Raw genomic sequence first — 57,671 nt, forward strand, 5'->3', positions numbered from 1 at the left:
GCCCGGTCCCGTTCCGAACCCGGAAGCTAAGCCCCCGAGCGCCGAGAGTACTGCGGGTGCAGCCCGTGGGAGGGCAGGGCGCCGCTGACCGGTGGACGGCACCGAGCCGGACACAACGAACTGAAAGAGCCTTTGGTAATCCAAAGGCTCTTTTGCTATCTACACATCATCTTCGTTCTAATCGACTAATATACCAACGCTTACGTAACCTTGTTCAAACTTCAACTGTACTCTCGTTGGTGGTCACAACCTTATGACAAGTCTCTTTCTCATTGGGAACATCGCTTCGGGCAAGTCTACGGCAGCTCGATATTTTGCTTGCCGAGGAGCTCGGTGCATCGATCTTGATCGGTTCGCCAAGGACCTCTATGTTCCTGGCTCTGATATCGTGAATGAGCTCGTACAAGAGTTTGGAGCCGAGATTCTCGATGCGTTCGGCGGTGTTGATGCTCATCAGCTTGCGTCTCGGGCTTTTGAGTCTCCTTCTGCCACGAAGCGCTTGAACGATATTGTCCATCCTGTTTTGAAAGCCTGTCTTGCTCAGGTCCTTATGCCCGTACCCTGCGCTTCTATGGCGATGGAATCGCGACTAACTGTCGTTGAGGCATCTGTTCCCGAAGCCGTTCGCGATCTATTTCCTCTGGTTGATGAGGTTCTCGCTATATGCGCACCCTACGAAATACGACGCCAACGCGCTATCGCTCGTGGTATGGATCCTGATGATTTTGCGCGACGTGCGTCTCGGCAGCCATCCGATGCAGCTATTGCAGCGATGGCAACGTCGGTCATTGATAACTCTTACCGTGATGTTCATGAGTTCGTAGACGCGCTCGATGACTGGCTTATGCAACGCGGTCTTTCCGGTTCATTGGGATGCAGCGAGGTTGCGCATGATTAAGACTGCCTTGTCGTCACGCCCTCATCCTTTTGCATGGTATCGAGTGGCTCCGCTGATGCTCACCGCATTCTTTGGTGTTTGCGCGTGGATCTATTCCTTCGCACCAGCCCCTCTACTATCTTGGATGTACCCGCTTGAATTTGAGGACTATATTGCTGCTGCAAGCTCCCGGTATGACGTCGATCCGTTTCTCGTGGCCGCGGTGATCGAGGCCGAATCGAATTGGGATGCAAGCGCGGAATCTGGCCGCGGCGCTCAAGGCCTCATGCAGGTTATGCCGACTACGGCCCACGATATGGTTGAACTCGGTTTCGTGGATGGCGAGGCATTCTCGCCTGATAGCCTTTTTGATCCGAGGACGAATATCGAATACGGATGCGCCTACCTATCGTATCTGCTCGACTATTTCGACGGGTCCCTGGAACGTGCTATTGCGGCTTACAACGGCGGCATGGGAAATGTTGACGATTGGTCAGATGATGGGACGGCGCTCCATAACGCGATTACGTTTCCTGAGACCCAGGCATATCTCATACGCGTGACCAATGCGCATATGCGGTATCGTGAGCTCTATGGTGAGCATTTTGTCCCCGTAGGGTTCTCTAGTGATGAGCCAGTGTCCTAGATGACCGTCTGGATGTTTCGGTGCGCTCTTCATCTGCGGGCGAACTTGTAGCGTTGTTTGGATTGGCAAAGCGAGGTAGGCCATGCCGGCATTCGAGGTTGAACGTGTTGGTGGCGAGCTCAAGCGATTTGGATTGGCAGGCGATTCTGTACAATTCGAGGTTGTGAGCCCGTATGAGCCCGCAGGCGACCAGCCCAAGGCGATTGCCTCGCTTGCTGACGGAGTGACTCGCGGCGATCGTTATCAGGTGCTGCTGGGAGTTACGGGTTCGGGCAAGACCTATACGATGGCTAAGACCATCGAGGCCGTCGGCAAGCCCACACTCGTCATGGCTCCCAACAAGACGCTTGCCGCGCAGCTCGCAAGCGAGCTCAAAGAGTTCTTCCCGCATAATGCTGTCGTGTACTTCGTCTCGTACTACGACTACTACCAGCCTGAGGCATATGTGCCACAGTCGGATACCTATATCGAGAAGGACGCCTCCATCAACGAGGAGGTGGAGATGCTGCGCCATCAGGCCACATCTCAATTGCTGAGCAGGCGCGATGTAATCGTGGTGGCGAGCGTGTCATGCATCTACGGCATCGGGTCTCCTGAGGACTATGCAGGGCTTGCTCCCAATGTTGACAAGAAGCAACCTCTGGAGCGCGACGATTTCATTCACGCGCTCATCGACATCCAGTACGATCGCAACGATTTCGACCTTGCGCGCGGTACCTTCCGCGTACGCGGTGATGTGGTTGATGTATTCCCGCCGTATGCCGAGCACCCCCTGCGCTTCGAGTTCTTCGGCGACGAGGTCGAGCTCATCGCCGAGATCGACGAGGTGACGGGCGAGATCCTGCGCGAGTACGAGGCTATTCCCGTGTGGCCCGCCTCGCATTACGTGACCGAGAAGCCCAAGGTGACCGCGGCGCTCAAGACCATCGAGGAGGAGCTCGAAAGCCGCGTTGCCGAACTCAAGGCTTCCGACAAGCTGCTCGAAGCGCAGCGTCTGCAGCAGCGCACCGATTACGACCTCGAGATGCTCGAGACCATGGGCTACTGCAACGGCATCGAGAACTACTCGCGCCATCTTGACGGTCGAAAGCCCGGTGAACCGCCCTTCACGCTCATCGACTACTTCCCCAAAGACATGCTCTGCATCATCGATGAGAGCCACGTTACGGTTCCTCAGATCCGCGGCATGCACGAGGGTGATCGCTCGCGCAAGGTGACGCTGGTAGAGCATGGCTTCCGCCTGCCGTCGGCCCTCGACAATCGCCCGCTGCGCTTCGATGAGTTCGAAGCCCGCGTGCCGCAGTTCATCTACGTTTCCGCCACGCCTGGTGATTATGAGCTTCGCGTGAGCCAGAACAACGTCGAGCAAATCATTCGTCCCACAGGGCTGCTCGATCCCAAAATCGATGTTCGCCCCGTGCGCGGTCAGATCGATGACCTGTTGGACGAGATCCGCGAGCGCACCTCCCGCCATGAGCGGGTGCTGGTAACGACGCTTACCAAACGCATGGCAGAAGACCTCACCGACCATCTGCTCGACGCTGGCATAAAGGTCAACTATATGCATTCCGATACGGCGACGCTCGACCGTGTGGAGATTCTTCGCGACCTGCGCCAAGGAAAGATCGATGTGCTCGTGGGCATCAATCTGCTGCGTGAGGGCCTCGACTTGCCCGAGGTCTCGCTCGTGGCGATTCTTGATGCCGACAAGGAGGGATTCCTGCGCAATCGGCGCTCCCTCATCCAGACGATCGGCCGTGCCGCGCGCAACGCCGACGGCGAGGTCATTATGTACGCGGACACCATCACGGACTCCATGCGCGAGGCCATCGACGAGACCAATCGCCGCCGGAGCATCCAGATGGCGTTCAACGAGGAGCACGGCATCGAGCCCAAGACGGTACGCAAGGCCATCAACGACATCTCGAGCTTCATCGCGGAGGCGACGGATAACGTCGGCAAGCGGAGCCGTTCGCGCGGCGACTCGCTCGGGCACGGGGAGTTCTTCACGCCGGCGGGCGACGGCGCCGAGGCGGCGCCGGCCTCTCAGGAGTCCACGGGACAGCGTCTCGCCGAGGAGCTCGCGAACCTGCCGCACGACGAGATCGTGCGCATCATCCAGACCATGGAGGACGATATGCGCAGCGCCTCCGAGGCGATGGACTTCGAGGAGGCGGCGCGTCTGCGCGACGGCATCGTCCATCTCAAGGCCATGGTCGAGGGCACGAGCGAGGATGAGGTCATGGAAAGCCTCCGCCGCACGGCCCGAAAGGGAAGCGTGTTCGGCGGAGGCAGGAAGCGTCAGGGTTGGAAGGGCAAGCACTAAACGGCGAGTTCCCGCTGCAGTGCCTTTTGACGGGATCGCAGGATCAGGCGCTAGGCCCGCCAGGAAAGACCTGCGGAGCCCAACCCGATGTTCGCAGCGAGGACGGGCCCGCCGTCCTTGATGCGAACCACGGCTGAGGGAAAGCGCCTGCGCAGGGCGATGAGCAGGCGCCGGGTTCCGGCGCCGCGTTCCCCGAAATACGAGATGACGAATTCATGCGCATCCTCGGGGGCCTGGGCCACGAGGGCGCGCGCCGCTGCGTTGACGCCGCGAACCATGCCGACCTTGGCGATGGCGCCGCCTGCGAGCTCCATGATGGGATAGCGGTTGAGCGTTGAGACCACAGCGCGGCTGAAGGCCCCTAAACGCCCGCTTCGACGGAGTGCATCCATGTCGCTCACGGTGAAGACGATGCGCTGGCGCTCTGCGACTGCCCGTACGCGATGGGCGAGCTCGGGTAGAGACGGATTATCCGTGAGGGCGATACGCCGAGCCTCGCGCACGATGAACTCGAGAGCACCTGCCGTCGCACGGGAATCGACCACCTCGACGCGAGGCTCGCCCTCGGTGCGCGGCTCGTTGACGAGGGCGGCGGCTTCGCAGGCGCTTCGATAGGTGCCCGAGAGCCTAGAGGAGATGGTGATGCACAACACGTCGTTCCCCGCCTTCAGATGCCGCTGGAAGACCTTTGCGAACGAGAGCGTGCGCACGGCTTCGGTGGAGACGGAGCGGGCCTTGCAAAGACGCTCAGCATAGCCTTCGTTGCGCTCGCAGGCTTGCTCGCGGATGCGCTCGCCATCGACGATGTAGGTCATGGGAAGCATGTCCACAGCGAGGGACCGCGCTTCGGAGCGCGATAGCGCGGCGGTTGAGTCGGTCACGAGCGCGAGCATGCGGCATCCCCTCCCATGGCGCGGAACAGATCGTAGCGGGCATCGATGAGCTCATCCGTGTCGAGGTTGCCGAGACCATCGAGCTCGAGGGCAACGCGCTCCATGAGCCTGCTGGCAACCTCATCTGCCGAACCCGTATCGTCGATGGTGTCCGAGACGATACCGAGCTCCGTCAGGATCGGCGCGGTGAGACCGAGGGCTTCTGCGGCGTCAGCGGCCCGGTCGGTCGATTTCCAGAGAATCGATGCGCAGCCTTCGGGGCTTACGACCGAGTAGGCGGCATGCTCGAACATGAGCACGCGGTCGGCCACGGCGAGTGCGAGCGCACCGCCGCTGCCCCCCTCGCCCACGATGACGCTCACGATGGGGGTACGGAGCCCCGACATGGTTACAAGGTTGGTGGCGATGGCCTCGCCTTGCCCGCGCTCCTCAGCGCCGATGCCGCAATAGGCGCCGGCGGTGTCGATGAGGCAGAGCACGGGCCTCTCGAAGCGCTCGGCTTCGAGCATGAGCCGGCGCGCCTTGCGGTAGCCCTCGGGGTGTGCGGATCCAAAGTTGCGCGCCACGCGCTCCTTCGTGTTCCTGCCGCGTTCGGTGGCTATCACGGTGAAGACGCGTCCGTCTTTCCAGCCGATGCCTGCGACCACCGCGGGATCATCGGAGAAGAGGCGGTCGCCGTGCAGTTCGATGAACCCGTCGAGCCCACGTTCGATAAGCTCGAGAGCGGTGGGGCGTTGAGCGCCGCGGGCGGCCTTGACGATGCCGTAAGCAGACGGGACGGCGGTCTTTCTCCGGGGCTTGAGGCCGCTTACGCGCTTGATGAGGGCATGGGGCTCCGGTGTGCCGGCAAGCGCATGCGGGGCGTCCGCGCCGGGGATCTTACCGGCATGGAGGGCGAGGAGCTCGGCTAGGGTGGCGGGAATGTCACGGCGCTTCACGATGAGGTCGACGAAGCCGTGCTCGAGCAGGAACTCGGCGCGCTGGAACCCGGAAGGCAGGCGCTTGTGGGTCGTCTGCTCGACGACCCGGGGGCCTGCGAAGGCGACGAGCGCACCCGGCTCGGCGAGGATGACGTCGCCTTCCATGGCGAAGCTCGCGGTGACGCCGCCGGTGGTGGGGTCGGTGAGCAGCGCGAGGTAGGGCAGATGCGCATCAGCGAGGCGACGTCTGGCGCCCGAGACCTTCGCCATCTGCATGAGCGAAGTCGTTCCCTCCTGCATGCGCGCGCCGCCCGATACGGTGAAGCCCACGACGGGCAGCCCCTCTTCGCGCGCCCGTTCGAACACGCGGCAGATCTTCTCTCCCACGACCGCGCCCATGGAACCCATCATAAAGTCGCCGTTCATCACGAACAGGGCGCAGGGTTCGCCGCCGATGCGCGCGAAGCCGCAGACGACCGCGTCGCGCTCGCCACTCGCCTCCTGAGCATGGCAGAGCTTCTCGGTATATCCGGGAAATTCAAGGAAATCCGTGGGTGCGAGGTCCGCATCCCATTCCTCGAAGGAACCCGTGTCGACGGTGAGCGCGATGCGCCGGCGGGCATCGAGGCGCATGTGGCGTCCGCAGCGCGGGCATACGTCGAGGTTCGCCCTGAGCTGCTCTTGGTCGATGATGCGGCGGCAACCGGGGCACTTCACGTACGTGCGGCGCTGGGGGAGCTCCACCTCGATATCGGTGATCGGTCCCTCGAGCTTGTTGACGGCGGTGCGCTTAGCTCTCATAGAGGTGCTCCATCAGATCGGTGTGGTAGTTGCCCGAGAGGAACTCGGGGTTCTCGAGTATGTCGAGCTGTAGGTCGCTGTTCTCCTGCACACCCTCGATGACGAGCTCGGTGAGCGAAGCGCGCATCTTGCGCACGGCTTCCTCTCGGGTGCCGGCGCGCACGATGAGCTTGCCGAGCATCGAGTCGTAGTACGGCGGCACGCTCGCTCCGGGGAAGAGCGCCGAGTCGAAGCGAACCCACGGACCGTTAGGGGTATGCAGCATCGAGACGGTACCGCAGGACGGCTTGAACTCGGGGTCCTCGGCGTTGATGCGGCACTCGATGGCGTGCTTGGAGATGCGGATGTCATCTTGGGCGAAGGGCAGCTCGGTGCCGGCGGCGACGCGCAGCTGCCACTTGACGAGGTCGATGTCCGAGACGAACTCCGTCACCGGATGCTCAACCTGCAGCCGCGTGTTCATCTCCATGAAGTAGAAGCTGCCGTCGTCGGCATAGAGGTACTCGATGGTGCCCGCTCCGGTATAGTGCACGGCACGCGCGAGGTCGCGGGCTGCCTTGAACATGCGCTCGCGGACATCGTCACGGCCATCGAGGCAGGGGGCGGGGCTCTCCTCAAGCAGCTTCTGGTTGCGGCGCTGAACCGAGCATTCGCGCTCGCCGAGCGTCACGACGTTACCATGGGCATCGGCGAGCACCTGCACCTCGACGTGGTGGGCAGGGAAGACGAACTTCTCCATGTAGCATTCCCCGTCGCCGAAGGCTGCCTCGGCTTCGAGCTTTGCCTCTTGGAACGCAGCCGCGGCATCCTCGGGGCGATCGACTCTGCGGATGCCGCGGCCGCCTCCGCCCGCCCGCGCCTTGATGAGCACGGGGCAGCCGATTCGCTCCGCTTCCCGGACGGCTTCCTCGGGACCCTGCAGGAGGTCGCATCCGGGGACGATGGGCACGCCTGCGTCGCGTGCGCAGCGCCGGGCGGCATCCTTGTCGCCCATGCGTTCGATTACCTCGGGCGAGGGGCCGATGAAGACCACGCCGTACTCGCGGCAGCGGCGGGCGAACCCGGCATTCTCGGACAGGAAGCCGTAGCCGGGATGGATGGCGGTGGCGCCGCTCGCGATGGCGCACGTGAGGATCGCATCCTCGTTGAGATAGCTATCCTGCGGCCGGGGCCCGCCGATGCAATAGGCCTCGTCAGCGAGGGCGACGTGAAGGGCTTCGGCGTCTGCCGTGGAGAACACGGCAACGGTCTTCACACCCATCTCCTTGCAGGCGCGGATCACGCGGACCGCGATCTCGCCGCGGTTGGCGATGAGGATTTTTTCGAACATGCTTACTCCAAGGTCAGCGGGGCACTTGCGGCAGGTGCCAGCGCCCTCGCCATGAAAGGTGTGGCGGCCTTATGCGTTCGGCATGAGCGCGAACGACATCTCGGCGGTGACGCAGAGGGTGCCGTCGACGCGCGCCTCGCCGGTCGCGAAATGGAACGGCCCGCGCGAGCGGGTGATACGACAGGTGAGCTCAACCGTGTCGCCGGGGCGCACGGGATGCTTGAAGCGCACCTTGTCGAGGCCGGTGTAGAAGGGCGTGACGTCCTTGCCGGCAAGGCCGTCGCCCATGAGCACGCAGCAGTTCTGAGCGAGCATCTCGCACAGGATCACGCCGGGCACTACGGGATTGCCCGGGAAGTGTCCCTGTACGAAGAATTCGTCACCCGTGATGGTGATGCGGCCGTGCGCCTCGCCATCCACGACTTCCGCCTCGTCGAGCAGGAGCATCGGGGCGCGGTGGGGGAGGATCTTCTCGATTTCCGTTCGGTCCATGGTGTCCTATGCCTCCTCGTCCGCAGCGATCTTCATGAGGCAGCAGCCGTATTCCACCAGGTCGCCGTCGTTGGCGCAGACGTCCACGATCTCGCCGTCGACCTCGGCAGTCACCTCGTTCATGAGCTTCATCGCCTCGATGACGCACAGGGTGTCGCCGCGGCGCACGCGCGAGCCCTTCTTGACGAACGGCTCGGCGCCGGGCGAGGGTGCCACGTAGAAGACGCCGACCATGGGCGCGTTGACCTCGACGGCGCTTGCCATGTCGAGCGGAGCGGAATCGGCGATCGAGTCGTCAGCCGCGCCCTCGAGGGCGGGGGAGGGCGTTGGAACGACGGGTGCAGCGACGACCGAGGCCTCGGGCACCGCTGCGACGCCGACCATGGGCGCACTCATGCGCTCGAGCTCAATCACGGGCCCGTCCTCCTCGGCGAGTCGCACGCGCGAGAGCCCGTGGGCCTCCATGAGGGCGGCGATGTCGTTCAGCTTCTTCGCATCGATATCCATATGGGTCATCCTTCGTATGCTTTGAAGGCCAATGCGGCGTTATGCCCGCCGAACCCGAGGTTCGTGGAGAGCGCCCAGCGCACGGTTGCGCTGGCGGCATGGCCGGGTGTGTAATCCAGATCGCATTCGGGGTCGGGTTCCGCAAGGCCGATCGTCGGCGGGATCACGCCCGTCTCGATGGCGCGTGCGCAGACCATGGCCTCGAGCGCGCCGGTGGCGCCGAGCATGTGGCCAGTCATGGACTTGGTGGACGAGATGTGCGCAGAGCGCGCCGCATCCTCGCCGAGCGCCTGCTTGAAGCCGATGGTCTCGGTCTTGTCATTAAGCGGGGTCGAGGTGCCGTGGGCGTTGATGTAGAGGCCCTCGGCGGCATCGACGCCGCCCTCGGCAACGGCTTCCTTGATGGCGCGGGTGATGCCCTGCGCATCGGGCGCGGGACTCGTGATGTGGTAGGCGTCGGCGGTGTTGCCGTAGCCCACGACCTCGCAGTAGATGTGCGCGCCGCGCGCCTTGGCGTGCTCGAGCTCCTCGAGCACGAGGATGCACGCGCCCTCGCCCATCACGAAGCCGTCGCGGTTCGCATCGAAGGGACGGCAGGCGGTGGCAGGGTCGTCGTTGCGGGTGAGCGCCTTGCAGTTGGTGAAGCCGGCGATCGCCTCGGGGACGATGCATGCCTCGGCGCCGCCGGCGAGAATGGCGTCTGCGTAGCCGTGCTTGATGGCGCGGAAGGCCTCGCCCACGGTGTGGGCGGACGTGGCGCAGGCGGTCACAACCGGCAGGGTGGGACCGGTGAGCTTGTGGCGGATGGAGACCTCTCCGGCGGCCATGTTGCCGATCATCATGGGGATCATGAAGGGAGGGCAGCGGCGGAAGCCACGTGCGCGCATGGTGTCGACGGCGTCGGTGTACGACTTCATGCCGCCGATTCCCGAACCCACGTATACGCCGATACGGGTGCGGTCGAGGTCCTCGGCCTCGCTCAGGCCGGCGTCGGCCATCGCTTCATCTGAAGCTGCGAGGGCGTACTGCACGTTGAGGTCCTTGTGGCGGACGTCTTCGCCCAGGCGCTCGGCGCCGTCGAAGCCCTTGACCTCGGCGGCGACGGTGACCTTGAGGCCCTCGGTGCTCACGTTGGCGATGGGCGCGATGCCGCTCGTGCCAGCGACCAGGGCGTCCCAGGTCGCGGGAGCGGTATTGCCTACGGGCGAGACGGCGCCCATGCCGGTGATGACCACTCTGTGTTCCATCTTCTGCTCCTTGTGCGAATCTATTGCTCGAGCGCGCATGCGCTCATCCGGGCGCCCCCGCGCCCGCTACATCGCCATGCCGCCGTCGATGCGGATGACCTCGCCGGTGATGTAGGCGGCGGGGTCGCTCGCCAGGAAGGCGACGAGGGCCGCGACCTCCTCGGCGTGTCCCAGGCGGCCGAGCGGGATCTGCTGCTGGTACTGCTCGCGCACGCCGTCGCTCAGGGCGGCGGTCATGTCGGTCTCGATGAAGCCGGGCGCGATGGCGTTGACCGTCACGCCGCGTCCAGCGAGCTCGCGGGCAACCGACTTGGTGAGGCCCACGATGCCCGCCTTCGAGGCCGCATAGTTGGCCTGGCCGGCGTTGCCCATGAGCCCCACGACTGAGCTCATGTTGATGATGCGGCCGCCGCGCTGGCGCATGAAGCTGCGCGTGAGGGCGCGGATCATGTGGTAGCTGCCCGCGAGGTTGACGTTGATCACCTGGGTGAAGTCGTCCTCACGCATGCGGGCGATGAGGCCGTCGCGCGTTATTCCCGCGTTGTTGACGAGCACCCACACGCCGCCGAAGTCGGCGAGCACCTGCTCGACGCAGGCGTTGGCCGCTTCGGCGTCGCTCACGTCGCAGCGATAGGAGCGGGCCGTGGCGCCGAGCTCCTCGACGGCGGCGACCGTTTCGTGTGCGGCCTCGTCGTTGCCGGCGTAGACCACGGCGATATCCATGCCGGCGCGGGCGAGCTCGAGGCAGACGGCGCGGCCGATACCGCGCGAGCCGCCGGTCACGAGCGCGCAGCGGCGGGGGTTCTCAGTGGTTGCGGGCATACCGTGTACCTCCTAGTTGGCGGAATCGATGCCGAGTGCGTCGAGCACGTCGGCAAGCTGGTCCGGGGTTTCGCAGGGGAGGGCCGTGGCGCCCTTGAGGGTGCGCTTCACGAGCCCGGTGAGGGTCTTGCCCGGGCCGACCTCGATGAAGGTGTCGATGCCGCGGCGCTCAAGTTCTTCGAGCGTGCGGACCCACTGCACGGGGTTGGCAACCTGGCTGGAGAGGAGCTCGGCGCGGGCGGCGCCGTCCTGCTCGCCCGAGCCCGCCGGGTAGGCCTCGGCGGTGCGGTTCGCGATGACCGGCAGCTGCGGTGCTGCGGGCGCGTGCCCCTCTGCCAGATGGGCGGCGAGGGCCTCGGCTGCGGGTGCCATGTACGGGCTGTGGAAGGCACCGGACACGGCGACGGGCATGGAGCGGCCCTTGGCTGCGCGCACCAGCTCATCGAGCGTCTCCAGCGTAGCGGGAGCTCCGGCGACGACGGTCTGCTGCGGGCTGTTGTAGTTCACCGGCCAGGCCTCGCCTGCTTGTGCGGCGAGCTCCTCCACCGTGGCGGCGTCGAGCTTGAGGATGGCACGCATGGCGCCAGGGTTCTCTTCGGCGGCTTCGGCCATGAGCGCGGCGCGCCGGCACACGAGCTCGAAACCCTCCTCGTCGGTATAGGAGCCGGCGAAGGTGAGCGCGGCGACCTCTCCTAGGGAGAAGCCTGCGACGGCTGCGGGCACGATGCCGTGCGCGGCGAGCGCGCGGGCGCAGGCGAGGTCTGCGGCGAACACGCAGGGCTGCGTGTTCGCGGTGCTGTTGAGCTCTTCCTGCGTGCCCTCGAAGCACTGGGCGCTCGTGCCGGGACGCACGGCGTCTGCGATCTCGAAGACGGCGCGGGCGGCGGGTTCGGCGGCGGCGAGCTCGGCGCACATGCCGGGGTGCTGGGCACCCTGGCCGGCGAACAGGAACGCTACGCCACCCATGCGGATGCCCCCTTGAGCAGCTGCTCGGCACCGTCGACCAGGTCGTTCACGATCTCGGCAGCGCTCTGGCGCTCATGCACGAGGCCGGCGATCTGACCGCACATGAACGAGCCCTCCTCGTAGTTGCCGTCCTTGGCAGCTTTGCGCAGGGCGCCGGCGCCCATCTGCTCGAGCTCCTCCACGGGCGCGCCCTCGTTCTCGCGACGGGCGAACGCGTTGGTGAAGGGGGTCTTGAGGCAGCGGACGGCGTGGCCGGTGCTGCGACCGGTCACGATGGTGGAGATGTCCTTTGCCTTGAGCACGCGCTCCTTATACTCCTCGGAGACGGTGCATTCGGTGGCAACGAGGAAGCGCGTGCCCACCTGGACGCCCTGGGCGCCCAGCATGAAGGCGGCGGCGACTCCGCGCCCGTCGGCGATGCCGCCGGCGGCGATGACGGGAATCTTGACGGCGTCGACGACCTGGGGCACGAGCGCCATGGTCGTGGCCTCGCCCACGTGCCCGCCGGACTCTCCGCCCTCAGCCACCACGGCGCAGGCGCCGGCGCGCTCGACCATGCGGGCCAGGCCCACGGAGGCGCAGACGGGGATGACCTTGATGCCGGCAGCGACCCAATCCTTCATGTACTTGGTGGGGTTGCCGGCGCCGGTCACCACCACGGGGACCTTCTCCTCGATGACCACGCGCGCCACCTCGTCGGCGAACGGGCTCATGAGCATCACGTTCACGCCGAAGGGCTTGGTGGTCTTGGTGCGGAGCTCGTGGATCTGCTCGCGGAGCCAGTCGGCGTTGGCGTTCATGGCGGCGATGATTCCTAAGCCGCCCGCTTCGGAGACGGCGGCGGCCAGGCTCGCGTCGGCGATCCAGGCCATGCCGCCTTGGAAGACGGGTTTTTCTATGCCCAGGATCTCGCAGATGGGGGAGCGGAGCATCTTAGTTCTCCATGAGGGACTCGATGAGCTCCACGAACTCGCCGACGGTCTCGGGGTTGGAGTCGGTCTCGATCTCGATGTCGAACTCGTCCTCGCAGGCGATGACGGCCTCGACGGTGGCCAGGGAGTCCAGGCCGGCGTCGGCGAGCTTGGTCTCGGGGGTGAGCTCCATCTCGGTGCCGCCGTTGTCGCGGATGATGGTGCAAATGCGATCGAAGGTGGTCTCTGCCATGGTGTTCTCCTTTGCATCTTCCAGGCGCCTCTTGCGCCTTGGTTTCGATTTGCCGCCCCGTTTGGGACGCGTCCACACGTCGAACGCGCTACGTGCGGACGCGTCCCAAACGCTGGGCTATTCCCAGCGGATGAGCGCCGATCCGGTTGCGAGCCCGGCGCCGAAGCCCACGAGGGCGATGAGGTCGCCCGGCGCGAGCGATCCGTCGCGGGCGAGCGTGTCGAGGGTGTAGGGGATGCACGCGCTCGAAATGTTTCCCGTGTCTGCGAGCGTGCGGGCGACCTTGGCGTCATCGAGGCCCAGGCGTGCCGTCGCAGCGGCGAGGATGCGCTCGTTCGCTTGATGGAAAATGAATCGATCGATGTCATCGATATCGATCTGCGCATGCTCGCAGAGCGCCTCGACTGCGTTGCAGATGGTGGTGACACCGAACTTGAATACGCGGCGCCCATCCATCTTCAGCGCATGCGCCCCATCGCCTGCGTCTCGCACCGAGCTGTCGAACGGGGACGTGCCGACGATGCCCGAGACGGCAAGCGACTCGGTGTCGGGCATGCATGAGAGCTCGAAGGCGAGCGGGCTCGCACCTCCTGCGGCAAGCACGCAGGCGGCGGCGCCGTCGCCGAAGAGCACGCAGGTCGCGCGATCCGTCCAGTCGAGCGCGCGCGACATCTTCTCGGCGGCGACCACGAGTACGTTGCGGGCTCGCCCCCGCTCCAAGAAGCCGTCAGCGACGTCGAGGGCGTATACGAAGCCGGCGCATGCCGCCGACACGTCAAAAGCGGGGCAGGCAACGCCCAGCCGACCAGCGATGGCGCACGCTTCCGCGGGAATGATGTGGTCGCCCGTTGTGGTCGAGCATATGATGAGGTCGAGGTCGGCGGCGGCGATGCCAGCATCGTCAAGTGCCTGGCGGCTCGCTTCGACCGCCAGGTCATCGAGCGACTCGACGGTGCAGAGCCTCCGCGTGCGGATTCCGGTGCGTGTGACGATCCACTCGTCAGATGTGTCGAGGAACTCGGAGAGCTCCACATTGGTGACGGACCGGCTCGGTAACGCTGAGCCGGTGCCGATGATGTGAAAAGCCATGATCCCCCTTGGCTGCAAGTAACCAGTTATTGACGTATTATCAAATAGCGTCAACTACTGATACGCTAGCAAAGACGGGGGTCGCTGGAAGCCGTGCTTTGGGAAAAGCGTGCCCAACGTCCGTCTATTCCACGGGATGTTCATGTTTGACGGATGGTCAACCGCGTTCGCTCGTCGTCGTGCAATCGCCTGCGGGCATTCTCGCGGGCGCATAGCTTTCCCTGGATAGCGTGGCTGGTGCCGTGCGATGGCCCTGGCGATTCCCAACGCGCATCATCGCGATGGAGAGATGATGCGCCGCAGCGCCGCCTCCGCGCATCGAATGCCATCCGTGGCGGCGCTCATGATCCCTCCGGCGTACCCCGCGCCCTCCCCGCAGGGAAAAAGGCCGGGTGCGTCGACGGCTTGGCAATGGCGGTCGCGCACGACCGTGACCGGTGAGCTTGAGCGCGTTTCCACGCCGGTCATGACGGCGTCATCGCGATCGAAGCCGTGCAGCTTCCGTGCGAGCTGCGGGATTCCCGCCCGGAGCGTGCCGATGATATGGGCGGGGAGAAGACTATCGAGTTCGCACCAGCTGACACCTAAGGGATACGTGGGGGAGATTCGCCCGGGTCCTTTGCTGGGGCGCCCGGAGAGAAAGTCTCCAACGAGCTGCGCCGGCGCTCGGTATGCGCCTCCTCCCGCCTCGAAGGCGCGTCGCTCGCAGTCGCGTTGCAGCTCGATGCCGGCCAAGGGGTCGGTGCCGGGAAGATCTTCGGGCGTGACGTTCACCAAGAGCGCCGCATTTGCGTTATCGCCGGCGCGGGCGAACCGGCTCGCCCCGTTGGTGACCACTCCCCCCGGCTCTGAAGCGGCGGCAACGACCTCGCCGCCCGGGCACATGCAGAACGAGAACAAGCTGCGTCCGCTTGGTAGGTGGGCGACCAGCTTATAGGGGGCGGCGCCGAGGCTTGGATGGCCGGCAGACGGCCCGTACTGCGCCCGGTCGATATCTGCCTGGAGGTGCTCGATGCGCACGCCCATAGCGAAAGTCTTGCGCGCGAGGCCGAAGCCTCGATCGCGTAGCAGGGCGAATACGTCGCGCGCGGAATGTCCGCAAGCGAGCACGAGCGTGGAGCATTCGATGCGCTCGGTATTCTGCATACCGCTCGCGGTCGTCTGGACGGTGATGGCACGGATCGCGCCCGAGCGCGGCCGCTCTCGCTCGATGTCGACGAGTTTCGTGCGGAAGCGCACCTCGCCGCCGAGCTCGCGGATGCGCTCGACGATGTTGTCGACTACGGTCGGCAGGATGTCGGATCCGATGTGGGGCTTCGCATCCCAGAGGATGCACCGGGGCGCTCCCGCAGCGACGAGCGTTTCGAGGATCTTGCGGTGCGCTGGATTCTTGGTTCCCGTGGTGAGCTTGCCGTCTGAGAACGTGCCCGCGCCTCCGAGGCCGAACTGGATGTTGCACTCAGGGTCGAGCTCCGCGGTTGCTATGAACCGGTCGATGGCGGCGCTGCGCCGGCTCGCATCGTCGCCGCGCTCGATGAGCAAGGGTTCGACGCCGGCTTCGGCGAGTTCGAGCGCGCAGAAGAGTCCGGCGCATCCAGCGCCCACGACGACGGGGCGCGGGCATGGCGGCGCGATGGCGAGCGGCGCGTTTCCCGCTGGTGCCTCCACAACGCGGACTCGCCTGCGATCGCGGGGCGCGACGCGGTCGAGCATCTCGGCTTCATCGATGCCTTCGGCGAAGGCCACGCGGACGCTCAAGATAACATGCACATCGTTTTTCTTGCGGGCGTCGATGGACCGACGGTGAAGCTCGATATGCGCGAAGAAGTGGGGGAGGCACCCAAAGATTCCGATCGCGTCTCGCAGCCCCATGGCTAGGCAGCTCTGCTCGCCTGCTCCTTGGGCGAGCGAGGCGCGGATGTCTGAGATTTCGATCATGGGCGGCGTCTCCCGGCTGATAGTCGCTGCTAGATTGCTCTGCCAGCAGCATTGCTGCTTCTTACGATGTATACCCAGGTGGGTGCGAGAACCCAAATGGGCGCGCGGCGCATCAGGCACCGCTGCTGTTCGCGGCAGCCCGCGCCGCGGCAGTGCCTGCGCGGATGCCCGAGAGCCATGCCCAGGCAAGGTTGAATCCCCCGCAGTCGGCGTCCATGTCGAGCGCTTCTCCGCAAGCGAACAGCTGCCCGCCTGCGGAGGACGTCACCGCGAGCGTGCTGGTATCCACGGCGGAGAAGGGGATTCCGCCTTGGTGGACCTGCGCGGATTTGGGTTCGGTCGTTCCGCGAACGCGGAAGGCGAGGTGCTTCGCTGTCTGCGCGCAGCGGTTGCATGCGCCGGCGGCGTCGATGACGGCTTTGCCCAGGGCGGGCGCGAGCACGCCATCGAACCAATCTGCTCGCTTGGGAGCGAAGGCGCCCACGATGTCCTCGCGTTCGCGGAGACGCTGGCGCAGGGTGCTCTCGTCCAGGGATGGGAACAGGTCGACTTCGATGATGTCGTCGCGCTCGATGCGACGCGAGAGGTTGAACGCGGCGATGCCCGAGAGGCCGTAGGCACGGAAGAGGACCTCGCCCTCTTCGCTCCAGAGCGGGATCCCATCGCGTACGAGGGTGAGCCGCACATCGGCGCGGATGCCGTCTAGGCGCGCGAGCGCATCGGGGCCCAGGGCACTTGAAGAGGTTGCCGGCGAGCACGCGATGGGGCAGAGCACGGGCCGCTCCTCGAGATGGGGAACACCGAACAACGTCGCCGTCGCGCCCGATGATCCGCCGGGTGCGAGGATGACCGAGCGCGTCTCGAACGTGGAGGAGGCCAAGGGCGCCTGGGCAAGGGCGCGGCGCAGCGCGCGCAGCCGTGCGTGCTCGTCACGAGCCCGCGGCGCATGGAGGGGCGTCGCCGGAGCGAGCGATTCAAGGCGCCAGCGGGTACCATCTGCATCCCACGAGGCGCGCATGAGCTTTTGACAGGTCAGCGCCTCGATCCCGGCGCGTTCGCAGGCGCCGAGCAGGGCGTCGCGCACGGATTCGGCTCGTTTGCTGGCGGGGTAGAGCCTGCCCCACTCGGCGGTCGTCCAGATGCCCACGGAGGTGAACCAAGCGCTGAGCTCCTCTTCCGGATGCTCGCCCATGACGGCGCGTGCGATCACGGGATGGCGGTAGCGCGCGGGGCGCAGGTCCTCGTTCGAGAGATTGCAGCGGCCGTTGCCGGTGGCGAGGATGGGAAGGCCGAGCTCGACATCGCGCTCGATGATGGCGACGTGTGCTCCTTCTCGCGCTGCCGCGAGCGCTGCGGCGAGCCCCGAGGCACCGCCTCCCACTACGATGGCGTCATAGCTCCTCGTCGCCTTGGGTGACATCTCGATTTCTCCTTAGGTATCACGGGCACCGCCCGTCACCCGGCGATGCCGAGCAGCGGGCGGTGTATGCGTTGCATGCATCTGAGGCGTGGCTAGGCGTTCTGCGCATCCTCTTCCTCGCTGGATGCGCCCTCGTGCGCGGGGATTGCTTCGCAGGCTGCGAGCGCCTCGGGCAGGAAGTCCTGGGGGAGGGCCTCCTCGATGGCGCCGGCATCGCAGGCGAGCGCGAGGGCGGGGTCGATGGGCAACCTGCCGAGCACCGTCAAGCTGTAGGCCTCGGCGACCTCGTCGAGTTTGCTCGGGCCAAAGACCTCGATCTTCTTGCCGCAATCAGGGCAGGTTACGTAGCTCATATTCTCTACGAGGCCGATGATCGGCACATCCATCTTCTCGGCCATGTTCACGGCCTTGGCGACGATCATCGAGACGAGGTCCTGCGGGCTCGTCACCACGACGATCCCGTCGACAGGCAGCGACTGGAACACGGTGAGCGCCACGTCGCCCGTGCCCGGGGGCATGTCCACGAGCAGGTAGTCCAAGGGACCCCAGGAGGTGTCGCTCCAGAACTGGCGGATGGCGCCGGCGATGACGGGGCCGCGCCAGAGCACCGGATCGGTCTCGCGCTCGAGCAGGAGGTTCGACGACATGACCTTGATGCCGGTACTTGAGATTTCAGGCAGGAGGAGTTTGCCCAAGCCATGGGCGCGCTTGCCGCTCATGCCCATCATCTTGGGAATGGACGGGCCGGTGATGTCGGCGTCCAGGATGCCCACCGTGTGCCCGCGGCGCGAGAGTTCCACGGCGAGCGCCCCCGTGACGAGGGACTTTCCGACGCCGCCCTTGCCCGAGAGCACGGCGATGACGCGCTTGGTCTCGGACAGGCTGTTCTCCTCGAACTGCGTGGGCGCGCTCTGGCCGCCCGCCGCGTTCGCGTGCTCGCATGTAGGCATGTGATGTCCTTTCGACCCTGACTTCTTGTACGGCACACATTGTACCCGGAAGGCGGGCCTGTCGCTCGCCGGCAGGGGGCGCCTTCCGCTACGCCAGGTACTCCTCGAGCGTGATGCCCCGCTGCCATATGTCCGTCGCGGCGTCCACGCCCACGTAGCGGAAGTGCCATTGCTCGTGCGCCACGCCGGTGATGCTTTGCTTCTCTGGCGGGTAGCGCAGGATGAAGCCGTACTCATGTGCATGCTCGGCGAGCCAGGTGTACATGTCTTGGTCGCCGTTTTCCTCGTTGATGTCCGCGGCGAGGCCGAGCTCGTGCTCGCTCGTGCCAGGCTCAGCAACCCATGCGCGCGCCGCCGCCTGCGCCTCGAGCAGGTCGTAGCCTTCGTCCCGGTACGCCTGCACACGCTCGGCGAGAATCTGCTCCTGCTCGGCGCGTGTGCGGAAGCCCGAGCGGATGAAAGGTTGGTAACCGGCTTGCTCGCAAGCATCGAGGAGCTCGGTGAGCGGCTCGGCGATGCGTCGGTCCACCTCTTCGCCGCCGGGCATCTCCACGGTGTCGATGCTGAAGTCGCTGGGCAGGGGGTGCGTGTCGTTCACGAGGGTGAGCTGCCAGCCGTCCTCACCCGGCGCGTCGAGGGGTTGGCCGCCGTACGCACGGATGCCGTCGGCGCTGCTCGCGAGGAGGTAGATTGCGCCGCTGAACAGGACGAGGATCAGCAACACGAGGAGCGTCAGCAGTCGCGGCCTGCGCTTCCTCCTATGGCGCCGTGCCGTTCCGGGCGCGACGCGAGGGATGGGCGCATGCGCGTTCGTTCGCGCGGCGCGGCGCTGACGCATGGTCGGGTACATAGGTCCTCCTTAGTGCGGTTCGATCGTGCGGTGGCGCGGCGGGTGCCCCCGCCGTCCGGGCTGCGATTCCACCCTACGAGGGGTCCCGCTTTCGCGTCCCATAGCGTTCCCTTGGCTTTTCCTGAACAACCCTTACCGATTCCTTATCTCTTCCATGGATGCGCGCCACGCGTCCGCATGGCGGCTACAATCGGGCGCATGGAACAGCAGATGAACATATTGGTGGTCGATGACGACCCGGCGATCGTCGAGCTGGTGGCGGATACGCTCGCGCCGGCAGGCATGCGCGTGACGCCTTGCGTGGACAGTGCGGACGCGATGCGGCTGTTCGAGGAAAACGACTGCGACCTCGTGATCCTCGACGTGATGATGCCGGGGCTAGACGGCTTCGAGCTCTGTGCGCGCATCCGCGCCGTATCGCGCGTGCCGGTGATCTTCCTCTCGGCGAAGGATGAGGAGACGGACAAGGTCATCGGCCTCACCACAGGAGCCGACGACTACGTAACCAAGCCCTTCCTGCCGCGCGAGCTCACGGCCCGCGTGAAGTCGTGCCTGCGCCGCGCGTCGTATGCGCACGAGCAGCCTGCAGACGACCTCTTGCTCTGCCGCGGCCTCGAGGTGAACTGCCGCGCACATACGGCGCGGCTGCATGGCGAGGAGCTCGCGCTCACGCCCAAGGAATTCGCCATGCTTTCCGTGCTGCTCCAGGCGGCGGGCAGCCCCATCGCTACGCGCGACCTCTACGAGCGCGTATGGGGCGAGCGCTACCTCTCGGGCAGCTCGAACTCGGTGATGGTGCATGTGAGGCACCTGCGCGCCAAGCTCGCGGCCATCGATTCCGAGCAGACGTTCATCGAGACGGTATGGGGCGTGGGATATAAGATCGCGCCGTAGCGGCGAGCGCGCCCGCCCATCAAGGTCGCGGCGCCATGGTGGGAGGAACGTATGAAGACCATGCAGGGAATCGAGAGCCGGCGCCGCGCGGTGCGCGGGCTGCTTGCGCGCGCCGCGGCCTATACCGTGCTGTACGTGCTGCTTGCCTCGACCGCACGCCTGCTCGTGGGCGACCAGCTCTCGGCCTTCATCGCCGATGCCACTTCCGTGTGGGTCGAGGTGCCCGAGGAGTCGGCAGACCTCTACCGCCTTTTGGGCTATCAGGAGGGCTCGACCGTCAACGGCAACCCGCAGTTCCGTGACCTACGCGACTACCACGGCGTCGTGGCGATCATCGAGGGGCCGGTTCTGTGGGGCATCTATGTCGTTGGTCTGCTGGGCGTCTCCGCCTGGTGGGTGGCGTCGCGCACGCGCGAAGTGGATGAGTTGACGCATGCCGTGGGTCGGGTGGCGGCTGGAGAGCAGGGCGTTCTTTTGCCCCCGGAGCTCGCACGGGCGCAGGACGAGTTCGACCGCCTCGTCGAGCACGAGGAGGCGCGCGGGCGCGCGGTGGAGGCCGCTGAGGCTCGCAAGAACGAGCTCGTGGCATACCTTGCCCACGACATCCGAACGCCGTTGACCTCGGTGATCGGCTACCTGTCCCTTCTTGCAGACGAACCCGACCTGCCGCGCGATCGACGCGAGCGCTATGCCTGCGCAGCGTTCGAGAAAGCGCAGCGCCTCGACGGCATGATGGGGGAGTTCTTCGAGATCACCCGTTACAACCTGGGGGCGATTCCCATCGAGCGGGAGCATGTGGACGTGCGCCTTTTGCTTGAGCAGGTTGCCGACGAGGTCTTCCCTTTGGCCGAGGAGCGCGGCGTCGCGATCGATCTCGAAGTGCCCGAGGGCACGGCGGTCTTCATCGACCCAGACAAGATGGCGCGCGTGCTGGGGAATCTCATGAAGAACGGCATCGCGTACGCCGATGCGGGGACGGCGCTCGTGTGCCGGGCGCGCACGGAGGGCGAGCGGCTGGTGCTGGAGGTCGAGGACACCGGCCGGGAGATCTCGCCCGCGCACCTCAAGAGCATCTTCGAGAAGTTCTACCGTGAGGATGGCTCCCGCAGCGGCAAGGGCGCAGGGCTGGGGCTCGCTATCGCGCGCGAGATCGTCGAGGCCCACGGAGGGAGCATCGAGGCGGCGAGCGATGCCGGCGTGACGACGTTCACGGTCGCTCTGCTGCGGTAGGGTGGCGGGAACGTCGGCAGGTCGATCTGCGCGGCTTGCCACGCGAACGCGGCATTTCAAAAAGGGTTGTCAAAAGGTTCTGGGCCGCGAGCGAGTCTGGAGGTCGCCTCGGAGTCGCTTCGTGCTTGGCGCATGAAGAAACTGCGGGCAAGATTTAGCAAGAGGAAAGCTTTCAAGGAGCCCTCTCTTGCTAATATCCGCCCGCGGATTCAAAGAGGGGCATGAAGCTTGCGCCCGTCGACGAGAATCGAACAAGGCTTGAGGTTCCCGTGGTACTTGCATCTCGCCGCTGCCGGTGCGAACCGGTCCTTTTATCCCTGAGTTAGAATCAAGGGCTGCGAATATTCTCGGTCCACAGCTGCTGTCGGATAACTACAGTCGGATAACCGCAATAAGCTGAGGCCGGCAGCCGGAAAGGATACGCATGTCCGATTCGTCTATCGTCATCCGCGGTGCTCGTGAGCACAATCTCAAGAACGTCGATGTCGAGATCCCACGCGACGAGCTCGTGGTGGTCACGGGCCTGTCGGGCTCGGGCAAGTCGAGCCTCGCGTTTGACACGATCTACGCCGAAGGTCAGCGCCGCTACGTTGAATCGCTCTCGAGCTACGCCCGCCAGTTCTTGGGGCAGATGGACAAGCCCGACCTCGATTCCATCGACGGCCTCTCGCCGGCGGTGTCCATCGACCAGAAGACCACATCCAAGAACCCGCGCTCCACGGTGGGCACGGTCACCGAGATATACGACTACCTGCGCCTGCTCTTCGCGCGCATCGGTACCCCCCATTGCCCGGAGTGCGGTCGCGTGATTGAGCGGCAGACCACCGACCAGGTTGCCGACAAGATTCTCGAAGCTGGCCAGGGGCGCCGCGCGTTCGTGCTCGCGCCCGTGGTCACAGACCGCAAGGGCGAGTTCGCCAAGCTCCTCGACGACCTGCGCTCGGAGGGTTTCTCCCGCGTGCGCATCGACGGCGAGGTGCGCAGCTTGGACGACCCCATCGAGCTGGACAAGAAGTTCCGCCACACCATCGAGGTCGTGGTCGACCGCATCGTGATCCGCGAGAACTCGGTTGGCCGCATCGCGGAAGCTGTTGAGCAGGCCACGAACCTCGCCCACGGGCGCGTCGGGGTCTACCTGCTGCCTGATCGCGACGCGCCGGAGGGCACGCAAGGAGAGCTCCTCACGTACTCGCTTGCGCTCGCATGCCCGGAGCACGGCCATTCCATCGACGACCTGCAGCCGCGCGATTTCTCGTTCAACGCTCCCTACGGCGCTTGCCCGGAGTGCGACGGCTTGGGCTTCAAGAAAGTCGTTGATGCGGAGGCGCTCATCGAGGATCCGTCGCTTTCCATCGAGGAGGGCGTCTTTGGCAGCTTTTTCGGCAAGTCGAACTACTACCCTCAGATCTTCCGAGCGCTCTGCGTGCACCTGAAGGTCGACCCCGCGACCCCGTGGCGCGACCTCCCCGCGCGCGTGCGCAAGATCTTCCTCGACGGGTTGGGCGACAAGAAGATGCGCGTGGACTACCACACGCAGGACGGTCGCGACACGCACTGGTTCACCAAGTACTCCGGCGTGCGCAACATCCTCTACGAGCGCTATATCGAGACGACGAACGAGAACACGAAAGCGAAGCTCGAGCGCTACATCCGCGAGGAGCCCTGCCGCGCCTGCCACGGCGCGCGCCTGCGCCCCGAGATGCTCGCCGTCACGGTGGGGGACAAGTCCATCTACGACGTGTGCTGCATGAGCTGCCGCGAGAGCCTCGCGTTCTTCGAGGGGCTCGAGCTCACCGAGCGTCAGCAGTTCATCGGCGGGCGCATCGTGAAGGAGATCCTGGAGCGCTTGCGCTTCTTGGTCGACGTCGGCCTCGACTACCTCACGCTCGACCGCGCCTCCGCGACGCTCTCGGGCGGCGAGGCGCAGCGCATCCGCCTTGCCACGCAGATCGGTGCCGGGCTCATGGGCGTGCTCTACATCCTGGACGAACCTTCGATCGGCCTGCACCAGCGCGACAACGAGCGCCTCATCGCCACGCTCGAGCGCTTGCGCGACCTCGGTAACACCGTCATTGTGGTCGAGCATGACGAGGACACCATCCGCGCGGCCGACTTCGTGGTGGACATGGGGCCGGGTGCGGGCGAGAACGGCGGCGAGGTGGTGTGCGCAGGCTCGCCTGAAGACATCATGGCGTGCCCCGGTTCGCTTACCGGTGCCTACCTCACGGGCAAACGAATGATCCGGCTACCAGAAGAGCGCCGCAACCCCGGGCGCGGCTGCCTCAAGATCACGGGTGCGCGCGCGAACAACCTGCGCAACGTTACGGCAAAGATCGAGTTCGGCACCTTCACCGTGGTGACGGGCGTGTCCGGCTCGGGCAAGAGCTCGCTGGTGACCGACACGCTGGCGCCTGCGCTCACCAACGCCATCCATCGCTCGGCGCGCCCCGTTGGGCCGTACAAGAAGCTCGAGGGCTTGGAGCAGATCGATAAGGTCATCGACATCGACCAGTCGCCCATCGGGCGCACGCCGCGCTCCAATCCTGCCACGTACATCGGGCTTTGGGACGACCTGCGCGCGCTCTTTGCGAGCGTGCCGGAGTCCAAGGCGCGCGGCTACAGCCCTGGGCGCTTCAGCTTCAACGTGCCCGGCGGCCGCTGCGAGGCGTGCAAGGGCGACGGCCAGATCAAGATAGAGATGCACTTCCTGCCGGACATCTACGTGCCGTGCGAGGTCTGCGGCGGGAAGCGCTACAACCGCGAGACCCTCGAGGTGACCTACCGCGGCAAGACCATCTCGGATGTGCTCGATATGAGCGTGACCGAGGCGCTCGCGTTCTTCGGCAACATCCCGCAGATCAAGCGTAAGCTGCAGACCCTTTACGACGTGGGCCTGGGCTACGTGCGTCTGGGCCAGCCGGCGACGACGCTCTCCGGCGGCGAGGCTCAGCGCGTGAAGCTCGCCAAGGAGCTGCACCGCCGCCAGACGGGCAAGACGTTCTACATCCTGGACGAACCCACCACGGGACTCCACTTCGAAGACGTGCGCCAGCTCATCGACGTGCTGCAGCGCCTGGTGGACGCCGGCAACACGGCGCTCGTGATCGAGCACAACCTCGATGTGATCAAGGTCGCCGACCGCATCATCGACCTCGGTCCCGAAGGCGGCTCCGGCGGCGGCGCCATCGTGGTGAGCGGCACGCCCGAGGAGGTCGCCGCCTGCCCTGAGAGCTACACGGGCAGGTTCCTGGCCCCCATCCTCGAGCGCGACCGCGCCCGCCAAGAACGCTAGTCCGCAGGATGATGACGCTGCTTGTAAGCCAGGGTCCGGAGCGAGAGAAGATCGGGAGGGAGTGAAGTGGGCAAGCGCGAGAAGCTTCAGAAGACCAATGCGATGCGCGAGCTCGAGCGCGCGGGCATCGCGTTCGAGGTCCGCACTTACGAGGTGGATGAAAACGACCTTTCGGGCGTGCATGTGGCCGAGCAACTCGGCGAGGATGCCGGCCAGGGCTTCAAGACGCTCGTGACGGTGAGCCCGCAAGGTGGCCACGTGGTATGCTGCATCCCGGTTGCGGAGGAACTCGACCTCAAGCGCGCCGCCGCGGTGGCAGGGGAGAAGTCGCTGTCCATGATGCACGTGCGGGACCTCGTTCCGGTGACCGGATATATGCGCGGTGGCTGCTCGCCTGTGGGCATGAAGAAGCGCTTCCCCACGATTATCGACGAGACCTGCCTTCTGTGGGACAGCATCTTCATCTCCGGCGGCAAACGCGGCATCCAGCTCGTGGTCGCGCCCGAGGAGCTCGTGGCTTTCACGGGGGCTACGGTCGCGCCTATCACGCGTGAGGCGTAGACCGCTAGCGCGGACCGCTGCTGCGGTGCATGGCCAAGGTGTGGAGTGTTTAGGCCGAGCGCCGATGGCTGGTATGATGGTTGGCATATCCTAGGCATACCGTTGCGGAAGGATCTAGATGAAGCTCATACACACCAATGCCTTTCTCGCGGGTGCGGCGCGGCGCTGCGTAGCTGCGACGCTTGCCGTGACCTTAGGGCTCGGCAGTGCGTTTATCGTCCCCGTTCCCGCATTCGCAACAGAAACCGATGACCTGCAGGCGCAGGTCGAAGAGGCGCAGGAGCGCCTGGACTCGCTCACCCATCAGCTTGAGGAGGCTCAGGCACAAGTTGACGCGACGGCGCTCGAGCTTGAGGAGACCCAGGCCCGTATCGCTGAACTTGAAGACGAGATCGCTGCCAACCAAGAGGAGCTTGCGGCTGCCCAGAGCGAGCTCGCGGACCATGTCGCCGATTCCTACAAGACCGGCGGTATCTCGCTTGTGACCATCCTGCTGTCAAGCGACTCCTTCAACGACCTCACCTCGCAGCTGTACTACGCTGGACGCGTCGCAGATGCTGAAAGCAACCAGATCTCAAGCGTGCGCGACTTGCAAGCCGAGCTGGAAGCGCAGCAAACCGAGCTGACCGATCGCGAGGCGGAGCTCACCACCCTGCTCGACGAGCAGACCCAGAGTCAAGAGGAGATGGAGGCCGCGACGGCGGAGGCCAACTCGTATCTCAACGGCCTTTCCGACGAGCTGCAGGCTGCCCTCGAGGCGGAGCGTCAGGCTGCCGCCGAGGAGGAGCGCCGCCGTGCCGAGGAGGCCGCGCGCCAGGCGCAGGAGGAGCTCGAACGTCAGCAGCAGGAGGAAGAGCAGCAGCAACAACAACAGGGGCAGCAGGGCTCATCTTCCGGCAACGAGACGGTCGAAGTGCCGAGCGGTGGTGGATCGGGCAGCCTCACCGCTGCCCAGCGCCAGACCATCGTGAACGCAGGGATGTCGCAGATCGGCGTCGACTACGCGCTCGGTGCCTATCAGCCGGGCGTGCTGCTCGATTGCTCGGGGCTCACCACCTACGCATACGCGCAGGCGGGCATTTCGATCATCCATCAGTCCGGGCGCCAATTCAACACGGTCGTCGCTGCGGGTAACCTCAAGACGAGCATGAGCGATCTTGAGCCGGGCGACCTCGTTTTCTACGGGCGACCGAACATCTCGCATGTTGCCATCTACATAGGCGGCGGGCGCATCGTTCATGCAAACGGCTACGGTCGCGGCGTCATGACATCGCGGGTTGACTACAATAGGAACTTCCGCGGTGGCGGAAGCCCGATCTAGAACATGGATCGCGGGCGGCGGGCGTTGAGCCCGCCGCGTTTTTGGAACTGGTGAAGGGCTGGTCGATAGATGCGTGCATTGCACGATGAAGCAGAGGTGCGAGAGCGCCTCGTGCCGGTGATTTTGGGCGCGGACATTCTGGGCTATAGCTTTGTGCGGGGGTTTCACGAGACCTACGGGCTCAGGTCGATCGTGCTCTCATCCTCAGACATCAAGATGACGTCTTCAAGCCGCTTTTGCGACTATCGCATCATCGAGGGAATCGATGACGAGGACGAGCTCGTAGCAGAGCTTGCTCGCATCGGGGCCGAGATCGAGTCTTCCGGGAAGTGCGGGCTCGTCGTGGGCAGCGGTGATTGGTACGCCCGCATCCTCTCCTCCCACAAAGCGGAGCTCGAGCGCTGGTACTACGTTCCCTACATCGATTTCGAGCTGCTCGATGAGATCACGCAGAAGGAGCGCTTCTACGATCTATGCGAGGAACTCGGTATACCCTACCCGCGAACATGGAAGTTCGATTGCGCTGATCCCGACGCGAGGATCGATGCCGAGCAGTTCACCTATCCGCTGATCGCAAAGCCCTCGAATTCCGCGCGCTATCACTATGCCAAATTTCCCGGCAAGAAGAAGATCTTCGAGGTCGAGGACGCGGCGGAGCTCACGCGGATCTTTGAGGCGCTGAAAGGCTCCTGCTATGACCGCGAGCTGATCGTCCAGGAGTTCATCCCGGGCGCCGACGACGGGCTGCGCACGATTACGATCTACATGAATGCCGACGGCACGCCGGCCATGACGTGCTCCGGCCGCGTTGTTTTGCAGGACCATCACCCGGCAGCCATCGGCAACCCCGTGTGCATCATGTCCGACCGCGTCGACGAGGCCATCGAGGATGCGATTCGGCTCCTCAAGCACGTCGGCTACCGTGGGTTCGCCAACTTCGACGTCAAGCTCGATCCGCGCGACGGGAAGTTCAAATTCTTCGAGGTGAACACCCGTCCGGGCAGAAACACCTACTACGTGAACCTTGCCGGCGCGAACTTTGTGCGGCTCATCGTGAACGACTACGTCCTCGGTCGCACGCAGGAACGCTTTGATGCGCTGAAGCCGTTTCTGTTTGCTTGCGTGCCGCCGTACGTGGTAAAGCGCACCGTGGAGGATCCCGCCTTGCGCGAGCAGGTGCTCGGCATGTACCGCGATGGGCTGGCGGTGTTCCCGCTCTTCTACAAGCCCGACACGCTGACTCAACGGTTCTGGTCTGCTATGGCGTACTACCATCAGATCTCCAAGTTCAAGCGCTACGTGTGGGATACCGGCGGCAAGCAGGCATCGGTCGACTGAAGGCAATGGCGGGTGCGCGGGCGCGATGCTCGCGTCCAAGAGGCTGCGGACGCAGAGGCGTCTCGCCCGCGGCAGGAGGGGAGATGACGCATGGCTGACGACTCACGTCCGCACGGGCGGCATTTCGCCCCGTCGTCTCGGGAGGCCACGCATCTGCCGCGCCCGGATGAGACGGCGGTTTTCCTCGCTGCTGCCGAGCGCGCGGCGAAGGAGCGCTCCGCGGGTTCCGCGGAGGGGCGTGGCGCAACGCATCCGGCGGTCCGCGGTGCGCACGCCGCCCCCGAATTGACGCCTCGTGCTTCGCGCCCGGACGAGACCGCTGTGTTCCTTGCAGCCGCCGAGCGCTCCCGCGCTGCGTCTGCCGCTTACGCCGAACATGTCCGCGTGCCTGGTGCGGAGCATGTCGAAGGTCCCGCCGCGCCCCTTGGGCATGATGCTGATTCGACGGGCGTCATCGCTTCCGCATCTTCCGAGGATGTCGGCGAAACCGGCGTTCTCGGCGGCGTTTCCCCTGTCGAATCAAACGACGACGAGGACTTTTCCGGTTCCGGTGATTACGAGAGCGTCGGTCGTTCCGCGGGGCTCATGACGGGGCTCATCATCGTCTCGCGTCTGACGGGCTTTGTGCGCACATGGGTCATGGGCATCGCCTTCGGCGTCTCGTACCTCGCCTCGTCCTACAACATCGCGAACAATCTCCCCAACATGCTCTACGAGCTGGTGATGGGTGGCATGCTCGTGACGGCGTTCTTGCCGGTCTACCTCGAAGCTCGTCGCAACGGCGGGCGTGAGGCGGCAGATGACTATGTGGGCAACCTTCTCTCGGTTCTGCTCATCGTGCTCGGCGGCGTGTCTGTGCTCGCGATCATCTTCGCGCCCGGGCTCATCTGGACGCAGTCGTTCATGAGTGACGGATCCGAGATGGACACGGCGGTCTACTTCTTCCGCATCTTCGCTGTCCAAGTGCTGTTCTACGGTTTGGGTTCGGTGTTCTCGGGCGTACTCAACGCGCATCGCGATTACTTCTGGAGCAATTTCGCGCCCATTCTGAACAACGTCGTGGTCATCGCGAGCTTTGCCGTCTTCCCCTGGCTCGAGGGCGTGAACGAGGGGCTTGCCATCACGGTGGTCGCGTTCGGCACCACCGGAGGCGTGCTCGTGCAGATGGCCTGCCAGATTCCTGCGCTCGGCCGGCACGGCGTGCATCCTCGTCTCCATGTCGACCTGCATGACCCGCTTCTGCGCAAAACCGTGTCGCTGGGCGTGCCCACGCTGGTGGCAACGCTGTGCACGTTCGTCACCGCTTCGGTCCAGAACTCCTCGGCGTTGGCGGTCCAGCCCGGCACGGGGGCTTCGGTCATCGCATACGCGCGCCTGTGGTACACGCTGCCCTATGCACTGCTCTCCGTCTCGATCAACACCGCGCTTTACACCGAGCTTGCCCGTGATGCTGCTCGCGGCGACGACGACGCCGTGCGAGCCGGGATCTCGCGCGGCATCGGCCACCAGCTGTTCTTCCTCATCCCGTTCGCGCTCTATCTCATCGTGTTCAGCTTTCCGCTCAACATGATCTACTGCTCGGGCAAGTTCGATGTCGAGGGCGTGGAACTTGTCTCGACGTACCTGCGCTATCTTGCCGTGGCGCTGCCGCTCTATGGCGTGTGCATGCTTATGCAGAAGGGCTGCTCGGCCCTCATGGACATGAGGCCCTACGCCGTGTTCATGACGCTCGGCGCGCTCACGCAGGTCGTATGGTCGCTTACCCTCGGTGTGGGCCTGGGTGGCGGAATGCCGTTCATCGCGCTTTCCACGGCGGCGTTCTACGTCGTCGCAAACGCTGGCGCTATGGTGTGGATGCGCCGCCGTTTGTACGGTCTCCAGCTCAGGACCATCCTCCACGGCGCTTTGACGGGCCTTGTGCTCGGCGCTGCAGGTGCCGCTGCCGGCGGAGCGGTCCTCTGGCTGCTCGAGACCTTTGTCCGACCGCTGGTGAGCTACGGGGAAGGCGGGGTCATCGCGACCGCGGGCACGCTTGTGACCTTCCTCTACGTGGTGGTTGCGGGACTTGTCTCGTTGGTGGTCACGTTCGTGCCCGCCGTGGCGCTCAAATTGCCCGAGGCGTCGATGATCTCGTCCATCGTCCGGCGTTTCAAGAGGTAGCTGATGGACGAGCGCATCGAGCCGGGTACGACGAGCGCGGGCATCGAGCCCTCCGATCGCGTCGCGCCCACGCTTGCCGAGCAGGTCGCCCATGTGCCCACCCAGCCTGGGTGCTATCTCTGGAAGGATGCCGAGGGAGCGGTCATCTACGTGGGCAAGGCTAAGAATCTCCGCGCGCGCATGCGCCAGTATGTTCAGCTCACCGATGATCGAGCCAAGATTCCGCTCATGATGCAGCTCGTGCAGAGCTTCGACTATATCGTGGTCGATACCGAGCACGAGGCCCTCGTTCTAGAACGCGAGCTCATCGGCCAGTACAGGCCTTATTTCAACGTAGACTTCAAGGACGATAAGAGCTATCCATTCATCGCCATCACGCGCGGCGATACCTTTCCCGCGATCAAGTACACGCGCGAGAAGCACAGGCCGGGCACACGGTACTTTGGACCTTACACGGACAGTCGTGCGGCGCGCGAGACAATCGATACCCTGCGCAAGGTGATTCCCATCTGCAGCGCCACCTGTGCCGAATGGAAGCGCACGCGGCGTCTCATCAAGGCCCATGCCGAGGACGAGGATATCATCGGCCTCATCTGCGCGCAGCATGGGCGTCCGTGCTTCGACTATCACGTGGGGCGCGGGCCCGGTGCGTGCGTGGGGGCCGTCGCGCCTGAGGAGTACGCGCGCAACGTTCGCCGCGTCGAGCGCTTTCTCGCCGGTCGCCGTGGAGAGGTGGTCGACGAGCTCAAAAGCGAGATGGCCGATGCTGCAGCCGAACTCGATTTCGAGCGCGCGGGCCGCATCAAGCGGCGGCTCGAGGTCATCTCGGGCCTCGATGACCGCCAGCAGGTGGTGTTTCCCTCCCGGATCGATATCGACCTGGTCGGCTTCTACCGCGAGGAGACCATCGCGGGCGCTTGCGTTTTCGCGGTGCGCGAGGGAAGAACCGTCCGAAGCTGCGAGTTTATCCTGGACAAGGGACTCGATGTAGGTGAGGACGAGCTGGTGTCGGGTTTCATCAAGCGCTACTACGATGAGACCTCCGATATCCCTGCCGAGGTCGACGTGGCAATCGACCTCGATGATGCTGCGCTGCTCGGCGAGTGGCTTACCGAGAAGCGCGGTCACGTGTGCCGGCTGCATCGTCCGCAGCGCGGCGAGAAGCGGCATCTGCTCGATACCTGCGAGCGCAACGCCCGCCACGCGCTCATGCGCTACATGATGCGCACGGGTTATGCCGACGACCGCACGAACCGTGCGCTCTTGGAGCTGGAGAGCGCGCTCGCGCTGCCCGCGCCGCCGCTGCGCATCGAGTGCTTCGACATCTCGACGATCCATGGCGCCTTCACCGTGGCGTCGATGGTCGTGTTCACCAATGGTCGTGCGGATAAGGCCCAGTACCGGCGCTTCCGCGTGCGGAGCATCACCGGTGAGGCGAACGACTTCCTCTCCATGCAGGAGGTGCTCGGTCGCCGCTACGCGCCGGAGCGCATGGCGGATGAGCGCTTTGGCGCACGTCCGGACCTGCTCGTTGTCGACGGCGGTAAGCCTCAGCTCACCGCTGCCATGACTCAGCTCGAGGAGCTCGGGCTCGACATTCCGGTGTGCGGACTCGCCAAGGCGGACGAGGAGGTGTTCGTTCCTTGGGACGACACGCCTGTGGTGCTCCCCAACGGCTCCGCCTCGCTGTACCTTATCAAGCAGGTGCGCGACGAGGCGCACCGTTTCGCCATCACCTTCCACCGGGAGCTGCGCGACAAGGCGATGACGGTCTCCGTGCTCGACGAGGTGGAGGGCGTAGGCCCCACGCGCAAGAAAGCGATCATGCGGCACTTTGGTTCCATGAAGCGCCTGCGCGCGGCGAGCGTGGACGAGATCGCTGCCGTGAAAGGCGTCTCGCGCGCGGTCGCCCAGGCGGTGTTCGACACGCTGCGCGCTTGGGATGAGGAACGGGTCCGCGAAGAAGGCTCCGAGGACGCTCGTTAAGGAACCTCCGGGGTATACTTGAGCCTGATTGGGGCTCCATGGGTGCCCACGTGAGGAGGTTAGGCATGGCAGAGATCAACCCTCAGGCGATCACGGCGGCGGAAATCGCCGACCGCGTGCCCGATATCGTGATCATCACCGGTTTGAGCGGATCGGGGCGCACGCAGGCCATGCATGTCTTTGAGGACATGGGCTATTTCTGCATCGACAACCTCCCGCCGAGCCTCGTACTGCAGCTCGCGCAGCTGGTGGGCATCAACACGGGGGTGGGGCGTCATCTAGCGGTGACATGCGACCTTCGCAGCCAGGGTCTCTTCGACGAGCTGCTCGATACCATCCAAACCCTGCGCGATCACGAGATGAGCTGCAAGGTGGTGTTTCTAGAGGCTTCCGATGAGGTGCTTATTCGCCGCTACAGCGAGAATCGCCGGCGCCACCCGCTCGCCAAGCCCGGGGATACCACCGCGGACGCGATTCAGCGCGAGCGCGCGCAGCTCGCTGACGTGCGCGAGCACGCCGATATGATCATCGACACGAGTCGCTTGCGCACGAGCGCCTTGCGCACCAAGTTGCGCCGGGCATTCTCCGAGCTCTCCGATGAGCAGCTCATGGAAGTCCAGGTGTTCTCATTTGGCTTCAAGCACGGCATGCCCGTGGAGGCGGACATCATGATCGACGTGCGCTTTTTGCCCAATCCGTTCTACGATCCCGAGATGCGCAAGCTCACCGGGTTGGACGAGAAGGTCTCGCGTTTCGTGCTCGATCATCCCAATACCCAATCGTTCCTGCGGGCTTGGTACCAATTGCTCGATTCGGTGATGCCTGGCTACATCGCCGAGGGCAAGCCAAAGCTCTCCATCGCCGTCGGGTGCACGGGAGGACAGCACCGCAGCGTCGCTATCGCCGAGGCTACCGGGCGCTATCTTGAACGCCGGCAGTACCATGTGAGCATCTCCCATCGGGACCTGCCTCGGGCAAACATGACCGCAACGGGAGAGGCCCACTAGCGGGGAACTGCCCGGGCGTTCCCGGTTCCCGTTATCACTGAAGAGCATCTTGACGCGCGCCGCGTTTCCGAAAGGGGATTCTCACACATGTCGTACACCGCCGAGGTCCGCGATGAGCTCTCTCGCTGCGAGCCTGCTTGCGAGTACTGCGATCTCGCGACGCTCGCCGCGCTCGTGCGGGTATGCGGGACGCTTTCCATCGCGGGCCCCGGCCGTTATCGCCTCACGGTAGCGACCGAGACCGGCGCCGTTGCGCGCACGATGATCAACCTGGCGCACAAGATGCTCAAGCTGAGGACCGAATTCACGGTGCGTCGATCGGTGCTGCACAAGGTGCGTAACTATCTCATCGCCCTCCCCGACCAGCCGGGGCTCGATAAGGCGCTCGTGTTGCTGGGAGTGCTCGACCGGCAGGGTGGCCTGGTACAAGGTGTTCCCCGCCACGTGGTTGCGCGCCCGTGCTGCCGCCTGTCGTTCATTCGCGGCGCGCTCATCGCCGGAGGTTTCGTTGCCGACCCCCGCGGGGACTTCCACCTCGAGGTCGCGGTGTCTGGCGAGCGGTTGGCCCGCGATCTGGCGCGGCTCGTGCGCGAGATCGGCGTCAACGCGCGGGTTAACCGCCGGCGCGGTGCCTATGCGGTCTATGTGAAGAGCGCCGAGGACGTGCGGACGCTCCTTCATGCGGTGGGGGCTGAGCGCAGCGTGCGGATCCTCGAGGATGCGCGCGCCATGAAGTCGGTGAAAAACGATGTGAACCGCAAGGTAAACGCCGAGCTTGCCAACCAGACACGCAGTGCTGGCGCCGCCCAGCACCAGCTCGAGCTCATCGCGGAGCTGGAAGCGCGCGGCCTGCGCGGCACGCTGCCTCAGGCGCTCTCCGAATTCTGCGACCTGCGTGAGGCGTATCCCGATCTATCGTTGCGCGACTTGGGGGCCATGTGCGACCCGCCGCTATCGAAATCGGCCCTCTACCACCGGGTGCTCCGCTTGGAGAAGCTGCTTGCCGAGTGAGGTGGGAAAGCGTTGGCCGGCTCATCCGGCGCATTCGCTTCGCTGTAATCCATTAAAGCGTTTCAATATAGGATGATCTGCAACTTTAAAACGTTTCAGAGGTCAGGTAATCGTCAAAAAAAGCGCATTGACGCGAATGTGCCATCGAAAAAAAGGTATATTTGACGAGTGGTTAGTTTGTGGACCCGAATGGTGGGGAAGGACCGCCGGGGTCCAACGAAAGGAGACACACATGGCAGTAAAGGTTGCGATTAATGGCTTCGGACGCATCGGTCGTCTCGCGTTCCGTCAGATGTTCGGCCATGAGGGTTCCGAGATCGTCGCCATCAACGACCTCACCTCCCCGGACATGCTCGCGTACCTGCTGAAGTACGACTCCACGCAGGGCAACTACAGCCGCGATCACGAGGTCACCGCCGGTGAGAACTCCATTACCGTCGACGGCAAGGAGATCACCATCTACAAGGAGGCCGACGCCAACAACCTCCCGTGGGGCGAGCTCGGCGTCGACGTCGTGCTCGAGTGCACCGGCTTCTACACCTCCAAGGAGAAGGCCCAGGCGCATATCAACGCCGGCGCCAAGAAGGTCGTCATCTCCGCTCCGGCCGGCAACGACCTGCCCACCATCGTTTACAACGTGAACCATGAGCAGCTCACGGCCGAGGACAACATCATCTCCGCCGCGTCCTGCACCACCAACTGCCTCGCCCCGATGGCCAAGGGTCTCAACGATTTCGCGCCCATCGTGTCCGGCATCATGACCACCATCCATGCCTGGACCGGCGACCAGATGCCGCTCGACGGCCCGCAGCGCAAGGGCAACAAGCGTCGCAGCCGCGCCTGCGCCGTGAACATCGTCCCGAACTCCACCGGTGCCGCCAAGGCCATCGGCCTCGTGCTCCCCGAGCTCAACGGCAAGCTCATCGGTGCTGCCCAGCGCGTCCCCACCCCCACCGGCTCCCTCACCAACCTCTATGCCGTGGTTGACAAGGAAGTCACCAAGGACGAGGTCAACGCCGCTATGAAGGCTTACGCCGCGACCATCTCCGAGACTTTCGCCTACAACGAGGACGACATCGTCTCCACCGACATCATCGGCGAGACCCACGGCTCGATCTTCGACGCCACCCAGACCATGTGCGCCCCGCTCGGCAACGGTCAGACGCTCGTTCAGGTTACCTCTTGGTACGACAACGAGAACTCCTACACCTCCCAGATGGTCCGCACCATCAAGTACTTCGAGAAGTTCGTGGCGTAAGTCCGTGCTTCAAGCAGCGCTCATATAGGCGTCTGATAGAGGGCGCGGCCTTATGGCGTGAAACACGTCGGGTCGCGCCCTTGTCATGATGGGGCGCGAATCGCGCCCCTGGAAGTGTTCGCTCAATGTGAAAGGTAGGTCAACATGGCTTTCACCAAGAAGACCGTCCGCGACATCGATGTCGACGGCAAGCGCGTCCTCATGCGCGTCGATTTCAACGTGCCGCTGAAAGACGGCGTCGTGACCGACGACACCCGCGTCAAGGCAGCCATCCCCACCATCCAGTACCTCAAGGAGCACAATGCCAAGATCGTGCTCATGAGCCACCTCGGCCGCCCCAAGGGCGACGGTCCCGAGCCTGAGCTCTCGCTCAAGCCCGCTGCCGACAAGCTTGCCGAGCTGACCGGTTACGAGGTCAAGTTTGTCGATGACACCTACGGCGAGAAGGCCGCCGAGGCCGTGGCCGCCCTCGAGCCGGGCGATATCCTCGTCCTCGAGAACGTCCGCTTCGATAAGCGCGAGAAGAAGAACGATCCCGAGATCGCCAAGACCCTCGCGTCCTATGGCGACATCTTCGTGCTCGACGCCTTCGGCACCGCCCACCGTGCCCAGGGTTCCGTGGTGGGACCGGCCGAGTACCTGCCGGCGGTCGCAGGCTTCCTGCTTGAGAAGGAGGTCGACACCCTGACCTCGATCTTCGCTGAGCCGGAGCGCCCCTTCGTCGCCATCGTGGGCGGCTCCAAGGTGTCCTCCAAGATCGGCGTGCTCGATCACCTCATCGACTCCGCCGACACCCTCATCATCGGTGGCGGTATGGCCTATACCTTCTTCCTGGCCCAGGGCTACAGCGTGGGCAACTCCCTCAAGGAGGAGGACTGGGTCGAGCGCGCGGCCGAGATGCTCAAGAAGGCCGAGGACAAGGGCGTGAAGATCCTGCTCCCGGTCGACAACCGCGTTGCCGATCACTTCGGCGAGGATGCCGTGCCCGAGGTCGTTGCCTCCGACGCCATCCCCGATGATCGCGAGGGCATGGACATCGGTCCCGAGACCGAGAAGCTCTACGCAGAGGCCATCGCCGGTGCCAAGACCGTGTTCTGGAACGGCCCCATGGGCGTGTTCGAGTTCGACAACTTCGCGCATGGCACCCAGGCCATCGCCGAGGCCGTTGCCGCAAACGAGGGCTGCACCTCGATCATCGGCGGCGGCGACTCCGTGGCCGCTGTGAACAAGTTCAACCTGGCCGACAAGATGTCCTGGATCTCCACGGGTGGCGGCGCCTCCATGGAGCTTGTCGAGGGCAAGGCCCTTCCCGGAGTGGAGGCTCTCAATGACGCAGAGTAAGCGCACCCGCCTCATCGCAGGCAACTGGAAGATGAACAATGGCATCGACGACGCCATCGCGCTCGCCCAGGGTCTTGTCGAGGCCCTGCCCGAGATTCCCGCCGGCGTCGAGGTGTGCGTCTGCCCGCCGACCGTGGACCTGCGTCCCGTGTCCTGCAAGGGCGGTATCAAGGATAGCGCCATCAAGCTGGGCGCTCAGAACGTCTATTGGGAGGCCTCAGGCGCCTATACCGGCGAGACCTCGGTCGATATGCTCAAGAGCGTGCCCGTTGACTACTGCATCATCGGCCACTCCGAGCGCCGCGACTACTTCAAGGAGACCGACGAGGACGAGAACAAGAAGGCCAAGGCGCTCATCGCCGGCGACATCGTCCCGATCTTCTGCTGCGGCGAGAGCCTCGAGACCCGCGAGGCCGGCGAGCACGTCGCGTTCGTGACCGCGCAGATCAAGGCCGGTCTTGAGGGCGTCGAGATTTCCTCCGGCGACCAGCTCGTCATCGCCTACGAGCCCATCTGGGCCATCGGCACCGGCAAGACCGCCACGGCCGACGATGCCCAGGAGGTCTGCGGCGCCATCCGCGCCACCCTCGTCGAGATCTTCGGCGAGGATATCGCAAACGGCATCCGCGTGCTCTACGGCGGCTCGGCCAAGCCCGAGAACATCGCTGGCTTCCTTGAGAAGGAGGACGTCGACGGTGCGCTCGTGGGCGGTGCCTCGCTCAAGGCCGATAGCTTCTCCGCGATGGTCGTGAAGGCGGGCGAGTAGATCATGGCCAAGCGTCATCTTCCTGCGCTCCTGGTCATCATGGACGGCTTTGGCCTCGCTCCTGCGGGCGACAACAACGCCGTCTTCAAGGCCAATAAGCCCTACCTGGATAAGCTTTGGGAGGAGTACCCGCACACCACGCTCGGCGCTTCGGGTGAGGATGTGGGCCTTCCTGCGGGCCAGATGGGCAACTCCGAGGTCGGGCATCTCAACATCGGCGCCGGCCGCATCGTGTTCCAGGAGCTCAGCCGCATCAACAACTCCATTATCGATGGTTCCATCGAGGAGAACCCCACCTTGGCGAAGGCCATGGAGGACGTCGCGGCGCATAACGGCACCGTGCACCTGCTGGGCCTCGTCTCGCCGGGCGGCGTGCATTCCATGCAGCGTCACGGCGAGGTGCTCTCGGTGCTTGCTGCCATGCACGGCGTGGAGCGCATCCGCTTCCATTGCTTCATGGACGGTCGCGATGTCGATCCGCATTCCGGTGCCGGTTACATCGAGACCCTCAAGGAGAACCTCGAGGCCCTGTCCAAGTACACGGGCGTCGATGCGCGCATCGCCACGGTCTCAGGCCGTTACTGGGCAATGGACCGCGACAACCGTTGGGAGCGCGTGCAACGCGCCTACGACGCGATCACGCAGGCCTCCGAGTCCGATATCGACCCCGTCGAGGGCGTCAAGGCATATTACGAGAAGGACGAGCGCGGCGACGAGTTCGTGGAGCCCTTCGCCTGCCATAACGAGGGCGTGCGCGACGGCGACGCGATGGTGTTCTTCAACTTCCGTCCCGACCGCGCCCGCGAGATGACCCGCGCCTTCACCGAGCCCGACTTCGACGGCTTCGAGCGCGCGGTCGCGCCCAAGCTCAGCCACTTCGTCACCATGACGGAGTACGACGACACCTTCAAGAACGTCGAGGTGGCCTTCCCCAAGACCTTCCCCGAGAACGTGCTCGCTGACGTCATCGCGCAAAACGGCTTGAAGCAGCTGCATACTGCAGAGACCGAGAAGTACGCGCACGTGACGTTCTTCCTGAACGGCGGCGTCGAGGAGCCCAAGGAGGGGGAGGAGCGCGTACTCGTGCCCTCACCCAAGGTTGCGACCTACGATCTGCAGCCCGAGATGTCCGAGCCCGAGGTCACCGAGAAGCTCGTCGAGGCCATCAACGAGGACCGCGCGGACTTCTACATCGTGAACTACGCTAACTGCGACATGGTGGGCCACACCGGCGTCTTCGACGCGGCGGTCAAGGCCGTCGAGGCTGTCGACGACGGTCTCTCCAAGGTGATCCCCGCGATCCTCGCCAAGGGCGGTTTCGCGCTCATCACCGCCGACCATGGCAACGCCGACCACATGTACGACGTGGACGAGGCAGGCGAGAAGCACCCCTTCACCGCCCACACCACCAACCGCGTGCCGTTCATCGTGGTCGATCCGGCCGCCAAGCTCACCGGTATCGAGGACGGGCGCCTGTCGGACATCGCACCGACGATGCTCTCCCTTGCCGGCATCGAGCCCAGCGCCGAGATGACCGGTCGCGTGCTCGCAACCGAGGAGTAAGCCGACTGCCATTCGCTGATACGGCTTGCATGCGCCCCCTGCTGACCAATCCAGCGGGGGGCGTTTTTCGTGCTATGGGTCCTACGCGTCCCGTGCGCCCTGCGCGGGCTACCGTATAGAGAACCTCTCTTGGCCCTGTTGTCAAGCAGCCCGGCGGGGCCGTCGCACGTAATGGTTCGGTAAGCGAATCCGTCGGCATGCGCGAGCGGCTATAGGATGGGAGGGATGCGAAAAGGAGGCTTCCATGGCCGAGGTCCTTGCATATCTTGCCATCGCGGCTGGTCCGGTAGCGTTCGTGCTTGCGCGAATCGTGGTCGGTCTCGGCTATCGCGCGTCGCGTGCCCCCGAGCTCGCGGTCAACTCGAACCCGCTGCATGTGATTCGTGGACAGCATCCGGCGATTTTGGCGGCGCTCATGGGTCATCCCGACTGCGGCAACGGAAGCGCTTGGGGGGAACGTCAGCTGTTCGACTGCGCCTTGGCAACGCTCATGGATCTGAGCGCCCGCGGTGCGCTTCGCCTGCGCGCTGCCTCACCAAGCTGCCAGAGCGAAGGGATGCCGAGTGGTGCGCAGGCGTTCGATGCCTCTGCATTTCGCCCGCCGCGCCGGAGTTCTTCGTATGCCCCGTATGCGTCGCTTGTCCTCGAATGCGCAGGGCTCGTGCATGGGGGATCGCGCTGCAAGGCGAAACCGGTGCCCGATCCCTTGGACAGCTTGGCTGTCGAGGCCCTTCTACCCGAAGAGGGGGCACGGCCCGGTTCGCATGCGGTCTGTGCGTCGGACCTGCTTACCCGGATCGATAAGCATTGGGGCGAGGTCGTCGAGCGCCTTGCTCCCTTCCGTACGGAGTTAGCGCGCCGCTTGTGGCAGGAGGGCTATCTGGAAGCGTCGTTCAAGCAGGCGGCTATCCTTGTCCGCTGGCCGTTTCGTCTGACGATGCTCTGGTTGCTTGCCGGCCTCGTTGCCCTGATGGCGGGTTTAGTCGAGCGCGACGGTCCCGCCGTGCTGATCTGGGCGGTGCTGCTCGTTGCGGTACTTACGGCTCGTGTGACGGTGCAGGCTGGTCCGCGCCTTACGGAGAAGGGGCTTAAGGTGGCGCGGGCCGCATTCGCCCTGCGCGACACGGTCGCCACGGGTGCGCTTGACGAGCAGGCCCGTTGCGAAGGGGCGGATTCATCGGAGGCGGCCGCTTTGCGCCATGCCTCCTCTTGGAGCAGCAACGCTGTCAAGGGTGGCTTTCTCACCGTGCGCGTCGTACCCGATGCATGGCGGCTTGCTCTCGAGCTGGCGGTCTGCGGCGGCGACATGCGCTCTGCCGACGGTCCGCAGGGGTTCGCCCAAGCTTGCAGCGAGCTCGATTCGTTTGCGTGGAGCGCTCCTGAGCAGATGCGTCGTCGCGACGATTTCCGCGCACTCGCCGGGTGGTGCGTGTGCGGTGGGCCGGCTGCTTTCAGCGCCCTTGGCGCCTTCGATGGCTCCGATATGCCCGGTCCGTCTCCCGTGACGGCACCCGGTATGCCCGATGCGTCCGGTTGCGCGCCGCTCGCGGTGAGCATGCACCATATCGCCCTTATGAAGTGCGGCGAGTTCTCATCATAGAGCGTACTCGAGAGCGATTGGTGTGGTATCATACCGACCGTTAGGCCGACTATCCATCAGCAGGAGCTGTAATCATGGGTCCTTTCCAGATCATCCTCTTCGTCGTGTGGGCGCTTTCCGCGGTCGCTCTCGTCGCCCTGGTGCTTATGCACTCCGGTAAAGGCACTGGCGTGTCCGATATGATCGCGAGCTCGCTGTACAATTCCAGCACCGCTACCGGTGTTATGGAGCGCAACCTCGACCGTCTCACCGTGATCGTGGCGGTGGTGTTCGCGGTTTGCGTTCTGCTCTGCATGTTCTTTTTCCCGCAGGGCGGCGTCTACGGCGTCGACTACCTGTAGGGCGAGCTTCCCGGCAACGCCGGGGTCATGTATACGGGTTCGATGGGCCGGTGCGGGAGCGCCGGCCTTTTTGATAAGCTGAAGCGGGCAGACGTCATCGAAGATGCGGAGAGGTCGAGCAAATGGCATACATGGGTGAGCGGTTGTGCGGTCGACGCGCCTTTGTGGGCGGTGCGCTTGCGCTCGGGGCTATCGGCGCGATGCCCGGTTGCACCTCTCTCGAAGGCCAGCGAGGTAGCGATGAGGTCGCGCTCGAGCAGCCGTTCACTGCGGGCATCGTCCGGCCGCAGTCGATCGATCCCTTCGACGTTGCCGATGACGGTGGAATGACGGTCGTCTGCCAGCTGTATGAGCCGTTGACGGCCGTCGATTACGGGACCGGGGAGCTCGTCTGTTGCGCCGCGTCCTCCTTCGAGGTCTCCGGGGACGCGCTCTCCTTTACGTTTCACCTGCATCAAGCGTCTTTCCACAACGGAGATGCGGTGACCTCGGCAGACTTCAAGCGCGCTTGGGAGCGTATCGTGGATCCGACCTCCCAGCCTTCTCGTGAACGCGGGGTATCGCCGCATGCATACCATCTCTCCCTCGTCCAAGGGTACGACGAGCTTGCTGCGGGCAACGCGACCGAGCTCGCGGGCGTTTCGTGCCCCGATGATAAGACGCTCGTCGTTACGCTGTCGGCCCCATATGCGGATTTTGCCACGGTGGTCGCTCATCCCGCATTCGTCCCCGTTCCCGCGCTCGCCTTCGACGATCCCGAGGCATTCGCGACGCGGCCTGTGGGCAACGGCCCGTTCTTTCTCGAGGGGGATTGGACCTCGGACGTCGGGTCGCTGTCGCTTGCTCGGTTCGACGGGTACCTCTCATCGGGCGGGGATCTCGGGCGCGTGGTGATCAGGCTCGAGCCTGATGTGGACACCTCGTACCAGGATTTTCAGACCGGTGAGCTCGACGTGAGCTTTTGCCCGGTAAACGAGGCGAGCGAGGCGGCTTCGAGCCACGGGCGCTCCGAGGACGGTCGCACCATGACACTCGGCCAGCGCTTCGTATGTGGGCCGATCCTGGCGACGTATTGCTTGGTATGCAACAACGCGGCGGGCCCCCTCGCCAATGCCGATGTTCGCCGTGCCCTCTCCTTGGGCATAGACCGCACCTACCTTGCAGACACCGTGTTCCGTGGAACCCGCATCCCCGCAGACGGCATCATTCCGCCTCCGGTTCCGGGTTATCGGGAGGGCTCTTGGACCTACGCCACGCTCGATCGCGCCCGCGCATCCGAGTTGCTCGATACCTCCTATCCGACGATGGATGGCGGGCTCAGGTCGCTTACCGTCGGCCTCATGTACGTCAAGGGCGGCGGTCACGATGATGTCATGGAGGCAGTCGCCGCCGATATGGAGGAGCTTGGCGTGACGTGTACGCTGGAGGCGGTTGATCTCCAGGTCTTCTATGAGCGTCTCGCCAGCGGGAACTTCGACCTTGCTCGCTTGGACTGCGTGACTGAGGTCGCTTGCGCGGATCGCGTGCTCTACCCATGGTTCCATTCGGCTGCGCTCAGCGGGCCCAATTACGCGCGTTTCTCGAGTGCGGATATCGATGCGTTGCTCGATGAAGCGCGCGCTACGGTGGATTCTGCCGCCCGCCTCGCGCTGATCGAGGATGTCGACGCACAAATCGGGCAGCTCTGTCCGGTAATTCCGCTCGTATACCACGCGCAGTGCCAGGTGGGCTCGGACCGGGTTGCCTACCTCACGGTGGATCCTGTGGGCAATACCGATTTCAACAATGCTGAGCTGGAGGAACGCTAGGCTGCGAGCGACTCTCGTCGGTACGCGACGCGCTCTGTTGCCCAAGGAGTGGGAGGTGCTCCGCGACCTCTGGTTGCGTCATGCGAGATTTTCTAAAAATCCCCCTTGCGCAACGGATGGCATTTGGGTAATATACTCCTTGCTGCTTTTGTCGGAGTGGCGGAATTGGCAGACGCGCTAGCTTGAGGTGCTAGTGACCACTTTTCGGTCATGCGGGTTCAAGTCCCGCCTCCGACACCACGTAATCCCCAAGCCTCTTCGGAGGCTTTTTTCTTATCGAGGCAGCGCGGCGTCGTCGGTGCTTCGGCTCCTTTGCTGCGCGCCAGCAGATGGAGGTGCTGATCGTGGAATCGTACGCGCGCGACGAACTCGCCTCTGAGCTCTCAAAGCTCACCGAGCTCACGAGCGATGCCGTGGCTGTTTGCGAAGGCGATGGAACCATCTGTCATGTCAACGGTCGCCTGCTCGATTTGGCGGGGGAGTCTCGCGAGCGCATCGTCGGCACCGACATCAAGGATTTGCTCTATAGCGATATGTTCGAGCGCGCCGCTGGACACCGTGTTCCCTTCCCGCTCGATGGCACGGACTGCACGCTCATGCTCAAGCTCGCCGACGGCTCGTTCGTGCCGGTGCTCGTGCGCGCTGCAGAGCTTACCTCGATGGCAAGGCTCCGCTCGCGCCTGCTCAAGCGCGGGGCACCTCGCGGGCGCATCCTCGTCACCTTGCGGAGCCTTCAGGAACGCTACGCCTACGATCGCCAGATGCGTCGGGTCCTCTCGGAGCTTCAGGCCGCCAACAGGCGCCTTTCGGGTACCCTCTCGGTCATTATGTCCACGGTGGGCGCTGATGATCTGCCCACGCTCCTTGCAACCGTGCTCGATAAGCTCACCGATGCGCTCGACGCCGATGGCACCGCGATCTACTTTTCCGAGAACGGTGGATTCAAGCTGCGCGCCATCTCGCACGGGCTCGAGCACGACTACGTGCCGGAGTTCGTTCCCTACGGCGTGGGTATTCCCACCTATGTTCTGAGGCAGGGACGCTCCTGCCGGCTCACCGTGATTCGCGCGGACGAGGCGGCGGGAGCGCGGAGCGGCTCGTTCTACGATATCGATGCTCGCCAGTCACGCACGCTGCGCACCCATTTCATGCCCCCGTACAAGACGCTCATCGCTGTGCCGGTCTTTTTCGGGACGCAGGTGCTCGGCGTGATAGAGCTTGGTTGGAAGCGCCCCACCACCCCGCGCGCGTACGACGTCAACGTCATCGAGGTTGTGTGCGAGTACCTCTCCATCGAGCTCATGAGCCTTGTCGCGAGCACGCGGTCGCGTCGGACCTCGGAGCTCCAGCGCTCTCTTAGCCGCGTGCGCGACATCATGTTCGAAACGGAGCCCGGAGGGGCTTGGGGCGAGGCCGCGCGCGAGCTCGCCCAAGTGCTGGACTGCCACGTATGCCCGCTCGTGCCCGTTCGCAACGGCGCTGCGTCTGCCGAGGGGATCCTCGCAGTCGATTTCGAGGGCGGGAGCCAGGTCGCGCTCCCCGGTACGGTGGAGCAGCTCTTCTTCTCGACCACCGCGCCTGCTGCGCGCGTAGCGGCATCGGCTCGCGACTACTTCGCTGCGGCTGCGCCGCAGCCTGGCTCCGGCCCCGAGCTCGAGCAGGTGCGCCTCACGCGCATCGACCGCTTCTCGCGCATGGGGGAGTGGCTCGATTCCCATGGTCTGCCGTGCCAGGGCGTTCTTGCCGACCTGGGCGAAGATGCAGCGGCGGTCCCGGCTCCTGCGGGCGCCGCGGCTCTTCCTGCCGGTGATGCTCAGGAGCCCGAGGAGCCCTCTTCGGAACTGCCGGCACGCTATTTCCTGCTGCTGCGCGATGGCTCGCAGGAACCCATCGACGATATCGAGTTCGACTATCTGGTGCGGCTTGCCCACGAGTACGAGCTGCGCCTGCATGATGCCCGCCGCCATACCGAGGATCGACGTATCGCGCAGACCCTGCAGGTAGGTATGAGGAGCTCGCTTGGTGAGGTGCCGGGTATCATCGCGGACTCGCTCTATTCCTCCGCTACGCGCCAGGCGCTGGTAGGTGGCGACTTCTACACGCTTTTGCGCATGCCAGACGATTGCGCTGTCATGATCTTGGGCGATGTATCCGGCAAGGGCATCGAGGCCGCATCCATGTCGGCTCTGGTCAAAACCGCGCTTTCCGCCTATGCATGGGAGGGCGCCGCGCCGGTCGTCATGGTGCGATCGCTCAACTCGATGCTCATGGGGTTTTCGCGGGTCGAGACGTTCGCGACGATGTTCGTCGCCCACCTCGACCTTCGTCGCGGCGAGGCCGTCTATTGCTCGGCGGGCCATCCGCCTTCGATGGTCGTGCGCTCCCGTCCTACCGCCGATACGCCCGAGCATGCAGGCGAGGTGGAATTGCTGAGCATCCAATCAGGCGTGGTGGGCGCCTTCGAGAGCATGGCGTTCGAGAGCGGCGCGTTCACCTTCGAGCCGGGTGACATTCTCTTCATGTACACGGACGGAGCTATCGAAGCCCGCGATCCCGAAGGCGAGTTCTTTGGCGAGCAGCGCTTGCGCACGATTCTGCTCGAGCATGCCGGTATGCCTGTCAAAGGCCTCTGCCAGCGCGTCCTCGATGAGCTCGATTCGTTTACCGGTTCGGCGCTTGAGGACGACATCGCTCTCGTGGCGCTGCAGTTCGAGGACCTCCACACCGTGTACGCGCCGCCTGCAGCCGTTATCGAGCCACTTCAAGATACCGAGCCGCCGCAAGCCGCTGCGACGGTATAGGGTCTCGTTGGGCGGGGAACCATTTCCGTATGCGTGAATGGAACGACATAGCCGTACTTGCTCCTCCAGGCGACATCGATATCGCGTCGGTGCCCGCCTTGCGCGACGAGGTTGACTCGCTCATCGATGGCGGGGCGCGGCGCATGCTGATCAACTGCTCTCATGTGGGGTTCATCGATTCGACCGGCTTGGCATTCCTGCTCTCGCGCGCCCGGACGCTCATGAATGCCGGAGGGATGCTCTCGCTGGTGAACGTTTCCGCAGGCGTCTCTCGGTTTCTGCAGATCGCCCGGATGCTCGATATCCTCCATGTGAGTGCTGCCGACAAGCCGCCCCTGCCCGTGCTCTCTCCGGACGAGCTGCCTCGCTGGAGCAAGACTGTTGCGGTTCACGAGGGGATCGAGCATTTGGGGGCCTATCGGCATCGGGTCGTTGAGCTCCTCGAGGACCTGCCGATGTCGAGCGAGGCTCGATTTGATACGGCGCTCGCCGTCGGCGAGGCGCTCGGCAACGCTTATGATCATGCGGCTGGCATGGGTTGCGTCATGAACATGCGAGCCTACCGGGATCGCGTGGTCATCGAGGTATGCGACCGCGGATGCGGATTCGAGCTCGCGCCCGATGAGGAGCCTGCAGAGTCCGAGGAGCGCGGTCGGGGCATTCGCTTGATGCGGTTGCTTGTCGATAGCGTGGAGATTCTCCGGCGTGCAGACGCCCAGGGCACCATGGTGCGCCTCATCAAGCTGCTCGATCAGCAGTTCTCAGGATAGCGGCCTCGAAGCTGCGGCCTTGTGGCAAGGGCCTTCCAAAGCAGCCTCGCGCGCTTCGCGCTGCGGGGCGCTTCGCCGTCCGTGGTTTCTGCGGGCCTTTACGCGTTCTTGACGCCTGGGTGGCCTTGTGGTGGCACAATGGTGCACTGATTGCGAGTAACCTGCGAATCTGAGAGGCGGAACTTATGTCGAGCGCGCTTGAACGCTACCCGATGGACGGAAGCATCGCCGGTGCCGCTCCGGGCGGCATCGAGGAGGTTCAAGACCGCATAGCGCGCCGCATCGATGACATCGCCGCGCGCTCACCCATCCCCGTCGAGGTTCCTGCGGCGACGGGTCCTCAGGGTCGCGAGACCTATGGCTGGATCGACTTCGGGCATCTGCCCAATACGCGCGACCTGGGCGGACTTGCGGGCGATGCCAACGCTCGCATCAAGCCCGGCCTGCTGCTGCGCTCCGGCGCGCTCGGTTTCGCAAGCGACGCCGACCTCACGCGCTTGCGCGAAGCCTATCATCTCGCCGCGGTGGTCGATCTGCGCAATAACGAGGAGATCATCGAGGTGCCCGACCCCATGGACGCCTTCCCGGATGCGCGCTACGTTCATGCTGACATACTTGCGCGAAGCGCCGAGGGCATCACGCAGGAGCGCGAGACCCAAGACAAGATCATGCGCGAGCGCCGGGAGTTTGAGCGCGCCATGCGCAGCGACTCGGGTGACGGGCTCGAGCAGATGTACCGCTACCTGCTCATGAGCGAGACGGGCATGATCGGGTACCGCACATTCCTGCGCACGATTATCGCTTGCGACGAAGGCGCTGCCCTGTGGCACTGCTCGGTTGGTCGCGACCGCTGCGGCCTGGCATCCGTGCTCATCGAAACCGTGCTCGGGGTGGCATGGGACGACATCGTCTCCGACTACCTTGCAACCAACATCTTCGCCACCGATCAGCAGAGCTTCAGCTACCCTGCTCGCGAAAGCGCGCTTCTGGCAGCTCGCGCTGCGGCCGAGGAGCGCTACGGCGGCATTATGAGCTATATCAATGCCGCTCTTGGAATCACCCCTGCTGAGGTAGAGGAGCTGCGCAAGCGCTACCTGGCTTAGCCCGGATTAGCGCATGAACACGAGCGTGTCGGGGCTTGAGAGCTCCGGAGCGAACCGATAGCCCACATCGAAGGCGGCGAGCTCGCTTGCATCTTGGCAGCCTCGCTCCGCCATCCAGCGGACCATGGACCCGCGCGCGATCTTCGAGGCGGTGGCCCGCTGGACGGGCTTGCCTGCGCGCAGCTCCTCGCCGAATATGCAGGTGACAACCTGTGTGCTCATACTCAGGTGTGCGAGCACCGCCTTGGCGTACTCCACGCTCGCCAGGTTTACCACGCAGGCTCCAGCATCGCTTGGCTTCTCGGCAGAAGCCCCTGTTGCCGGGGATCCTGTGGTCTCGTCGAGCGTCGCTTCGTCGGAGTCCTCGATTCGCCGTGCGATGGCATCGCCCCAGAATCCATAGAGATCGCGCGTTCCGTCGACCGACAGTCTCGCGCCCATTTCAAGGCGGTACGGCTGGATGGCGTCGAAGGGGCGCGCGCAGCCGTAGAGGCCCGAGACGACCCACAGGTGCCCTTGGAGCCAATCGAGCGCGTCGAGGTCGAGCACCTCGGGCGCGAGGCTTTGGTACTGGATGCCCACGTAGGAGAAGACGGCGGGGGAGACGAGGGCGGCGAGCGCGGGGTCGTCGAGATCGCGTTCGTCGCGGAGCGCCTCGAAGCGGTCCAGGAGCTCGATGTTCTGCGCGAGGAGCCTGTCGTTCACGCGCCAGAGCGCGCGGAGCCCCTCGGCGCCCTCCGTCCGCTCGATGCGGCGCAGCTCGCGGACGAGGCGCTCCGTCTCTTCCGGGAAGGGCGGGATGCCGCGCGGCGCGAACGCGTCGCGCTCCACGCGCATCTGCTTCGCCGGGGAGATGATAACCTGCATCGGTGCCCTCCCGGATTGTCTACGCGCGGCTGATGAACGCCTTGTAACCCTTGTAGGCTTCGAAGACATCGGCTTTGTTCGTGACCTCCCAGAGTGCGTGCATCGAGAGCACCGGCACGCCCGAGTCGATTACGTCCATGCCGTATTCGGCGAGGATGTAGGCGATGGTTCCGCCGCCGCCCGCGCCGATGCGCCCCAGCTCGCAGGTCTGGAACGCTACGCCGGCCTCGTCCATGATGTCGCGGACGAGCGCGAGGTACTCGGCATCCGCATCGTTCGATCCAGCCTTGCCGCGACTGCCCGTGTATTTGTTGAAGCACAGGCCGTGGCCCATGACGGCGGCGTTCTTCTTCTCGAAGCGGTCGGCGTAAAGCGCGTCGAACCCAGCAGAGACATCAGAGGAGAGCATACGCGAGTTCGCGAGCGCGCGACGCAGCTTGAGCTGGCCGCCCTCGCCAGCGAGCTCCATGATTTCTGCAACGGCGTTCTCGAAGAAGCGGCTCGTCATGCCTGAAGCGCCCACGGAGCCGATCTCCTCCTTGTCGACGAGCAGGGTGCACGAGGTTCGCTCGACCTGTTCGACTTCGAGCTGGGCGACGAGCGAGGTGTAGGCGCAGACGCGGTCATCCTGGCCGTAGCCCAAGATCATCGAGCGGTCGAGGCCCATCTCGCGCGCGGCACCGGCAGGCACGACCTCGATCTCGGCGGAGAGGAAGTCCTCCTCGTCGATGTCGTACTTGTCTTTGATCAGATCGAGGAAGAGCTGCTTCACCGGCTCCTTGGGGGCGTCGGCGCCCTCGCCGCCCTCGATATGCATGGGCCTGCCGCCTACGATCACGTCGAGGTTCTCGTGGTCGACAGCCTCGGCGGCGGGCTTCTTCAGCTGGTCGGAAGCAAGATGGATGAGCAGGTCGCTTATGCAGAACACGGGATCGTCGGCATCCTCGCCCACGCAGACCTCGACGGTGGCGCCGTCCTTCTTGCACACGACGCCGTGGAGCGCGAGCGGAGTGGCGACCCAATGATAGGCCTTCACGCCGCCGTAGTAGTGCGTGTCGAGGTAGGCAATATCTCCCGCCTCGTAGAGCGGGTTCTGCTTGAGGTCGAGGCGCGGGGAGTCGACGTGCGCGCCCAGGATGTTCATGCCCTCTTCGAGCGGGCGCGTGCCCAGGTTTACGAGCATGAGGGTCTTCAAGTGGCTCACGGCGTAGACCTTGTCACCGGGCTTGAGGGGCTGTCCCGAGCGGACGGCGTCGGCGAGGTCGATGTAACCCGCTTGCCGTGCGAGCTCGATGGCTCCCGTCACGCATTCGCGCTCGGTCTTGTGGGCGCTGATGAACGAGCGATAGGAGCCGCAGAGCTCCTCGAGCTTGCTAAGATCTGCGCCGGTATAGGATTTCCATGCGTTGGGACGTTCCATAAAGCCTCATTCCCTCGGTGCTCGGGTCATGTCGTTCGCATGGTAGCATGTGCTCCGCAGCGCGTCACGTCTGCGACTTTCCGGCAGCGGTTTCGGTGTCGTGACGAATGGAGGTGGTGTGCCGGTACCTGCCTTCGATACCGATGATGTCACGAAGCATTCGCAGGTAGAAGCCCATATGCTGAGCTTCGGGTCGCAGGATGCGGTCTTCTTCGTGGAAAAAGCCCGGTCCGTCGCGGTCGGTGTGCTCGGGGCGTGCGCGGTCGTAGAGGCGTGTTTGACCCACGATATGCCAGTAGCCGTCGACGCATGCGATCCTCATGCCGATCGAGCCGTCCTTCCAGCGTCCCATCTCGCAAAGGAAAGGGTCGGAAACGTCATAGCGCCGTTTGGTGACCACGTCGGAAAGGGCTGCCACGCCCGTACTGGGGTCCTTATCCAGGATTGCAAAACGCGAGAAGAATTGGGTGCGGGCAACTTGCTCGAGCCGCATCACCCGCGTTGGATCACTGCCTTTGGGAGGGTGTGCGATGAATTCCTCAAGCGGGGTCCTTCTGTCGAAGACGGGGAATTCGAACAACAGCCAGTTGGTGAAGAGCATGTTGAGGTCATCGGGTTCCATGCGAGGCTCCTCGCCATGGCAGAACGCCGGATCGACGAAGCTCAAGAAGAGATCGTTCGCAGGTCCCAAGAACTCGAATTTGCGGTCGTTCCAATAGCGGCCAACGACATCGAGATCGCTCGTAACGATTGCATGACGGTCCATGTCCCTCCCATCTGCGGTGCTGATGTGAGGGGAGTGTACCGGCGGTGCGCGTGCGGCATGCCCGGCGTTCAAACAGGATCGCCCGGTTCTCTAGCCTGAATCCAACAGAAAGCTTACCTGCGGCGTCCCAGAAACGTTCCCGTGCCGGTGAAAAGGCTCGGCGCACGGCTTCTGGTGAGCAGTGCTGCGCCGGCACCCGTCTGATATTCGCGAAATCTTCATGGGGGAACCGTTGCAGCTTATGGAGAGTTGGTGGGGAGAGCTACGAGCGGATATCGACCTTGGTACCGCATTTGGGGCAGGTCACGCGGATCTTGCCCTTGCCGCGCGGAACGGAGAGAATCTGCCCGCAGGTCTTGCACTTAAGGTAGCGCGTGGTCTTGCGGTTCTTCCACATGGTGCTTGCCGTGCGCTTGGCACGCTCGAAATTCGCCGATGAGGCCTGGCTGCGGGGGCTGCCCGTGCGCGACAGGAGGGAGCCGAGTCCCGGAACCTTGGATATGAATGAGCGAAACGCCTCGTTTTCGCGGTGTCGCGCCGCGTGGTTCTTCGAGAGGGCGCGCACCAGGGCGACGGCGAGCACGGCGATCGCTATCCACGAGAGCGGGCGGACGGAGAACAGGGTACCCAAGATGGCGAGCACCACGCCGGTGGCGCTCAGCGCAGTGGAAAGGTCGTCGACGCCGTAGCGTCCGTTCATGAAGTCTTGCATGTCTGGCTATCCCGTCGTTCAGTAGGCGCCCCGCACCAGTTCTCAGGCGCGGGGCTGTTGCATCCATCCGGTTGTACCCGGGAAGGATTGCGGCAAACACGTCTAGTGGGCAAATCCCGTGCATACGCACGGAACCGTCTATGGGCTGCATGCCCGCCTGCTTACCGGGCCGCCAGGTAGGCGGCAGCCTGCTAGGAGGCCTGCCTGCGAATTAGCGGGCGAGCTTGTCGATGACGTGCTCAACCTCTGCGAGCTTGCTCTCCTTTTCAGCCTCGGTGCCGCTTTCCACGGCGGTGCGCACGCAGTGGTCGATGTGCGCTTTCAGCACGTCGGCATTGATGCGCGCGAGCATGGACTGCGTTGCCATGAGCTGGGTTGAGACGTCGATGCAGTAGCGATCCTCCTCGACCATGCGCATGATGCCGTCGATTTGGCCGCGTGCGGTCTTGAGCAGGCGCAGGGTCTTTGCCTTGTCTGCCTGCATCCTAAGCCGCCTCGATGGAGACCGCCTTGAAGCCGGCGACCTCGACAGCGGCGGAGAGGGAGGCGGGGTCGATCTCGTTTGCAGCCTCGACCTCGACAACGTTTACCTCGTGATCGGCATCGGCGTCGGTCACGCCAGCGACCTTCATCAGCTCGGTCTCGACGGCGGCGTCGCAATGGCCGCAATGGAGCCCCTCGGTGTGGATGATGTACTTCATGATCGGTCCTTTCGTATGCAGGTTTTTTCTAGCCTATCACGCCGCGGCGATGCGGTCGGTGACCTTGGGACGGAACCCACGCAAGCGCAGGGCGTTCGTGACAACGCAGATGCTCGACAGGCTCATGGCCGCCGCGCCGAACATGGGCGAGAGCTGCCAGCCCAGAAGCGGGTAGAACACGCCGGCTGCGAGCGGGATGCCGCAGGCGTTGTAGAAGAGCGCCCAGAACAGGTCCTCCTTGATGTTTCGTATCACGCCGCGCGAAAGCTCGATGGCGCGCGCAACATCCAGAAGATCGCTTCTCATGAGCACCACGTCGGCTCCCTCTTTCGCTATGTCGGCACCGGCGCCGATGGCAAGGCCCACGTCGGCACGGGCGAGGGCGGGGGAGTCGTTGATGCCGTCGCCCACCATGGCGACGCGCCTGCCGCCCTCTTGCAGCTCGCGTACGTGGCGCTCCTTGTCCTGGGGCATGACGTCTGCGACGACGTTTTCGCTCTCGAGCCCCACGTCGGCGGCGATTGCCTTAGCTGTGAGACGGTTGTCGCCGGTGAGCATGATGGTCTTCACGCCCAGCTCGGACAAGGCCCGTATGGCAGCGGCGCTCGTTGGCTTTACCTCGTCGGCAACGGCGATGGTGCCGGCAAGCTCGCCGTTGCGCGCAAAGAAGAGCGGCGTCTTTCCTTCGCGAGCGAATCGCTCGAGTTCCGCGGCGGGTACCTTGATGCCGAGCTCGGCCATGAGGGCGACGTTGCCGGCGGCGATGGGGCTTTGCCCTTCGCGCGCGGTCACGCCGCGGCCCGGTATCGCCCGGAAGTCCTCGACCGTGCGCGCGACGATGCCTATCTCGTCCGCATGCGCCATGATGGCCTCGGCAAGCGGGTGCTCGCTCCTCTTCTCCAGCGCTGCAGCGAGTTTCATCAGCGCCTTTGCACTCATGACGGGTGTGCCGTCCGCGCGCATCGCGGGGATCACGTCGGTTACCGTAGGTGCGCCCTTCGTGACGGTGCCCGTTTTATCGAGGACCACGGTATCGACGTCGTGCAGGGTCTCGAGCGCCTCCGCGCTCTTGAAGAGCACGCCCATTTCGGCACCCTTGCCGGTACCAACCATGATGGCGACGGGCGTGGCGAGGCCGAGTGCGCACGGGCAGCTGATCACCACGACCGCGACGGCGGCGGTGAGCGCCTCGTTCACCGACCCGCCTGCGACGAGCCATGCGACGAATGTGAGGGCTGCGATACCGAGTACGGCGGGCACGAATACGCCTGCTACCTTGTCGGCGAGGCGCGCGATCGGCGCCTTGGTGGCGTTGGCATCCTCGACAAGCTTGATGATCTTGGCGAGCGCGGTGTCTTGCCCCACGCGTGTCGCGCGGAAGGTGAACGATCCCGTGCGGTTGATGGTTGCCGCGTTCACGGTGGCTCCCGGTGCCTTCTCCACGGGGATCGATTCGCCGGTGAGCGCGCTCTCATCCACGGCGGAGGTCCCTTCGAGCACAATACCGTCGACGGGGATCGACTCGCCCGGGCGCACGACGACGGTGTCGCCGAGCTGGATCGCCTCAACGGGCAGCGTTTCTTCCGTACCGTCGGCAGCGAGTCGCGTGGCGGTCTTGGGTGCGAGGTCGATGAGCTTCTCGATGGCGCCGCCGGTCTTGGATTTGCTGCGGGTCTCAAGGTACTTGCCCACGGTGACGAGCGTGAGGATGGTTCCAGCGCTTTCGAAGTAGAGGTTGTCCATGGCGATCATATGCGCGCCGTGCGTGTCGCCGCCGGCAAGCGAGGCCGCCATAAGGAACATTGCGTACACCGACCAGCCGACGCTTGCCGCAGCGCCGATGGCGATGAGCGCGTCCATGGTGGGCGCGCCGTGCGCCATCGACTTGAAGCCGTTGATGAAATAGGCGCGGTTCACGTAGATGATGGGCAGGACGAGCATGAGCTCGGTGAGGGCGAGCGTCATGGAGTAGCTGGGGTCGCTGAAGATCGCGGGCACCGGCCATCCGAGCATATGGCCCATGCCGATGTAGAACAACGGCGTCCAGAAGACAAACGACGTGATGAGGCGCGTGCGCATGGAGCGTGCGGCGACCTCGAGCTTTCTGGTCGGTGACTCCAGACGCGCGGCGATGGTCGGTCCGGCAGCGCCGCCGGATGCGCTCGCTCCCGCTTGCGCAACGGGTGCGGCGGAGTAGCCGGCGCGGTCCACGGCATCGCAGATATCCTGATCGGTGAGGGCGTCCTCGTCGAAATCCACGGTCATGGAGCCCGAGAGCAGGTTCACCGCAACCTCCTGCACGCCTTCCAGCTTGCAGACCGCCTTCTCCACATGGGCTTGGCACGCGGCGCAGGTCATGCCTCCCACATCAAATGTTTCATGTGCCATGACGGCTTCCTTTCCGGTTCGCATCGCCCGGACGCCTCCGGGTGAAGGCGCGGTTCTGCAACATCATATACCCCCACTGGGTATAGGTATTCGACATTCACGCATTTTTTTCGTTCCCATACGCTTGGCTCTTGGGCGATTGCCCGTCGAGTACCATGAGCCTTGCTGCGCATGTGCGGAAACGTGCGGCAATTCGTGGGGTTTGCGTGCTTGCCAGCTCGAGACGAGCGCGGCGCGGGCACATCACCCTATACTGCACAGGGCGCTTTCTGCTGGAGAGCACCCTGCGTGCGGTTACCGTGCGCGACAACGTCTGATTTCGCGCCGGTGTGACCAGGTCGGATCCGCCGGCGCTCGTTTTCCCATGGGTTGGGAATGGAATGGATGCATATGCCTAACGATTTCGACGGCAGTCCCGTCCGCTTCGAGGACCTGGGCCTGTCCGATACGGTTCTCGATTCCGTGCGCGACATGGGCTACGAGGAGCCCACGCCCGTCCAGGCGGCGGCGATTCCCGAGGTGCTTGCTGGACGCGACTTGCTCGCTGCGGCGCAAACCGGAACGGGCAAGACCGCTGCCTTTCTGCTGCCCGCACTCGATCAGCTCGGGCATGTTGCCGCGGAACGCAAGCGCGGACGCGGTCGTGGCCCGCTCATGCTCGTCATCACGCCCACGCGAGAGCTTGCGCAGCAGATCGATGAGGTGTGTACCACGATCGCGCGTCGCACTCACCATAGCGCCGTTACGGTGGTTGGAGGCGTCGGCTACAACCCGCAACGCAGCGCCCTCAAGCGGGGCTGCGATGTTCTGGTTGCCACGCCCGGCCGCCTTATCGACCTTATCGACCAGGGCTCCTGCAACCTAAGCGAGGTGCGCACGCTCGTGCTCGACGAGGCGGATCGCATGCTCGACATGGGCTTCCTCCCCTCGGTGCGCAAGATCGTGGCGTGCACGCCGGCGGAGCGGCAGACGCTGTTGTTCTCCGCTACCCTCGACGACCGGGCGCTCAAGGGCATTACCGATCTCGTGCGCAACCCTGTTCGCGTTGAGATCGCGCCCCCTGCCTCCACGGCCGACACGGTCGACCAATACGTGCTGCCCGTTTCGCTTGAGGCGAAAAACGGCCTCCTCGCGCAAGTCCTGAAGCGCGAGGGTACCGAACGGGCGATCGTGTTCGTGCGGACCAAGCGCCGCGCTGACACTTGCTGCAAGCGCCTCGCCCGCCGCGAGATCTCCGCTCTTGCCATCCATGGCGACCGCAGCCAGGCACAGCGCGAGCGCGCGCTCAAGGCGTTTCGCGATGGCAAGGTCGATGTGCTCGTGGCGACCGATGTCCTGGCCCGTGGCATCGACATCACCGACGTCCGCTATGTGGTCAATTTCGACGTTCCGAGCGAACCGACCGACTACATCCATCGCATCGGCCGCACCGGGCGCGCCGGCGAGGCGGGCTGGTCGGTCACCTTCGTCACGGAGCAGGATGTAAGCGAGTTCTACGCAATCGAAGGCCTCATGGGCAAGACCGCTCAGCTCTACGATTCGGAGGGGCTCGACTTGGGTGAGAACCCTCCGATGGTCGACCCCGAGCGCGAACCGGGCGCAGGGCGCAAGAAGAAGACGAAGCGCGGTAAGTCCACCTCGCGCAAGAAGCGCTCGGCCGCCAAGCCCGCAGACGGTGGTTCGGCGCCCCGTCCCGCTCGCCCCAAGCGCGCCGGAAAAGCGCGTGTGCGCGTAGGCGACGATGCTCGTGGAGAGCGGAACTCCGGCGCCTCGCAGGCGGGGGAGCATCGGACGAGCGCCCGTTCGCGGCGTAAGCGCTCAACAGCCCGGATGGGCGCTCAGGGTCAGGCGGCATCGCCTACGCAAGGTCACCCTGCCCGCAATACGGATCGCATCGAGCGTTCCCGTACGCGCCGTCGCCCGGGCGATCGCGGGGGAATTCGCGCATAGTGCGCGTCTGCAATTATAGGGAAGCAAGCAAGCGCCTGCTACGACCTCGGTGGTCGTGGCAGGCGCTTCACGTAGGCGACAGACCCGCTGTATGCGACGGCGTCGTGGCGTGCGAGCCTAGGCGCGCCATTCCCGTGCAGCCGAGACGAACGAGCGGAAGATGAGGGACATGGGCTCGGTCGACGCGTGGTACTCGGGATGCCACTGCACGGCGAGCATGTAGGGGTAGGAGGGGTTCTCGATAGCCTCGATAACCCCGTCCGACGCGCAGGCGGTGCACACAAAGCCGCGGGCAACGTCGCGCGCCGCCTGATGATGGAGCGAGTTCACCATGAGCTCCGTCGCCTGCACCGTGCGAGCGAGGAGGGAGTCCTCCTCGATGGTAATCCCATGCGAGATGCGGCCGTCCATATAGGCGTCGTGCGTGATGGCGAGCGTGCCGGGTTCGGGCGCGTGCTGAGCGGGAAGGTCGTGGTAGAGCGTGCCGCCGTGTGCGACGTTGATGATCTGGAGGCCGCGGCAGATGCCCAAGATGGGCATGTTCCGGCGCTCCGCCTCGGCGAGCAGATGCAGTTCGATGTCATCGCGTGCGGGCGTGGTCTCGTGCACTGCTCGCTCGCCTTGCTCGATAGCTTTATCGTCAAGGGCGAGCGCGGCGCGGTAGCAGGCGGGATCGATGTCGGCACCGCCCGTGAGCATGAGGCCGCTTACCCGGTCGAGCAAATCATCGTAGATGGAGAGGTCGCCGCAGAGCGGGGCGACTACAGGCAAGCCGCCTGCCATGACAAGGGCGTCCGCGTAGTTCTCCGATAGGCGTAGCGCAGGCTCGCCAAGGTACTCGGTGGCGGAGCTTGATACGAGGATGAGCGGACGCTGGTTGGACATGGTGCCCCTTTCAGGGACGGGCCGTCGGGTCTTGTTGCGACGCGGCGGGCGAATGGATGGTGCTTGATGCGGCCGCTCTTGCAAGCAGTCGCGCCCACATTCTACACGGAGCGTGAACAATCTTCGATGCGCTGTTGTCAGAAGGAGGCAAAGACGCTATTCTATCCACAGGGGTAATACTAAGTAATACTTTGTAATACCAACATACTAGAAACGAACCACGCTTGGGCACGGCGGCATGGCGCCGGATGGCAGGTGGTAGTGCAACGTCGGCACATGCCGCCGTGTCCAAGCAAACGCAGTCCCATCGCTCTACAGAGGTAGTTCTATGGCAGAGCATATGACCCCAGTTGTCGCGAAGGTCTTGCCTGAGGAAAAGGCGGCCTTCGCGGCAGCGACCCAACAGGTGGGCACGACACCCTCGAACGCCATACGCATGTTCATCGCCGCGTTCAATCGGTGCGGCACCTTCCCATTCGACATTTCACCCGCAGGCGTCTTCGGGTCAGAAGGTGCCTCGATGGCGTATCCTCAAGATGATCGTGCGCCCGGCGCCTTCTCCGCCGGCGCGTCGCCAGTGTCCGAGGGATAGG

General features: G+C 64.5%; 48 protein-coding genes, 1 tRNA gene and 1 rRNA gene. 27 read left to right on the plus strand and 23 right to left on the minus strand.

What is annotated here, in order from left to right:
• From rrf to uvrB, 4 genes are all read left to right on the plus strand, one after another.
• A 5S ribosomal RNA gene (gene rrf, locus C1717_RS02970) occupies positions 1–90 on the plus strand; the annotation flags it as partial.
• Positions 91–253: 163 nt separating this feature from the next.
• The gene (gene coaE / locus C1717_RS02975; RefSeq protein WP_102371779.1) at positions 254–898 is read left to right on the plus strand and encodes a dephospho-CoA kinase; all 645 of its coding nucleotides are present in this window, start codon (positions 254–256) and stop codon (positions 896–898) included.
• Entirely contained in the window at positions 891–1,523 is a 633-nt protein-coding gene (locus C1717_RS02980; RefSeq protein WP_180965823.1) for a lytic transglycosylase domain-containing protein, read from the plus strand. The genes coaE and C1717_RS02980 overlap by 8 nt, the downstream gene beginning before the upstream one ends.
• A gap of 82 nt (positions 1,524–1,605) precedes the next feature.
• A complete protein-coding gene (uvrB, locus tag C1717_RS02985) occupies positions 1,606–3,849 on the plus strand; it encodes an excinuclease ABC subunit UvrB (protein ID WP_102371780.1) in 2,244 nt (747 codons plus the stop codon).
• A gap of 50 nt (positions 3,850–3,899) precedes the next feature.
• Here uvrB and C1717_RS02990 read toward each other — a convergent pair whose 3' ends face one another.
• The 15 genes from C1717_RS02990 to C1717_RS03060 all read right to left on the minus strand — a co-directional run bounded on the left by C1717_RS02990 (position 3,900) and on the right by C1717_RS03060 (position 19,238).
• On the minus strand, positions 3,900–4,742 hold the full coding sequence (locus tag C1717_RS02990) for a DegV family protein (protein ID WP_102371781.1): 843 nt from the start codon (positions 4,740–4,742) through the stop codon (positions 3,900–3,902).
• Positions 4,727–6,463: an acetyl-CoA carboxylase, carboxyltransferase subunit beta gene (gene accD / locus C1717_RS02995; protein ID WP_102371782.1), complete on the minus strand. Its 1,737-nt coding sequence runs from the start codon at positions 6,461–6,463 to the stop codon at positions 4,727–4,729. Before accD ends, C1717_RS02990 begins: the two co-directional genes overlap by 16 nt.
• A complete protein-coding gene (locus C1717_RS03000) occupies positions 6,453–7,793 on the minus strand; it encodes an acetyl-CoA carboxylase biotin carboxylase subunit (RefSeq protein ID WP_102371783.1) in 1,341 nt (446 codons plus the stop codon). The genes accD and C1717_RS03000 overlap by 11 nt, the downstream gene beginning before the upstream one ends.
• A gap of 69 nt (positions 7,794–7,862) precedes the next feature.
• On the minus strand, positions 7,863–8,285 hold the full coding sequence (gene fabZ / locus C1717_RS03005; protein WP_102371784.1) for a 3-hydroxyacyl-ACP dehydratase FabZ: 423 nt from the start codon (positions 8,283–8,285) through the stop codon (positions 7,863–7,865).
• Between the two features lie 6 nt (positions 8,286–8,291).
• Positions 8,292–8,792 (minus strand): acetyl-CoA carboxylase biotin carboxyl carrier protein, encoded by a 501-nt coding sequence (gene accB / locus C1717_RS03010; RefSeq protein WP_102371785.1) that lies wholly within the window; start codon positions 8,790–8,792, stop codon positions 8,292–8,294.
• Positions 8,793–8,797: 5 nt separating this feature from the next.
• Entirely contained in the window at positions 8,798–10,039 is a 1,242-nt protein-coding gene (gene fabF / locus C1717_RS03015; protein WP_102371786.1) for a beta-ketoacyl-ACP synthase II, read from the minus strand.
• Positions 10,040–10,105: 66 nt separating this feature from the next.
• Positions 10,106–10,861: a 3-oxoacyl-[acyl-carrier-protein] reductase gene (fabG, locus tag C1717_RS03020; RefSeq protein ID WP_102371787.1), complete on the minus strand. Its 756-nt coding sequence runs from the start codon at positions 10,859–10,861 to the stop codon at positions 10,106–10,108.
• 12 nt (positions 10,862–10,873) lie between these two features.
• A complete protein-coding gene (locus C1717_RS03025; RefSeq protein WP_102371788.1) occupies positions 10,874–11,827 on the minus strand; it encodes an ACP S-malonyltransferase in 954 nt (317 codons plus the stop codon).
• A complete protein-coding gene (gene fabK / locus C1717_RS03030; RefSeq protein ID WP_102371789.1) occupies positions 11,815–12,759 on the minus strand; it encodes an enoyl-[acyl-carrier-protein] reductase FabK in 945 nt (314 codons plus the stop codon). Before fabK ends, C1717_RS03025 begins: the two co-directional genes overlap by 13 nt.
• 1 nt (position 12,760) lies before the next feature.
• Positions 12,761–12,991, minus strand: a complete 231-nt coding sequence (locus C1717_RS03035; protein ID WP_102371790.1) for a phosphopantetheine-binding protein — start codon at positions 12,989–12,991, stop codon at positions 12,761–12,763.
• Positions 12,992–13,108: 117 nt separating this feature from the next.
• Positions 13,109–14,080 carry a beta-ketoacyl-ACP synthase III gene (locus C1717_RS03040; protein WP_102371791.1) on the minus strand — a complete coding sequence of 324 codons (972 nt, stop codon included), beginning with the start codon at positions 14,078–14,080 and terminating at the stop codon, positions 13,109–13,111.
• Positions 14,081–14,353: 273 nt separating this feature from the next.
• Positions 14,354–16,018 (minus strand): NAD(P)/FAD-dependent oxidoreductase, encoded by a 1,665-nt coding sequence (locus C1717_RS03045; RefSeq protein ID WP_102371792.1) that lies wholly within the window; start codon positions 16,016–16,018, stop codon positions 14,354–14,356.
• A 112-nt stretch (positions 16,019–16,130) separates the two neighbouring features.
• Positions 16,131–17,438, minus strand: coding sequence for an NAD(P)/FAD-dependent oxidoreductase (locus C1717_RS03050; RefSeq protein WP_102371793.1), 1,308 nt, complete (start codon positions 17,436–17,438; stop codon positions 16,131–16,133).
• A gap of 92 nt (positions 17,439–17,530) precedes the next feature.
• Positions 17,531–18,388 (minus strand): Mrp/NBP35 family ATP-binding protein, encoded by an 858-nt coding sequence (locus C1717_RS03055; protein ID WP_102371794.1) that lies wholly within the window; start codon positions 18,386–18,388, stop codon positions 17,531–17,533.
• Positions 18,389–18,476: 88 nt separating this feature from the next.
• Entirely contained in the window at positions 18,477–19,238 is a 762-nt protein-coding gene (locus tag C1717_RS03060) for a M15 family metallopeptidase (RefSeq protein ID WP_245859389.1), read from the minus strand.
• A gap of 210 nt (positions 19,239–19,448) precedes the next feature.
• Between C1717_RS03060 and C1717_RS03065 the strand changes: the two genes are divergently transcribed.
• The 21 genes from C1717_RS03065 to C1717_RS03165 all read left to right on the plus strand — a co-directional run bounded on the left by C1717_RS03065 (position 19,449) and on the right by C1717_RS03165 (position 47,389).
• Complete coding sequence (locus tag C1717_RS03065; RefSeq protein WP_245859391.1) at positions 19,449–20,132, plus strand: response regulator transcription factor; 684 nt, start codon at positions 19,449–19,451, stop codon at positions 20,130–20,132.
• Positions 20,133–20,183: 51 nt separating this feature from the next.
• The gene (locus tag C1717_RS03070) at positions 20,184–21,362 is read left to right on the plus strand and encodes a sensor histidine kinase (RefSeq protein ID WP_102371795.1); all 1,179 of its coding nucleotides are present in this window, start codon (positions 20,184–20,186) and stop codon (positions 21,360–21,362) included.
• A 424-nt stretch (positions 21,363–21,786) separates the two neighbouring features.
• Positions 21,787–24,654, plus strand: a complete 2,868-nt coding sequence (uvrA, locus tag C1717_RS03075) for an excinuclease ABC subunit UvrA (RefSeq protein WP_102371796.1) — start codon at positions 21,787–21,789, stop codon at positions 24,652–24,654.
• A 66-nt stretch (positions 24,655–24,720) separates the two neighbouring features.
• Positions 24,721–25,215, plus strand: a complete 495-nt coding sequence (ybaK, locus tag C1717_RS03080; RefSeq protein WP_102371797.1) for a Cys-tRNA(Pro) deacylase — start codon at positions 24,721–24,723, stop codon at positions 25,213–25,215.
• Between the two features lie 118 nt (positions 25,216–25,333).
• Complete coding sequence (locus tag C1717_RS03085) at positions 25,334–26,536, plus strand: coiled-coil domain-containing protein (RefSeq protein ID WP_102371798.1); 1,203 nt, start codon at positions 25,334–25,336, stop codon at positions 26,534–26,536.
• Positions 26,537–26,605: 69 nt separating this feature from the next.
• Positions 26,606–27,874: a carboxylate--amine ligase gene (locus C1717_RS03090; RefSeq protein WP_102371799.1), complete on the plus strand. Its 1,269-nt coding sequence runs from the start codon at positions 26,606–26,608 to the stop codon at positions 27,872–27,874.
• A 90-nt stretch (positions 27,875–27,964) separates the two neighbouring features.
• Positions 27,965–30,034 carry a murein biosynthesis integral membrane protein MurJ gene (gene murJ / locus C1717_RS03095; RefSeq protein WP_245859393.1) on the plus strand — a complete coding sequence of 690 codons (2,070 nt, stop codon included), beginning with the start codon at positions 27,965–27,967 and terminating at the stop codon, positions 30,032–30,034.
• A 3-nt stretch (positions 30,035–30,037) separates the two neighbouring features.
• Complete coding sequence (gene uvrC, locus C1717_RS03100) at positions 30,038–32,020, plus strand: excinuclease ABC subunit UvrC (RefSeq protein ID WP_245859397.1); 1,983 nt, start codon at positions 30,038–30,040, stop codon at positions 32,018–32,020.
• A gap of 65 nt (positions 32,021–32,085) precedes the next feature.
• Complete coding sequence (gene rapZ, locus C1717_RS03105; protein ID WP_102371800.1) at positions 32,086–33,027, plus strand: RNase adapter RapZ; 942 nt, start codon at positions 32,086–32,088, stop codon at positions 33,025–33,027.
• 87 nt (positions 33,028–33,114) lie between these two features.
• Positions 33,115–34,038: a DNA-binding protein WhiA gene (whiA, locus tag C1717_RS03110; RefSeq protein WP_102371801.1), complete on the plus strand. Its 924-nt coding sequence runs from the start codon at positions 33,115–33,117 to the stop codon at positions 34,036–34,038.
• Between the two features lie 232 nt (positions 34,039–34,270).
• The gene (gap, locus tag C1717_RS03115; protein ID WP_019128634.1) at positions 34,271–35,296 is read left to right on the plus strand and encodes a type I glyceraldehyde-3-phosphate dehydrogenase; all 1,026 of its coding nucleotides are present in this window, start codon (positions 34,271–34,273) and stop codon (positions 35,294–35,296) included.
• A 144-nt stretch (positions 35,297–35,440) separates the two neighbouring features.
• Entirely contained in the window at positions 35,441–36,637 is a 1,197-nt protein-coding gene (locus C1717_RS03120; protein WP_102371802.1) for a phosphoglycerate kinase, read from the plus strand.
• Positions 36,624–37,403 carry a triose-phosphate isomerase gene (tpiA, locus tag C1717_RS03125; protein ID WP_102371803.1) on the plus strand — a complete coding sequence of 260 codons (780 nt, stop codon included), beginning with the start codon at positions 36,624–36,626 and terminating at the stop codon, positions 37,401–37,403. The genes C1717_RS03120 and tpiA overlap by 14 nt, the downstream gene beginning before the upstream one ends.
• Before the next feature lie 3 nt (positions 37,404–37,406).
• Positions 37,407–38,966: a 2,3-bisphosphoglycerate-independent phosphoglycerate mutase gene (gene gpmI, locus C1717_RS03130; RefSeq protein ID WP_102371804.1), complete on the plus strand. Its 1,560-nt coding sequence runs from the start codon at positions 37,407–37,409 to the stop codon at positions 38,964–38,966.
• Positions 38,967–39,210: 244 nt separating this feature from the next.
• Positions 39,211–40,566 carry a hypothetical protein gene (locus C1717_RS03135; RefSeq protein ID WP_102371805.1) on the plus strand — a complete coding sequence of 452 codons (1,356 nt, stop codon included), beginning with the start codon at positions 39,211–39,213 and terminating at the stop codon, positions 40,564–40,566.
• Between the two features lie 74 nt (positions 40,567–40,640).
• A complete protein-coding gene (secG, locus tag C1717_RS03140; protein ID WP_102371806.1) occupies positions 40,641–40,907 on the plus strand; it encodes a preprotein translocase subunit SecG in 267 nt (88 codons plus the stop codon).
• A gap of 122 nt (positions 40,908–41,029) precedes the next feature.
• Positions 41,030–42,715 (plus strand): peptide ABC transporter substrate-binding protein, encoded by a 1,686-nt coding sequence (locus tag C1717_RS03145; protein ID WP_245859399.1) that lies wholly within the window; start codon positions 41,030–41,032, stop codon positions 42,713–42,715.
• A 150-nt stretch (positions 42,716–42,865) separates the two neighbouring features.
• Positions 42,866–42,955: transfer RNA gene (locus C1717_RS03150), tRNA-Leu, on the plus strand.
• A 104-nt stretch (positions 42,956–43,059) separates the two neighbouring features.
• The gene (locus C1717_RS03155; RefSeq protein ID WP_102372287.1) at positions 43,060–45,516 is read left to right on the plus strand and encodes a GAF domain-containing SpoIIE family protein phosphatase; all 2,457 of its coding nucleotides are present in this window, start codon (positions 43,060–43,062) and stop codon (positions 45,514–45,516) included.
• 29 nt (positions 45,517–45,545) lie between these two features.
• A complete protein-coding gene (locus C1717_RS03160) occupies positions 45,546–46,286 on the plus strand; it encodes an anti-sigma factor antagonist (protein WP_102371807.1) in 741 nt (246 codons plus the stop codon).
• Between the two features lie 185 nt (positions 46,287–46,471).
• Positions 46,472–47,389, plus strand: a complete 918-nt coding sequence (locus C1717_RS03165) for a tyrosine-protein phosphatase (protein ID WP_102371808.1) — start codon at positions 46,472–46,474, stop codon at positions 47,387–47,389.
• Between the two features lie 6 nt (positions 47,390–47,395).
• On the opposite strand, the gene C1717_RS03170 is transcribed toward C1717_RS03165, so the two are convergent.
• The 7 genes from C1717_RS03170 to C1717_RS03200 all read right to left on the minus strand — a co-directional run bounded on the left by C1717_RS03170 (position 47,396) and on the right by C1717_RS03200 (position 54,243).
• A complete protein-coding gene (locus C1717_RS03170; protein ID WP_102371809.1) occupies positions 47,396–48,256 on the minus strand; it encodes a YaaA family protein in 861 nt (286 codons plus the stop codon).
• A 19-nt stretch (positions 48,257–48,275) separates the two neighbouring features.
• Entirely contained in the window at positions 48,276–49,676 is a 1,401-nt protein-coding gene (locus tag C1717_RS03175) for an aminopeptidase (protein WP_102371810.1), read from the minus strand.
• 64 nt (positions 49,677–49,740) lie between these two features.
• Positions 49,741–50,442 carry a hypothetical protein gene (locus C1717_RS03180; protein WP_102371811.1) on the minus strand — a complete coding sequence of 234 codons (702 nt, stop codon included), beginning with the start codon at positions 50,440–50,442 and terminating at the stop codon, positions 49,741–49,743.
• Positions 50,443–50,704: 262 nt separating this feature from the next.
• Positions 50,705–51,142 (minus strand): hypothetical protein, encoded by a 438-nt coding sequence (locus tag C1717_RS03185; protein ID WP_245859402.1) that lies wholly within the window; start codon positions 51,140–51,142, stop codon positions 50,705–50,707.
• Between the two features lie 223 nt (positions 51,143–51,365).
• On the minus strand, positions 51,366–51,638 hold the full coding sequence (locus C1717_RS03190) for a metal-sensing transcriptional repressor (protein WP_102371813.1): 273 nt from the start codon (positions 51,636–51,638) through the stop codon (positions 51,366–51,368).
• 1 nt (position 51,639) lies between these two features.
• The gene (locus C1717_RS03195; RefSeq protein ID WP_102371814.1) at positions 51,640–51,855 is read right to left on the minus strand and encodes a heavy-metal-associated domain-containing protein; all 216 of its coding nucleotides are present in this window, start codon (positions 51,853–51,855) and stop codon (positions 51,640–51,642) included.
• A 36-nt stretch (positions 51,856–51,891) separates the two neighbouring features.
• On the minus strand, positions 51,892–54,243 hold the full coding sequence (locus C1717_RS03200) for a heavy metal translocating P-type ATPase (RefSeq protein WP_102371815.1): 2,352 nt from the start codon (positions 54,241–54,243) through the stop codon (positions 51,892–51,894).
• Positions 54,244–54,633: 390 nt separating this feature from the next.
• Between C1717_RS03200 and C1717_RS03205 the strand changes: the two genes are divergently transcribed.
• The gene (locus tag C1717_RS03205; RefSeq protein WP_245859404.1) at positions 54,634–56,193 is read left to right on the plus strand and encodes a DEAD/DEAH box helicase; all 1,560 of its coding nucleotides are present in this window, start codon (positions 54,634–54,636) and stop codon (positions 56,191–56,193) included.
• A gap of 117 nt (positions 56,194–56,310) precedes the next feature.
• On the opposite strand, the gene C1717_RS03210 is transcribed toward C1717_RS03205, so the two are convergent.
• The gene (locus tag C1717_RS03210; protein ID WP_102371817.1) at positions 56,311–57,078 is read right to left on the minus strand and encodes a gamma-glutamyl-gamma-aminobutyrate hydrolase family protein; all 768 of its coding nucleotides are present in this window, start codon (positions 57,076–57,078) and stop codon (positions 56,311–56,313) included.
• Positions 57,079–57,406: 328 nt separating this feature from the next.
• Between C1717_RS03210 and C1717_RS10805 the strand changes: the two genes are divergently transcribed.
• Positions 57,407–57,670, plus strand: a complete 264-nt coding sequence (locus C1717_RS10805) for a type II toxin-antitoxin system RelB/DinJ family antitoxin (RefSeq protein WP_102371818.1) — start codon at positions 57,407–57,409, stop codon at positions 57,668–57,670.
• Position 57,671: the final 1 nt, after the last annotated feature.

Origin of the sequence: Enorma phocaeensis, assembly GCF_900186505.1 — a bacterium.
GTDB lineage: Bacteria > Actinomycetota > Coriobacteriia > Coriobacteriales > Coriobacteriaceae > Enorma > Enorma phocaeensis.

Bases quoted from the DNA above. Each gene is read 5' to 3' on its own strand.
- coaE (WP_102371779.1), top strand. From the start codon at position 254: ATGACAAGTCTCTTTCTCATTGGGAACATCGCTTCGGGCAAGTCTACG.
- C1717_RS02980 (WP_180965823.1), top strand. From the start codon at position 891: ATGATTAAGACTGCCTTGTCGTCACGCCCTCATCCTTTTGCATGGTAT.
- uvrB (WP_102371780.1), top strand. From the start codon at position 1,606: ATGCCGGCATTCGAGGTTGAACGTGTTGGTGGCGAGCTCAAGCGATTT.
- C1717_RS02990 (WP_102371781.1), bottom strand. From the start codon at position 4,742: ATGCTCGCGCTCGTGACCGACTCAACCGCCGCGCTATCGCGCTCCGAA.
- accD (WP_102371782.1), bottom strand. From the start codon at position 6,463: ATGAGAGCTAAGCGCACCGCCGTCAACAAGCTCGAGGGACCGATCACC.
- C1717_RS03000 (WP_102371783.1), bottom strand. From the start codon at position 7,793: ATGTTCGAAAAAATCCTCATCGCCAACCGCGGCGAGATCGCGGTCCGC.
- fabZ (WP_102371784.1), bottom strand. From the start codon at position 8,285: ATGGACCGAACGGAAATCGAGAAGATCCTCCCCCACCGCGCCCCGATG.
- accB (WP_102371785.1), bottom strand. From the start codon at position 8,792: ATGGATATCGATGCGAAGAAGCTGAACGACATCGCCGCCCTCATGGAG.
- fabF (WP_102371786.1), bottom strand. From the start codon at position 10,039: ATGGAACACAGAGTGGTCATCACCGGCATGGGCGCCGTCTCGCCCGTA.
- fabG (WP_102371787.1), bottom strand. From the start codon at position 10,861: ATGCCCGCAACCACTGAGAACCCCCGCCGCTGCGCGCTCGTGACCGGC.
- C1717_RS03025 (WP_102371788.1), bottom strand. From the start codon at position 11,827: ATGGGTGGCGTAGCGTTCCTGTTCGCCGGCCAGGGTGCCCAGCACCCC.
- fabK (WP_102371789.1), bottom strand. From the start codon at position 12,759: ATGCTCCGCTCCCCCATCTGCGAGATCCTGGGCATAGAAAAACCCGTC.
- C1717_RS03035 (WP_102371790.1), bottom strand. From the start codon at position 12,991: ATGGCAGAGACCACCTTCGATCGCATTTGCACCATCATCCGCGACAAC.
- C1717_RS03040 (WP_102371791.1), bottom strand. From the start codon at position 14,080: ATGGCTTTTCACATCATCGGCACCGGCTCAGCGTTACCGAGCCGGTCC.
- C1717_RS03045 (WP_102371792.1), bottom strand. From the start codon at position 16,018: ATGATCGAAATCTCAGACATCCGCGCCTCGCTCGCCCAAGGAGCAGGC.
- C1717_RS03050 (WP_102371793.1), bottom strand. From the start codon at position 17,438: ATGTCACCCAAGGCGACGAGGAGCTATGACGCCATCGTAGTGGGAGGC.
- C1717_RS03055 (WP_102371794.1), bottom strand. From the start codon at position 18,388: ATGCCTACATGCGAGCACGCGAACGCGGCGGGCGGCCAGAGCGCGCCC.
- C1717_RS03060 (WP_245859389.1), bottom strand. From the start codon at position 19,238: ATGTACCCGACCATGCGTCAGCGCCGCGCCGCGCGAACGAACGCGCAT.
- C1717_RS03065 (WP_245859391.1), top strand. From the start codon at position 19,449: ATGAACATATTGGTGGTCGATGACGACCCGGCGATCGTCGAGCTGGTG.
- C1717_RS03070 (WP_102371795.1), top strand. From the start codon at position 20,184: ATGAAGACCATGCAGGGAATCGAGAGCCGGCGCCGCGCGGTGCGCGGG.
- uvrA (WP_102371796.1), top strand. From the start codon at position 21,787: ATGTCCGATTCGTCTATCGTCATCCGCGGTGCTCGTGAGCACAATCTC.
- C1717_RS03085 (WP_102371798.1), top strand. From the start codon at position 25,334: ATGAAGCTCATACACACCAATGCCTTTCTCGCGGGTGCGGCGCGGCGC.
- C1717_RS03090 (WP_102371799.1), top strand. From the start codon at position 26,606: ATGCGTGCATTGCACGATGAAGCAGAGGTGCGAGAGCGCCTCGTGCCG.
- murJ (WP_245859393.1), top strand. From the start codon at position 27,965: ATGGCTGACGACTCACGTCCGCACGGGCGGCATTTCGCCCCGTCGTCT.
- uvrC (WP_245859397.1), top strand. From the start codon at position 30,038: ATGGACGAGCGCATCGAGCCGGGTACGACGAGCGCGGGCATCGAGCCC.
- rapZ (WP_102371800.1), top strand. From the start codon at position 32,086: ATGGCAGAGATCAACCCTCAGGCGATCACGGCGGCGGAAATCGCCGAC.
- whiA (WP_102371801.1), top strand. From the start codon at position 33,115: ATGTCGTACACCGCCGAGGTCCGCGATGAGCTCTCTCGCTGCGAGCCT.
- gap (WP_019128634.1), top strand. From the start codon at position 34,271: ATGGCAGTAAAGGTTGCGATTAATGGCTTCGGACGCATCGGTCGTCTC.
- C1717_RS03120 (WP_102371802.1), top strand. From the start codon at position 35,441: ATGGCTTTCACCAAGAAGACCGTCCGCGACATCGATGTCGACGGCAAG.
- tpiA (WP_102371803.1), top strand. From the start codon at position 36,624: ATGACGCAGAGTAAGCGCACCCGCCTCATCGCAGGCAACTGGAAGATG.
- gpmI (WP_102371804.1), top strand. From the start codon at position 37,407: ATGGCCAAGCGTCATCTTCCTGCGCTCCTGGTCATCATGGACGGCTTT.
- C1717_RS03135 (WP_102371805.1), top strand. From the start codon at position 39,211: ATGGCCGAGGTCCTTGCATATCTTGCCATCGCGGCTGGTCCGGTAGCG.
- secG (WP_102371806.1), top strand. From the start codon at position 40,641: ATGGGTCCTTTCCAGATCATCCTCTTCGTCGTGTGGGCGCTTTCCGCG.
- C1717_RS03145 (WP_245859399.1), top strand. From the start codon at position 41,030: ATGGCATACATGGGTGAGCGGTTGTGCGGTCGACGCGCCTTTGTGGGC.
- C1717_RS03160 (WP_102371807.1), top strand. From the start codon at position 45,546: ATGCGTGAATGGAACGACATAGCCGTACTTGCTCCTCCAGGCGACATC.
- C1717_RS03165 (WP_102371808.1), top strand. From the start codon at position 46,472: ATGTCGAGCGCGCTTGAACGCTACCCGATGGACGGAAGCATCGCCGGT.
- C1717_RS03170 (WP_102371809.1), bottom strand. From the start codon at position 48,256: ATGCAGGTTATCATCTCCCCGGCGAAGCAGATGCGCGTGGAGCGCGAC.
- C1717_RS03175 (WP_102371810.1), bottom strand. From the start codon at position 49,676: ATGGAACGTCCCAACGCATGGAAATCCTATACCGGCGCAGATCTTAGC.
- C1717_RS03180 (WP_102371811.1), bottom strand. From the start codon at position 50,442: ATGGACCGTCATGCAATCGTTACGAGCGATCTCGATGTCGTTGGCCGC.
- C1717_RS03185 (WP_245859402.1), bottom strand. From the start codon at position 51,142: ATGAACGGACGCTACGGCGTCGACGACCTTTCCACTGCGCTGAGCGCC.
- C1717_RS03190 (WP_102371813.1), bottom strand. From the start codon at position 51,638: ATGCAGGCAGACAAGGCAAAGACCCTGCGCCTGCTCAAGACCGCACGC.
- C1717_RS03195 (WP_102371814.1), bottom strand. From the start codon at position 51,855: ATGAAGTACATCATCCACACCGAGGGGCTCCATTGCGGCCATTGCGAC.
- C1717_RS03200 (WP_102371815.1), bottom strand. From the start codon at position 54,243: ATGGCACATGAAACATTTGATGTGGGAGGCATGACCTGCGCCGCGTGC.
- C1717_RS03205 (WP_245859404.1), top strand. From the start codon at position 54,634: ATGCCTAACGATTTCGACGGCAGTCCCGTCCGCTTCGAGGACCTGGGC.
- C1717_RS03210 (WP_102371817.1), bottom strand. From the start codon at position 57,078: ATGTCCAACCAGCGTCCGCTCATCCTCGTATCAAGCTCCGCCACCGAG.
- C1717_RS10805 (WP_102371818.1), top strand. From the start codon at position 57,407: ATGGCAGAGCATATGACCCCAGTTGTCGCGAAGGTCTTGCCTGAGGAA.